Raw genomic sequence first — 55,769 nt, 5'->3', positions numbered from 1 at the left:
CGCGCGCGGCGGCATCGACCACTTTTGTCGTCTGGCGTGCATCGAGCGCAGCGACGAAGGCAACGGTGGTGCCGGTTGCCGGATCGGTGACCTCGAAACTTTCGGCCGCCTCGCTCGCCGTCCAGTGACCGTCGACATAGGCGAGCTCGCGCAGCAGCCGGCGGTCGGCCAGGCGATCGAGCGCTTCGTGGCGATGTGAGCGGGCGAAATGCGCGGACATGGTCGAGGCCTCCCGGTTCGGACTGATGCGGGAAGACTATCCGCCCTATGCGGACAGAGAGGCTGTTTGGATGCCCGCCCGTAGAGAGACTCTCTCTATTGTGCCGCGCCGGCAGGCGATCTCTCCAGCCCTACGGCGATGGAGGCAACAGGTCGGCTATCGGTAGCGCGACCTCGTCCTTGACCGTCTTGATGACGATGTAGGTGAAGTAGCGGTCGATGCCGATTTCGCGGTCGAGCAAGCCATCGACCAGGCGCTGGTACGCATCGATGTCGCGCGCCATCACCTTCAGCACATAGTCGACACCGCCGCCCACCGACCAGCAGGCGACGATCTCGGGAATGTCGCGAATGGCACGCTCGAAGCGGTCGAAATCGGCCTGGCGATGGCTGGCGAGCGTCACCTCCATCAGCACGGTGGCGACGGGCGCCACGACGCGCATGGCGATCCGGGCGTGATAGCCCGAGACGATGCCCGCCTTTTCCAGTTTGCGCAGCCGCATCCAGCACGGCGTCGGCGACAGCCCGACCTGTTCGGCCAGCGCCAGCTTGGTGATGCGTCCGTCGCGCTGGATGGCGTCGAGGATTTTCAGGTCGATCGGGTCGAGTTTCGCAGCAGTCATCAGCGTCCACTTTTTCGTAGACCTCACCATGACGGCGCATTATTTCGATTGTCAATTGCACTGATTTCGATCTCTAATAAGTCATGACATTGTGGCAACCCGATCCCGCGCTCATCCGGCGGCCGGCCTATCAGTCGCTGGCCGACCAGTTCGCGCGCGCCATCCATGACGGACGCCTGGCCAATGGTGCGCGGCTGCCGACCCATCGGCGGCTGGCCGACGACCTCAAACTTTCGGTACAGACGGTCAGCCGCGCCTATGAGGAACTGATCCGCCGCGGCCTGATTTCGGGCGAGATCGGTCGCGGCAGCTTCGTCCAGACGCAACGCCGCGAACCTGAGCCGCCATACCTGCCCGAGCGTCTAGGCGAGGTCATCGACCTCTCGATCCTGAAGCCGGTCTGCGAACCGATGCATCTGGAGCGGCTGAAGCAGGCGCTGGGCTGGTTGGCCGAGAACCTGCCGTCGAGTTCGGCGCTGTCGTTCCGGCCCAATATGGTGTTTCCACGTCATCGCGCGGTGGCGGTCGAATGGCTGAAACTGTGCGGGCTCGACATCTCCGCGCAGAACATCAGCCTGACCAATGGCGCCACCGCCGGCATGACGGTGGCGTTGATGAGCGTGGCGCCGCCCGGCTCGACGGTTGCCACCGAGGCGATCGGCCACCATACGCTGGTGCCGCTCGCCCGCTATCTCGGCTTCAACCTTCAAGGCCTGCCGATCGACGGCAACGGCCTGATTCCCGAAGCCCTGGACGAAGCCTGCCGGCTGTCCGACATCCGCGCCGTCTTCGTGCAGCCCTCGGTGATCAACCCGACGGCGACGCTGATGGATGCCGCACGCCGCGCTGAGATCGCCGCGGTGGCGCGCAAGCACGACATCGCCATTATCGAGAACGATGTGCTCGGCCCCCTGGTCGAGGACCGGCCGCCGCCGGTTGCTGCCTTTGCGCCGGAGCGCACGCTTTACGTCACCTCCTTCACCAAGATCACCGTGCCCGGCCTGCGCATCGGTTATCTCGCCGCGCCCGACCGCTATGTCGCCGCCGTCGCCAACCGGCATCTGGTTTCGAACTGGATGGCGACGCCGCTGGTGGCCGAGATCGCCACCAAATGGGTCACCGACGGCACCGCGATGGAGCTTGTCCGCTGGCAGCGCGCGGCATTGCGGCGGCGGCAGGATATCGCGGCGGAGGTGCTGGCAGGCGTCGACTATCGCGCCCGGCGCGACGGGCTGCATGTCTGGCTGCAACTGCCCGCCGACCGCGCCGAGGAAAGTTTCGTCGCCCAGGCCCGCCTGCAAGGTGTGGCGATCGCGCCCGGCACCTCCTTCCGTATTTCCGACGCACCATGGCATCCGGCCGTACGCATCTCGCTGGGCTCGACCACCGAGGGGGAACTGCGCGCCGGCCTCGGCGTTGTCACCAAGCTTTTGCTTGGCGATCCGGAACATCTCCTGCTCGCTATATGAGCATGCCGCCCAAAAGTGCGAAGCGGTTTTGGGATAACGGCATGCACAAGAAGCCAACCGGGATTGCTCCCGAATTGTGGGGAATCATAAATATTGTCATGATATTATTTTCCCAATTGACATGATTTGGCAGGTTCCGCATCGTTAAGGGCACAGGCTTCTCCAGCACGGGGAAATTCATTTGTCCGCACCAGCGCCCATCATCAAGATCGACGGCATCTCGAAGAGCTTCGGCAGCTTCAAGGTGCTGGACGGCCTGTCGATGCAGGTCATGCCGCGCGAGAAGCTGGCGCTGATCGGGCCGTCCGGCTCGGGCAAGACGACGATCCTGCGCATCCTGATGACACTCGAGCGCATCGATGCCGGCCACATCCAGATCGATGGCGAACAACTCTACCACATGGAGCGCAATGGCCAGCTGTTGCCTGCCGACGAGCGGCACCTGGCCCGAATGCGGCAGAAGATCGGCATGGTCTTCCAGCTGTTCAACCTGTTTCCGCACAAGAGCGTCATAGACAACGTCACCCTGGCACCGATGCTCACCAAGGGCATGCCGCGCGCCGCCGCCGAAAAGCGGGCGATGGACCTGCTCGACATGGTCGGCATGGCCGACAAGGCCAAGGCGATGCCGGCGCAGCTGTCCGGCGGCCAGAAGCAGCGCGTGGCGATTGCTCGCGCGCTCGCTTTGCAGCCGAAGATCATGCTGTTCGACGAGGTGACGTCAGCGCTCGACCCGGAACTGGTCGAGGAGGTGCTCAACGTCTTGTGGCGCCTCTGCGCCGAGACTGACATGACCATGCTGCTGGTCACGCACGAGATGGGTTTTGCCCACGACTTCGCCGACCGGGTGCTGTTCTTCGATCGCGGCAAGATAGTCGAGGAAGGCAAACCCGACGAGATTTTCCGCAATCCAAAGCAGGAGCGCACGCAGGGCTTCCTGAAGAAGATCATCGCGGCCGGACATCGCGTCTGACCGTCATGCCCCCGGGGCGGCGAAAGCCGCCCCTTGATTAGAAAAACCGGCGGCAACGCCGCCGCGTGACAAAAGCAAGACAAGAAACAAGGAGTTGGGAACAATGAAGAAACTTGGCATTCTGGCTGGCGTCGCCGGCCTTGCACTGACGGCGGTGCTGGCCGCCTCGAGCGTGGGTTCGGCCGACGACAGCAAGCTCGAACAACTCAAGGCGCAAGGCTTCGCCCGCGTCGCCATCGCCAACGAGCCGCCCTATACGGCGGTCGCCGCTGACGGTAAGGTTTCGGGCGCGGCGCCGGATGTGGCGCGCGAGATCTTCAAGCGCCTCGGCGTCGCCGACATCGTCGCCTCGATCTCGGAGTATGGCGCCATGATCCCCGGCCTCCAGGCCGGCCGCTTCGATGTCGTCACCGCCGGCCTGTTCATGAAGCCGGAGCGCTGCGCCGCCGTTGCCTATTCGGAGCCGGTTCTATGCGACGCCGAGGCGATGCTGGTGAAGAAGGGCAATCCGAAGGGCTTCAAGAGCTATGAGGATGTCGCCAAAGACGCGACCGCCACAATCGGCGCACCGGGCGGCGGCACCGAAGAGAAACTGGCGCTCAATGCCGGCGTGCCGCGCGAACGCGTCATCGTCGTGCCGGATGGCCAGAGCGGCGTGAAGATGCTGCAGGACGGCCGCATCGATGCTTATTCGCTGCCGGTTCTGTCGATCAACGACCTGGTCAAGAAGGCCGCCGATCCCAACCTCGAAGTCATCGCTCCGGTGCAGGGTGCGCCGGTCTATTGCGACGGCGCCGCCTTCAAGAAAGGTGACGAGGCGCTGCGCGACGCCTTTGACGTCGAGCTGGCCAAACTGAAGAAGTCCGGCGAGTTCGCCAAGATCATCGAGCCCTATGGTTTCTCGGCGGCGGCGGCGATGTCGACGACGCGCGACAAGCTCTGCGCGGCGAAGTAGGGCGCCTTTTTCCTTCTCCCCGTTCACGGGGAGAAAGTGTCACGAAGTGACGGATGAGGGGCGGCGCTCAGTTCTGCCCAAGCTGGCTCCGCCCCTCATCTGCCTGCCGGCCTCTTCTCCCCGTAGACGGGGAGAAGAGGCCCAAAACCAACGTTGGAAACTTCTGATAAAATGACCCAGTGGTCCGGCTATTTCGGCCTGATATTGCAGGGAGCGCTTGTCACCATCGAGCTGACGCTGATGGGGTCGGTGCTTGCCCTGATCATGGCCTTTCTCGCTGGCATGGGGCGGCTGTCGCGCTTCTTCGTGCTGCGGGCGCTCGCCACCGTCTATATCGAATTTTTCCGTGGCACATCGATCTTCGTGCAGTTGTTCTTTGCTTATTTCGTGCTGCCCTTTGCCGGCATATCGCTGACGCCGCTGCAGGCCGGCGTGCTGGCGCTCGGCCTCAATGTCGGCGCCTATGCCGCCGAGGTGGTGCGCGGCGCCATCCAGTCGATCGGCCGTGAGCAAAACGAGGCCTGCATCGCGCTCAATCTTGGCCGCTGGCAAGGCATGCGCCACGTCATCCTGCCACAGGCGCTGCTGGTGATGCTGCCGACGTTCGGCAACAATGCCATCGAACTGCTCAAGGCGACCGCCGTGGTGTCGCTGATCTCGCTCACCGACCTGACCTTCCAGGCGCAGGTGGTGCGCGCCCAGACCGGCAACACCATGGTGCCGTTCACCACCATCCTGATCATCTATTTCATCCTCGCTTTGCTCATCTCTTGGGGCGTGCGCTCGCTCGAACGCCGCATGGCGCGCGGCCTCGACGGAGTGCGCGTCTGATGGCCGGAGCCTGCTGATGGAATGGGATTGGAACTTCGTCTGGGAAATCATGCCGACGCTGATCCAGGGGGTGAAGATCACCATCCTGGCAACGTTGCTCGGCTCGGTGCTGGCGGCGATCGTCGGGCTGGGCATTGCGCTGGCGCGCCGCTCGCCCAACAGGGCACTATCGCGCACGGTCGGTTTTCTCGCCGAGTTCATCCGCGGCACGCCGCTGCTCGTGCAGCTCTATTTCATCTTCTACGTGCTGCCCGACATCGGCATCCTTTTGCCGCCGCTGGTCGCCGGTGTCATCGGGCTCGGGCTGCACTACGGCACCTACACGGCGGAAGTCTATCGCGCCGGCATCGACAATGTGCCGCGTGGCCAGTGGGAGGCCGCCAAGGCCTGCAATCTGAACGCCAGGCAGACCTGGACCCACATCATCATACCGCAGGCCATCCCACCGATGATCCCGGCGCTCGCCAATTATTTCATCGCCATGTTCAAGGAAACGCCGCTGCTCTCGGCGATCACCGTGCTGGAGCTGATGAACCAGGCGAAAAGCGTCGCCAACACCTACTATCGCTACATCGAGCCGATCACGCTGGTGGGTGCTTTCTTCCTTGCCATCAGTCTTTGTTCGGTCGTGCTGCTGCGTTGGCTGGAACGCCGCTACGGCAAGATCGAGAGGTAGTTCGTGAAACCCTTGCCCGAGATCAAGGTCTATCCAGAACGGCCGGCGCTCGACGACCGCCCGCTGGAGCGGCGCGTCGGCCTGATCATCCTTGCCACCGACCACACGACCGAACCGGATTTCCGCCGCATGGTGGCGAGTGAGCGGATCGGCGTCTATGTCGCGCGCATTCCCTATGCCAACCCGACGACGCCGGATAATCTGCGCAAGATGCAGCCGGCGCTGACCGCGGGCGCCGCATTGATCCTGCCCGACGAGCCGCTCGACGCCATCTGCTATTCCTGCACTTCGGCCTCGGTGGTGATCGGCGACGCCGAGATCGAGGCGGCGATCCAGGCCGCCAAGCCCGGCGTTCCCGTCGTCACGCCGCCGATGGCCGGCGTGCGCGGGCTGCGTGCGCTGGGCGCAAGCAGGATCAGCATTCTCACGCCCTATACCGTTGAGACCAGCCGGCCGATGGCGGCCTACTTCGCGGCATGCGGTTTCGACATCGCCAGCTTCTCTTGCCTCGGCTTCGAGGACGACCGCGAGATGGCGCGCATCGCACCGGCAGCGCTGGTCGATCTGGCGCGCGAGGCGATGCATCCTGAGGCCGAGGCGCTGTTCGTATCCTGCACGGCGCTGCGCGGTGCGCTCGCGGTCACCGGCATGGAAGAGGCGATCGGCCGTCCTGTTGTCACCAGCAATCAGGCGACCGCCTGGAACTGCTTGCGCCTTTGCGGCGACGAGACAGCCCATCCCGAATTCGGCCGTCTGATGACGCTGCCCTTGCCGCGCGATTGATGATCATGAACGAGGTTACCCCTGAGCACATTCGCGCCGCGTGTGAGCGTATTGCCGGCAAGGTCGAGCGTACACCGACCGTGCTCTCGCAAAACCTGTCAGAACGCTTCGGCGTTCCCGTCCACCTCAAGCTCGAACACCGGCAGACCACCGGCAGCTTCAAATTGCGCGGCGCCTCGAATGCTGTTGCTTCGCTGAGCGCAGCGGATAAGGCGCACGGCGTGGTCGCGGCATCGACCGGCAATCACGGCCGGGCACTTGCCCATGCAGCGAAGCTCGAAGGGATGCGCGCGGTGATCTGCATGTCGCGGCTGGTGCCGGACAACAAGCTCGACGAGATCCGCCGGCTTGGCGCGGAAATGCGCATCGTCGGCAACAGCCAGGACGATGCGCAACGGGAGGTCGAACGGCTGGTGGCTGAGGAGGGGTTGGTCATGCTGCCGCCCTTCGACCATCCCGATATCATCGCCGGGCAAGGCACGCTCGGGCTGGAAATGATCGAGCAGGTCCCGGATGCTGCGCTGGTTTTGGTGCCGCTGTCCGGCGGCGGGCTGGCGGCGGGTGTTGCCGCCGCCGTCAAGGGCCTCAGTCCCATGGCAAAAATCATCGGCGTCTCGATGGCGCGCGGTGCGGCGATGAAGGCAAGCCTCGACGCCGGCCGCCCGGTGCCGGTGGAGGAACTGCCGACGTTGGCGGATTCGCTCGGCGGTGGCATCGGCCTCGACAATCGGCTGACCTTCGCCATGTGCCGCGACCTCCTCGACGACATCATTTTGCTCGGTGAGGACGAGATCGCCGTCGGCATCCGCCATGCCTATGCACGAGAACGCGAGATCGTCGAAGGTGCCGGTGCGGTCGGCATCGCGGCGCTGCTGGCCGGCAAGGTCAAAGTGAGCGGGCCGGTGGTTCTTCTTCTCTCCGGCCGCAACATCGATATGGCCCTGCATCGCAAGATCATCTGCGGCGAAGCAAATGCGGAGTGTACCACATGAGCCGGATTACGATCCTCACCGAGGCCGAACTGCGCACAATCGTGAAGCTCGATCTCGATGCCGTCGCCTGCATCGAAAACGCTTTCCGCGCACTTGCCACCCTGCCGGTGGCGATGCCGCCGATCCTGCGGCTGGACATTCCCGAGCATCGCGGCGAGGTCGACGTGAAGACCGCCTATGTGCCAGGCATCGATGGCTTTGCCATCAAGATCAGCCCCGGCTTCTTCGACAACCCGAAACTCGGCCTGCCCAGCGGCAACGGCATGATGGTGCTGCTGTCGGCCAAAACCGGCCTGGTCGAAGCGCTGCTGCTCGACAACGGCTATCTCACCGATGTCCGCACGGCGGCGGCCGGCGCGGTCGCGGCGAAACATTTGTCGCGGCCAGAGTCCTCGGTTGCCGCGATCTTCGGCGCCGGCGTGCAGGCCGGATTGCAGCTCGAAGCGCTCATGCTGGTGCGGCCGATTGCCGAGGCGCGCATCTGGGCGCGCGATGCCGTCAAGGCGGACGCAACTGCCAGTGCTTTGCGTGAAAGGCTTGGCATCGCCGTGCGCGCCGAATCCGACGCTGCAAACGCGGTTGCCGGCGCCGACATTGTCGTCACCACGACGCCGTCGACCGAGCCGCTGATCAAGGCGGGATTTGTCTCCGCCGGCCAGCACATCACCGCGATGGGATCGGATGCGGAGCACAAGAACGAGATCGCACCAGCCATCCTGCGCATGGCCGATCTCTATGTCGCCGACAGCGCCCGCCAGACGCGGCGCCTGGGCGAACTGCACCATGCCATTGCGGCGGGCGTGATGGCCGCAGATGCGGAGGTGACCGAACTCGGCCAGATCATCGCCGGCGCAAAACATGGAAGGCGCTCGGCCAGCGACATCACCATCGCCGATCTCACCGGCACCGGTGTGCAGGACACGGCGATTGCCACGCTGGCCCGTGACCGGGCGCGGGCGGCCAATGCCGGAACTATTTTCGAAAGCTGATGCTGGCCGAAAGAGCATGATCCGGAAAAGTGGGAACCGGCTTTCCGAACAGATCAACAAAAAATTGCCTGGAGCCAGATTCAACGAAGTTGGAGCGGGTTCCAGGGCCCAACAAACGAGGAAGCAAAAGAATGATGCCGAACCTGAAGTTCTCGCGCGGCGAATATGCGGAACGTCTCGCCAAGACACGGCAGGCCATGGAGGTGAAGGGCGTCGATCTTTTGATCGTCAGCGATCCCTCCAACATGGCCTGGTTGACCGGCTATGACGGCTGGTCCTTCTACGTGCACCAGGCGGTCATCGTGCCGCCATCGGGCGAACCGGTCTGGTATGGCCGCGGCCAGGATGCCAACGGCGCCAAGCGCACCGCCTATCTCGCGCATGACAACATCGTCGGCTATGCCGACCACTATGTGCAGTCGACCGAGCGCCACCCGATGGATTATCTGTCCAGCGTGCTTGCCGATCGCGGCTGGGGCAAGCTCACCATCGGCGTCGAGATGGACAATTACTGGTTCTCGGCTGCCGCCTTCGCATCATTGCAGAAGCATTTGCCCAATGCCCGCTTTGTCGATGCCACCGCGCTGGTCAACTGGCAGCGCGCGGTGAAGAGCCCGACCGAGATCGACTATATGCGCAAGGCCGCCCGCATCGTCGAGGCGATGCACCAGCGCATTGTCGACAAGATCGAGGTCGGCATGCGCAAATGCGATCTCGTCGCCGAGATCTATGACGCCGGCACACGCGGCGTTGACGGCCCACAGGGGCGAATAGGCGGCGACTATCCGGCGATTGTGCCGCTGCTGCCGTCGGGCGCTGACGCCTCGGCGCCGCATCTGACCTGGGACGACAAGCCGATGCAACGCGGCGAGGGCACCTTCTTCGAGATCGCCGGCTGCTACAACCGCTATCACTGCCCGCTGTCGCGCACCGTCTTCCTCGGCAAGCCGACGCAGGAGTTCCTCGAGGCCGAGAAGGCGACGCTGGAAGGCATGGAGGCGGGCCTGGCGGCGGCGAAACCCGGCAACACCTGCGAGGACATCGCCAACGGCTTCTTCGGCGTGCTGAAGAAATACGGTATCGTCAAGGACAACCGCACCGGTTACCCGATCGGCCTGTCCTACCCGCCGGACTGGGGCGAGCGCACGATGAGCCTGCGTCCCGGCGACCGCACTGAACTCAAGCCCGGCATGACCTTCCATTTCATGACCGGCCTGTGGCTGGAAACGATGGGGCTGGAGATAACCGAGTCCATCCTGATCACCGAAACCGGTGTAGAGTGCCTGGCCAATGTGCCGCGCAAGCTGGTGGTGAAGGATTGAAACCGATGTCAGCTCTCCGCCCGTCGCCGATCGCGCCGACCGTCGATTTCGACCGCGACGGCATCCAGCATGGCTTCCTGCGCTTGCCCTACAGCCGTGACGATTCGGCATGGGGCTCGGTGATGATCCCGATATGCGTCATTCGCAACGGCAAGGGACCAACAGCACTGCTTTCCGGCGGCAACCATGGCGACGAATATGAGGGGCCGCTGGCGCTCTACGATCTTGCCCGCACACTCGATCCGAAAGATGTCAGCGGCACCATCATCATCGTGCCGGCGATGAACTATCCGGCCTTCCGCGCCGGCACGCGCACCTCGCCGATCGACAAGGGCAATATGAACCGCAGCTTTCCTGGCCGGCCGGACGGCACCGTGACCGAGAAGATCGCCGACTACTTCCAGCGCGATTTGCTGCCTCGTGCCGACATCGTGTTCGACTTCCATTCCGGCGGCAAGACGCTGGACTTCGTGCCGTTCTGCGCCGCGCACACTTTGCCTGACAAGGCGCTGGAGCAGAAAGCCTTCGACGCGGTGGCGGCATTCGCAGCCCCGTTCTCGATGCGCATGATCGAGATCGACGCCGTCGGCATGTACGACACGGCAGCCGAGGAGATGGGCAAGGTCTTTGTCAGCACGGAACTTGGCGGTGGTGGCACCTCGCGCGCGCAAACCGTGCGGATCGCGCGGCGCGGCATCCTCAATGTGCTGCGCCATGCCGGCATCGTTGAAGGTGCGGTCGAGAAGAGCAAAACCCGATGGCTTGACATGCCGTCGGGCGACTGTTTCTCGTTTGCCGAAGACGACGGCATGATCGAAACCATGGTTGATCTCGGTGAGCCCGTCGAAGAAGGCGCGGTGCTGGCCCGCATCCATTCCGTCGGCCGCACCGGCGTCGCCCCGCAGGAAATCAAGGCAAAAATGTCGGGCATGCTGGCGGCGCGGCATTTCCCCGGCCTGGTCAAGGCCGGCGACTGCGCGGCGGTGGTGGCTGTGGAAGTCTGAGCGGTTCCGCCCGGAAGCCTGCTCCGGCGGTCAGGTGCCGAAATCTTGCGGCTTTCCGTCCTTCGCGGAGCCCTCCGGCGCGGCGGAACGAAGCAGCACGGCGCGCAGAGTCGACATTGCATGAGGATGTCACTATATACCGGCGGCTTCGACCCGCGCGCCTGAGGGCAGCGCCGCCGAAGCGACTGTAAATGTGTTACGGATTGCGCCATCTATTGTGACGAAAATCGGCTCGGAAACCGGAAAAAAGCAAATAGAAACAGTGGCGCAGAGCTGGGCGTGATCCCAGCCAACGGTACCGACCCCTCAGAAACAGAAAATGCTCTTGACCCCTCGATTTCCTTTGGCTCTGTGGACCTTGGACAAGATCGGCTTGCCGGTTGGTGACGACTCGGCTCGTATGGGGACATGCATCCTTTACGGGATGTCGGCGTTTATGATTACCAACCGGCTTTGCCGCCAGGGAACAGCAGTATGAGTGAACACGCGATCGAGTTCTTGCGGGGATGGATCGGCGAAAAGGTCCAGTGCCAGTCATCCGAGGCCAGGATCGAGAAGCAGGCCGAGACTCTGGCCAGGGAATGCGCTGCCAAGGCGGCGGAAGTCGGCATCCCCCTGGAGGATATCCAGGAAGAGGTCGGCGACATTCAGGAACTGATTGCCTCCCGGCTCGAGGAAGCGGCGGAGGCCGACGAGCACCAGCAGGCCGCCAGCAAAGCCGCGGAATAGCCGCTTAGAGCAATTCCAGGAAAAGTGTGAAACGGTTTTCCGTCCGGAATTGCGTCAAAACAAAGGGATAGAGCGGTTCGGCGTTTCCGTGAAACGATGAACCACTCTAGGACAGTCCCTTCTTAAATACGCGGGCTATTCGGCCCGCGTCTTCATATCAGCTATCCCCTCAGCCAAACTTCTCTTTCAACCACGTTTTCGGCAGCGCCGGCACGAAATTGCCGTCGCGTCCGGTCATGTCGTCATTGGCGACCAAGGCGTTGAGGATCGCTTCCTCCACGGCCTGGATCACCGCATCGAAAAACGGATCGATGTCGGTGTCCGGGATAAAATCGGCGCTGGCGATGCGGCCGGATGGCGCCAGCGCCGCGCTCGCATTGGCGGTCGAGAAGGCGATGAAAATATCGCCTGAGCTGTGATAGCCGAAGCCGCCTGTCATCGCGACGCCAAGCGGCACGCGGCGAGCCAGTCGCTTCGTCTGGTGCGGCAGGAACGGCGCGTCGGTGGCGATGACGGCAATGATCGAGCCCTTTTCGGCACGCGGCGTGCCCTGCCTGATCGCCGGCTCGGCAAGGTCTTGCCCGGCGCGCAGGCCGCGAACCGTAAAATTGTGCCGTTTGCCGAAATTCGACTGCACGAAGGCGCCGACCGTGTAGGCGCGGCCTCGCCATTCGACGATGCGCGACGCGGTCCCGGAGCCGGCCTTGAAGCCGAAAGTGATCATGCCGGTGCCACCGCCGACGCTGCCTTCCTCGATGGGTCCGCCGGCCGCGCCGTCGAGTGCCTGGGCAACATGCTCTGATGTCAAATGGTGGCCATTGATGTCGTTGAGGAAGCCGTCATAGGTCTCCGCCGCCACTGGCAGGCCCCAGGCGCTGTCGAGTGCCGCTGGCAGCACGCGTTGCATCCAGCGCAGCGTACCGTCGCGTGAGACACCGCAGGAATGCGTGTTGGTGATGGTGATCGGGAAGTTGAAAGCGCCGGTTTCCTCGACGATGTGCGAGCCGGTCAGCTCGCCATTGCCGTTCTGGCTGAAGATGCCGGCGAAAACCGGCGTGGCAAGCTCGGCACGCGGCCTGGGCAGGATTGCGGTCACGCCAGTGCGCACCGGTCCCTGGCCGACGACGAGCGCGCCATCGCCCGAAATCAATGTCGCATAACCGACCGCTACACCGGGCACATCGGTGATCGCGTTGAATGGACCGGGCCTCCCGTCGAAGCCGATGCCGAAGCTTCGCGCGCGCGGCTTGCCGGAAGGCGTAGCCAGGTGGTTCGGATTGTCGGTCATAGTCTCAGAACAGCGATCCCTGATTGCCGGGCGCCTTGGCCTTGGCGGCTGGCTTGGCCACGGTTTTCGGTCTTGCCGTGCCGCTGGTTGCAATCGCATCGGTGGTGCCGTCGGCGAACTCCAGCGAAAGTGCCATTCCCGACGCCACCTCGGCCGCATGTTTGATCACCGCCCCGTCGGCGTCCTTCACCAGGGCGAAGCCACGCGCCAGAACGGCCTTGTGCGAAAGCGTGGTCAGCAGGCGGTCGGCCTGGCTCAGCTGTGCGCGCAGGCGCTCGAGCCGCACGGAAATCACCCGATCCTGCCGCCGTGCCAATGCTGCCAGCGTGTCGCCTTGCAGTTTATGGCGTCGTACGATCGGCGCCGGCGACAGACGCGCCGCGGTGCGCGAAAATCGCGCCCGACGTTCGCGTACGATTGCAAAAAACGCCGCTTGCGCGCGGGCGAGATCGCGCCCGGTCAGCGTGCGGGCTTCATTCATGCGCCGCGACAGGGTGGCCGGCGTCAGCCTTTGGCCTTGAAGCCGCGCCCGCTTGCGATCGACGCTGACAGACAGCGCCCGGCCGAGCCTAGATGTCGCCTCGTCGAGGCGGCGGCGCGGCAGCGCCAGCAATTGATCGGGCGAGGGCAGCGCGCGAGCCGCCGCGCGGGCGGCCTGCCGTTTGCGCTCGAAATTGCGCAAGACCGCCGCCTTGAGCCGCGCGCCGAGGCTGGCAAGCGTCGCTTCGAGGTCGGCCTTCACCGGTACGGCAATTTCGGCGGCACCTGTCGGCGTCGGCGCCCGCACATCCGCGACGAGGTCGATCAGCGTCCAGTCCGTCTCGTGGCCAACAGCCGAGATCACCGGAATGGCGGAGGCGGCGACGGCGCGCGCCAGCGCCTCGTCGTTGAAGCCCCAGAGGTCTTCGAGGCTGCCACCGCCGCGCGCCACGATCAGCAGATCGGGACGCTGGATGGCGCCATCCCAGGCCAGCGCGTTGAAGCCGTTGACTGCGGCGGTCACTTCCACGCCTGCCGTCTCACCCTGCACACGCACCGGCCAGACCAGCACATGCAGCGGAAACCGGTCCTTGATGCGGTGGATGATGTCGCGGATGACGGCGCCCGTCGGCGAGGTGACGACACCGATGACGCACGGCATGAACGGCAGCAACCGCTTGCGGCCGGCGTCGAACAGACCCTCGGCCTGCAGCCGGCGCTTGCGCTCTTCCAGCAGCGCCATCAGGGCGCCGGCGCCGGCGGGCTCCAGATTGTCGATGACGATCTGGTAGTTGGACTTGCCGGGATAGGTGGTGAGCTTGCCAGTGGCGATCACTTCCATCCCCTCCTCGGGGCGGAATTTCAGCCGGCTCATTGTGCCCTTCCACACCACGGCGTCGAGCCGCGCGCGATCATCCTTCAGCGCGAAATAGGCATGACCGGACGAATGCGGTCCGCGATAGCCCGATATTTCGCCGCGCACCCGCACATTGCCGAAGACGTCCTCGACCGTGCGCTTCAGCGCACCTGAAATCTCGCTCACCGTGTATTCGGTGGCATTGGTGCGTGATTCGGATGCTGCCTCGCTCATCGGCTGATTGAGCGGCTGTTGCCCGTCCGCGTCAAGGCGGCAGCCCGCGATCGACTCCGAACGGATTTCATAACGCGATCTTAAGCCTGTTTTGATTGAGTAAGCGATCCTGGGGATAGCCACTACGCATGAGCATACGCGCGCACCGCAGCCCATTGACGTTTCAGGTTACCATGACGGTGCTGGCGCTTGCCGTTTTCGCACTCGCCATGGTTGTCGGCTTCGGCTTCTACGCCACGATGCAGGCTGACCGGGTTTCGCTTGAGCGGCAGAAGATATTTCTCGCCGATGGCCTTCAGGATCAGATCGCAGCGGTGGAGCGCGAGCAGGAGAGCATCACCGTTTGGGACGATTCCGTCATCAATGCAAAGGCCGGCAACCAGCAATGGATGGTCGAGAACATCAGCGTCTGGATGTACACCTATTACGGCTATGACCGGGTCTATATCCTGGATGCCGCCAATCGTCCGGTCCATGCGATGCGCGAAGGCAAGGTGGTGGCGTCGGCCGTCTATGACGAGGATGAGCCCGTCCTGCGGGCAACGGTCGAAAGGCTGCGCGGGCTGATCGCCCAGCCGCCGGATGCGGACCAGGGCCCGGCCAAGATGGTCGCCGAGGACCTAGTGTCGCTTGGCGGCAAGCCCGCCATCCTCAGCATCGCACCGCTGGTGCCGAGCTCGGACCGTGTCACCCAGGCGCCGGGTAGCGAATATCTCCATGTCGCGGTCGAATTCATCAGCGACGCCGTCATCGGCAAGATCGCCAAAAAATATCTGCTTGATGGCGCACACCTGCTGCCTTTGTCACAACCGGTCGGCGCGGCCGCCATTCCGCTGATTGACTCACATGGCCTGATCCAGGGCTATATCGGCTGGGATCAGGAGCGTCCCGGTCTGACGCTCGTGCGCAAGGCAGCTCCCGCTCTGATCCTTGCGGTATTGGTCGCAGCCAGCATGCTTGCGTTCCTGCTGCGGCGCCTGCGCCGCGCGTCGTCGGCATTGCAGACCAGCCAGAGCGAGGCCCAGTATCTTGCCTTTCACGATACCCTCACCGGTCTCCCCAACCGGGCTCTGTTCGACGACCGGCTGCGTCGCGCGCTGCTGACGGCCAGCCACGACGCCGTGAAGGTGGCTCTGCTCTATCTCGATATCGATCGCTTCAAGCATGTCAACGACACGTTCGGCCATCCCGCTGGCGACGAACTCGTGCGCCAGACTGCCGCCCGGCTTCAGCAGACAATTCGCGACGTCGATACGGTGGCTCGGCTCGGTGGCGACGAGTTCGCCATCATCCTGATCGATGTCCGCAACATTCGGGATGCCGAGGATGTCTCTGAAAGGCTGCAGCAAGAACTGCAGCAGCCCTTCAAGCTGATGGACGACCAGGTCTTTGTCAGCGCCAGCATCGGTATCGCTTTGTCGACGGGTCCCGAGGCCGACGCCGACGACCTGCTGCGCAGGGCCGACATCGCGCTGTACGAAGCCAAGAGGAATGGCCGCGGCCGCTACCAGGTCTTCGCCGGCGACATGGACGACCTGTTGCTGCGCAAGCGCAAGGTCGAAAGCGAACTTCGCAAGGCCTTGGCCGGTGGCGGCGGCATCAAGCTGGCATATCAGCCGATCTTTGCCGCCGACGGCAGGACGATCCTCGGTGCCGAAGCGCTGATCCGCTGGGCGCATGAAATCCATGGCGCGTTGCCGCCGCAACAGTTCATCGCCATTGCCGAGGAACGCGGCTTGATCGGCGAGCTCGGCAAATGGGTCCTGCTCGAGGCCTGCCGCTTTGCGGTCGGCACGCAATTGCCCTGGGTGGCCGTCAATGTCTCGCCGCTGCAGTTGCGCGACGCCGGCTTCGCCGACAAGGTGGCGTCGATCCTTGCCGAGACCGGGCTAGCGCCGGCGCGGTTGCAGCTCGAGATCACCGAAAGCGTGCTTCTGGAAAACAACGACACCACCAGGATGGTTCTGGCCGCCTTGCGCCAGACGGGCATTGGCGTCGCGCTCGATGATTTCGGCACCGGCTATTCATCGCTGAATTACCTGCGCCGCCATGCCATCGACAAGCTCAAGATCGACCGTTCCTTCGTGCGGCTTCTCGACGACGACCGCAGCTCCGCCGCGATCGTCAAGGCGTTGATCGACCTTGCCATCGCTCTTGACGTCGAGGTCACCGCGGAAGGCGTCGAGACCGAGGAGCAAAAGGCATTGCTCGTCGGCATGGGCTGCCATCAGTTGCAGGGCTATCTGCTGTCACCGCCGCTTGAGCCCGTTCAATTGCTGGTCCTCGCAGGCCCGTCGCTCGGTGAGAGTGAGCCGGCTTCGGCGCTTGGTTGACCTACCTAGCAGGCAGGATCCGGCCTACCAGCCCGGCAGGATCTGGTTTGGCTTGGTTCGCCTCATCTTGGCAAAGGCCAGTGCCGCGAAGTCGAACGTCCCGGCCTCTTCGCCGATCGGCACCGAGATATTGTCCAGGCTTTCCGAAATATGGCGGGCAAGCGCATCGACGATCTCCGGTCGCGACGTCTGGCCGCGCATGATGCCGATACGGCAATCGGGCAGGGCACCAAAGCCGTCGGCTTCACCCAGCACCCGCATGCCGGGCCTCAGCGCACATTCCGGCAGCACCGAGATCGCCAGGCCGGAAAGCACCGCGGCGGTGATGACGGTTGCCGAGAAGCTGGTGAACAGGATGCGATAGTCGCGCCTCTGCTGGTCGAGCACATCGACGGCAGCGCGCCGCCAGATGCAGTTCGGCCGGCCAAAGGCCATAGGCAGCGTCTGCTGCTCGTGCGTCGCATGGTTGGCCGAGGTGACCCACAGCAGTGGCTCACGCCGCACCACCTCCGACTGACCACGTACATCGTTGTGCGTCACCAGCGCCAGGTCGAGATTGCCGCGCTTGATATGCTCGACCAGCCCCGGCGTCGGCTCGCAGATGACGGTCAGTTCGACGCGCGGATTGGAGCGTGTGAACCGCGCCATGATCTCGGGCAGGAAACGGTCGGCATAGTCGTCGGGCGTGCCGATGCGGATCGTGCCTTCGAGGCGCCGGTCGTCGAAGGCGGCCAGCGTTTCGCGGTTGAGATAGAGCAGCCGCCGCGCATAGGAGAGCAGCTTGTCGCCCTCCTCGGTCAGCCGGTTGGTGCGCCCGTCCTTTTCGAACAGCGGCTTGCCGATCCGTTCCTCCAGCCGGCGCATCTGCATCGATACCGCCGACTGGGTGCGGTGCACCTCTTCGGCCGCCCGCGTAAAGCTGCCGGTATCGGCAATCGAGATGAAGGTCTGCAATTGATCGAGATCGAGCGGCGCTTTCATCGGTCCAATCCATCACTAGTGTTGATGCTAAAGATTAGAAACATTCGTTGGATTAATCAATCGGCTGATGGCAAATTGCGATTGTCCACATGAAGGCATGTGAATTGGGACCGGAACGGCCGCTGTCGCTAGCGCCGTTAGCCAGGTTTCGTCCGTTCGAGTCTGAAGGAGACCGACATGACCACGTTTGATTTCGCCACTGAGACCTCGCGCATCACCTCGCGTCCGGCCGTTGCGACGCGCGTGGCAAACACCGTCTCCAACATCTACCGCGCCTGGAAAAACCGCCGCGCCTTCTATCGCCTTGGCGAGATGTCGGATTCCGAACTAGCCGACATCGGCCTGACGCGCGCCGACCTGCATGTCGCCATCGACGTGCCGTTTGGCCGCGACCCGACAGCCATGTTGCGCGAAATCGCCAGCGATCGCGTCGAAACGATCGAGGATATCGCCCGCAAGGTGGCCTGATCGTTTTGCTTGATTGCTATCGTTTCGGTTGCCGTGAACCTTTTTGAGGTTCGACGCGACTGACGAGTATGCAGGCCCCCACTCCCTGCCGGATCCCCGCCGGTCCGCCTGCAGTCTGCCCGGTCCTCCCAGGACCGGGCTTTTCTTTTTCTGCTTGGCCGAAGGTCCGCTGCCAGCTAGCGCCGATCCATGTCCCGCTTGAACTGGTCAAAGATCGTTTCCACGCCCTTCTGGTATTCATCACGCTGCTGGGCGCCGGTCTCGAACATCTTGCCGAACAGGTCGTCGAATGGATTCCTCGGCCGGCCGCTCGGATTGGCCTGCGGTTGCGGCGCCTGTGGCGCCTGACGCTGCTGTGGGGGCGCCTGTGGCTGTTGCGGCGCCGGCTGTCCACCGGGCATGCCGCCGAAACCGCCACCACCGCCTTGCCGCAGCATCTCCTCGAAGATCTTTCCCAGCGGATTGTCGCCATAGGGGCTCTGCGTCTGTTGCGGCTGTGGCTGAGCCCGGCCTTGCGGCTGCTGTGCCCCACCGCCGAACATGTCTTGCAGCACCTTGCCGAGCGGATTGTCGCCATAGGGATTGGGCGCCGGCTGTGGCTGGCTTTGCGGCTGCGGCGTCCCGCCGCCGAACATGTCCTGCAACACCTTGCCGAACGGATTGTCCATCGGGTTCTGCGGCTGCGGCGCCTGGCTTGGCTGCGGAGCCGGGGCCTGCATGCCGCTCTGCCGCATCATCTGCTCGATGATCTCGCCGAGCGGATTGTTGCCGCCGCCGCCAAAGCCGCCGGCGGCCTGCATTTGGTTTGTCGTCTGCTTGAACAGCCCGCCCATGACCATCGAGGCGATGGCCGGCAGCATCTGCTGCAGGATCTGCTGGCTGACGCCGCTCGCTTGCGCCGCCTGGCTGGCCACGGCGCGCGACAGGTCCTTCGAGCCGAACAGATGTCCCAGAATCCCGTTGCCCTCATCGACGCCTTGCGGCGAGAAGGCTCGGGTGGCGTCCTCGAAATATTTGGCGTGCTGGCCGCTTGCCATCGCCGTCATGAAGGCGCCGAGCCCATAGGGGTCGGCAGTGTTGCGCTGCAGCCCCTGCGAAAAGGCCGGCAGCAGAGCGGCAACGGCAGCCTGTGTCTGCTGCATCGAAAGCCCGTATTGTTGGGCAAGGGCCTGCATGCCGTTGCCGTTCTGGGCCTGCGCCAGCATATCGAACAAGGTAGGCATCGGCTTCTCCTCCGGGAAATCCTAGGGTGGAGAACCTAATTCGTTTCGATGACCGATTGAAGCGGCTTTTGCCAATCAGTTGGCCGCGCCGACTTCGCAGGATTAATAGGCGTATTCCATGAACACCGGCTCGATCGAGCCACCCCAGCGCGTATGATACGCGGAGAGCATCTCCTCGGCGCTGGTGGTGCCGCGCGCGACAACTTCGTCCAAAGTGTTGAGGAACGAGGTCTCGTCATAGCCGTCGCGGTTCTTGCGGCCACGGTTCTTCAGCCCCATGCGCGAGATCACCATCACGTCGCGGGCGATCTCGCGCAGCGTGGTGTTGCGGAAGGGCGCGGAAATGCCTTGTTCCGGCACCGCGTTGCGCATCGCCAGCACTTCCTTGTAGCTCCAGCTTGAGGTCAACGCCTCCGCCGCGTCGAGCGCGGCCTCGTCATAGAGCAGCCCGACCCAGAAGGCCGGCAGCGCGCAGATACGCCGCCACGGCCCGCCGTCGGCGCCGCGCATTTCCAGAAAACGCTTCAGCCGCACATCCGGGAACAGCGTCGACAGATGGTTCGCCCAGTCGCCCATTGTCGGCAGCCCGTCCGGCACTTCATTGCGCGCGGCCCCGGCCATGAACTGGCGGAAGGTGATATGCGTCATGTCGTGATAGTGACCGTCGCGGATGACGAAATACATCGGCACGTCGAGCGCCCATTCGACATAGTCGGCGAAACCGAACTCGGGCGAGAAGCAGAATTCGAGCAGGCCCGAGCGTTGATTGTCGGTGTCGCGCCAGATGTCGCCGCGCCAGCTTTGCAATCCGTTCGGGTGGCTGTCGGTGAAAGGCGAATTGGCGAACAATGCCGTCGACAGCGGCTGCAGTTTCAACGACACCTGCATCTTGCGGCGCATGTCGGCTTCGCTCTCGAAGTCGAGATTCACCTGGATCGTGCAGGTGCGGTACATCATGTCGAGGCCTTTGGTGCCGACCTTGGGCATGTAGCGCGTCATGATCTCGTAGCGCGACTTCGGCATTTTCGGCGTCTCGGCCAGCGACCATTTCGGGCTGCCGCCGAGGCCGAGAAAGCGGATGCCCATCGGCTCGGCGATCTCGCGCACCTGCGCCAGATGCGCATTGCCCTCGCGGCAGGTCTGGTGGATCGTCTCCAGCGGCGCGCCGGACAGCTCGAACTGGCCGCCGGGCTCCAGCGAAATCGCGCCCTGGCCGGTCGGCTCGACCAGGCCGATGATGCGCCCGTCATCGATGATCGGATCCCAGCCGAGCTTTGACTGCATGCCTTCGAGGATGGCGCGGATGCCGCGCTCGCCGCCATAGGGCACGGGCGCGTTACCGTCGACATAGAACGGGAATTTCTCGTGTTCCGTGCCGATGCGCCACTTGTCGCGCGGCTTGTTGCCTTCGGCCAGATGCTCGACGAGCTCATCGACGCCTTCGATCGGGCGGAAATCGGTTGTGTCGCGCGCCATTTACAAGCCCTCCGGGACGGTTGGACAACCGCCGGCGCTAAATGGACGAAATGTCAGCAGACGATCAAGCGAAAAATCCTGAGCCAGAGGTCAAGAGGAATTGAACGGTACAGTCCTGTCGATCCCTTGCAAGAAATCAAGTCTCACCAGTCTCCGACGGTTGCCTGGATCACCGCAAGGGCGGCCACCGCTGCCGTGTCGGCGCGCAGGATGCGCGGGCCGAGCGGAATGGCTGTGACGAAGGGCAGGGCGCGCAGCGTCTTGCGCTCGTCGTCGGAGAACCCACCCTCCGGCCCGACCAGCAGCCCAAGCTTCTCTTCTTTCACCGCATGCAATGCGGGCAGCGGATTGTTGGTCGAGGCGTCCTCGTCGCAGAAGATCAGCCGCCGCTCCCTGTCCCAGCCGGCCAGCAGGCGGTCGAACTTTTCCGCTTCGCGCACTTCCGGCACCGCCAGGATGCCGCATTGCTCGGCGGCTTCGACGACATTGGCGCGCAGGCGATCGATGGAAGGCTTGGCCACTTGCGTGTGCTGGGTGATGACCGGCTGCAGGATGCCGGCGCCCATCTCGACCGCCTTCTGCACGAGATAGTCGAGCCGGCCCTGCTTCAGCGGCGCAAAGCAGTAGATGAGGTCGGGCAGCGGCGGCTGCGGCCGTTGCAGCGCCAGCACCTTCAGCCGCACCGCCCTTTTTGATTTCGCTGCGATGGCCGCCGACCACTCGCCGTCGCGGCCGTTGAAGACAAGGATTTCGGCGCCTTCGCCGAGCCGCAGCACATGCAGCAGATAATGGCTCTGCTGCTGACCGGCATCGAACTCGACATCCGTCCCGAGGTCGTCGGGCACGAACAGGCGTTGCATCTTGTAATTGGCGCGCATCGCCGAGGAATGAGCGAGCAGCCCGTCGGCGTCAAGCCTCCGCGGAAGGATGCCACGCCGGTCGAAAGCCATGCCGCAGGACGGCGAGCGTCGTGGCCGGCGTCCGCAGCGCAAGCGGCTTGCCGTGCAGGCCAACGGCGGGTGGGCCATATCCAGCGAACGACCAGCGCAGTGCCTTGCCGCCGCGCAAGGCATAGGCATTGCCGCCATCCGCAACCATCGCGCCATCCGGCAGGCCTGCGAGCACTTCAAAGGTCACCATCGGAGGCTTGCCGCCCGACGCCAGCCGCTCCTTGTGCAGCCGCCTGTCGACCTGCGGCGCGCGCGGTTCGGCAATGCCGAAGGCTTCGCCGAACCGGCCGACGAAATCCCTGGCCCGTTCGCGCTGGCAAAAGAAACAGGGGCGATGCCCGGCCGCCAGCGCCGTCACCTCGTCGAGGAAAAACAGCTCGGTCCAGCCGGCCTTGCCGCCCAAAGGGTCGTCGCTCTTCCGGTTGCGGCCCATCGGTTCGCGCCGCACATTGCGGAACTGGCAGACGCAGATGATCCAGGCCGGAAGCGCCCACCGCTTTCTCAGCAGTGTCTTTGTCTCGGGATCGTGGATGATGCCGCGATTGCCGGTGAACAGGCCGCGCTCGGGCACGGCGTGGATGGCACCGAACGGATCGACCCGGTTCTGCAGTGGCATAGCTTTCTCCCGCAACACGCATCTTGGCTGCAATGCAGGCGGCATGATATCGCTCGTCGCATCTTTTTCATGTCAGCAGGGTTTTGCATGCGGGTGCTGGTGGTCCAGAACTACGACAATACCGGCCTTGGCCAGGTTGGCGCCGCTCTTGCCGAAGCCGGAGCCGATCTCGATCTGCGCCTCCCCTACAAGGGCGATCCCCTGCCGGACGACGCGGCCGGGCACGATGCCATGGTGGTGCTCGGTGGCGGCCAGAATGCGCTGGCCGACGACGAGTATCCCTATTTCCCGGCATTGCTCGAACTGACCCGCGATTTCGCCGACAAGGACCGCGCCGTGCTCGGCATCTGCCTCGGCAGCCAGCTCGTTGCCCGCGCCTTTGGCGGCGAGAACCGCATTGGCGGCGCCAACGAGTTCGGCTGGCGCGGCGTGTCGCTGACGCCCGACGCCAAGGCCGATCCGGTGCTGGGCGCGTTGCCGCAAAAATTCCCGATCTTCCAGTGGCACGACGACACGTTCGTTTTGCCTGAAAACGCCGTGCGGCTCGCCGGCAACGATGTCGCCGAGAACCAGGCGTTTCGCGTCGGCCGCGCCGTCTACGGCTTCCAGTTCCACTTCGAGGCTGATCGGCCGATGGTGCAGGACTGGAGCACGTCCTTCGCACCGACCATCGCCGCGCGCCATCCCGACTGGGCTGGCGAGCTCGATGGCGAAATGGCCCGCAACGGGCCTGACGCCGATGCTGCCGGCCTCGCCATCGCCCGCGCCTGGGTGGCGACCATCTGAGCGTCCGTCCTTCGCGCACTCCCGCGTGACATAATTGGCACGCGGCGGTGAAACCGCCTGGGGACAATCCGTTTCATCCTTGGCTTGTGTCAGCCCGTCATCCTAGAAGGCGCGCGCTCTGCATCGGCTGTGCAACCGCGATGAACCTTTTGTGTGACCCGCGCGACACACCGCCGATACAGAAGATGCCTAGAAGCGCAAAATCGTCGAAACTTTGAAGCGAATTCTCCGTTTCAACGCATTGGTAACCGCCCGGTGCACAGATGCAGAAAGCTCAACAAGAGATGACCTCCGTGAAAGCAGCGCTTCTGTCCTTTGCCATGTTGTCCGCCATTGTCCTGTGCGGCCTCGGCATCTATTCCGCCGACGCAGCCAACAATCACAACGCCGTCGACGGTTACGGCGTCACCGCCTCGCTTCGCTAAAAGCCGGAAGCGTCTTTCGCGTCCTCGGACGCGGAGGCTCAAGCTTCCTTGACGGTCATTGTCAGGATGCGTTTGTCCGGGCCGTCCACGACGAGCGCGCTCAGCATCCCTGATTGCCAGGCAAGCGTGTCGACATTGACGCGGTTGGCCATCACCTCCGCCTCCGGCACCGGCGTGTGGCCGTGCACCACGATCTTCGGGAACAGGCCCGGATAATTGTGGAAGATGTCGCGGATCCAGATCAGGTCCTGCGGGTTTTGCCTTGCAAGCGCGATGCCCGGCCTGATGCCGGCATGGCAGAAGAAGAAATCACCCAGCGTCAGCGAAAGCCGCAGCGATCGCAGAAAATCGATGTGAGTTTGCGGCACCGCTTCGACCAAAGATTGATGTCCTTTGCGCACGGCGGACTCGGAGTTGCCGAACCACATGCTGGTGCCTTCGGTGATTGCCACACCGTAGGACAGCGCCGTCTGGATGCCGCCGAAACGGATGAAAAGCCCCTCCGGGTCGGGCTTCTTGAGAAAGTCGAGAAAACCGATGTCGTGGTTGCCGGCCAGCATCAGATGGCGTGGGTCGCGCTCTCGCGCTTCGATCAGGAAGTCGATGACGCCCTTTGAGTCTGGTCCGCGGTCGACATAGTCGCCAAGATGGATGACGCGCCAGTCGGCAGGCGCCTCCTGCCGGATTTCGGCCTCGATGCTTCGATGCATGGCGGCCAGCAGGTCAAGCCGGCCATGCACGTCGCCAATCGCGTAGAGACGCACACCTTCCGGCCCATGCGCGTCGAGAAAGTGGATGCCGGGTTCTGCCAACTCTGCGCTGTCTCCGTGGTCACGCTGTCACGGACTTAGCGCCGGAGCTGATCCTTGCCCATGTCGGTGACCAGACGCTTTCCGCACAACGCCAGCGTGATGTCCATCTCCTTGCGGATGATTTCCAACGCCTTGGTAACCCCTTCCTTGCCGAGGGCACCCAGGCCGTAAAGAAATGGGCGCCCGATATAGGTGCCCTTGGCGCCGAGGCAGAGCGCCTTCAGCACATCCTGGCCGGAGCGAATGCCACCGTCCATGTGGACTTCGATCGTGTCGCCGACCGCATCGGCGATTTCCTCCAGCGCCATGATCGAAGACGACGCACCGTCGAGCTGCCGCCCGCCATGGTTGGATACGATGATCGCATCGGCGCCGGTCTTGGCCGCCATCAGCGCATCTTCCTTGTCGAGAATACCTTTCAGGATCAGCTTGCCGCCCCAGCGTTCCTTGATCCAGGCGACATCCTTCCACGACAGATGCGGATCGAACTGCTCGGTCGTCCATGACGACAGCGATGCGACGTCGCCGACGCCCTTGGCGTGGCCGACAATGTTGCGGAAGGTGCGGCGCTTGGTGCCGGCCATGCCCATCCACCAGCGCGGCCGGATGGCGATGTCGGCGATGTTGGCCAGCGTCATCTTGGGTGGCGCCGAAAGCCCGTTGCGGACATCCTTGTGGCGTTGTCCGAGGATCTGCAGATCGAGCGTCAGCACCAGGGCCGAGCACTTCGCCGCCTTCGCCCTGTCGATCAGGTTGAGCACGAAATCCTTGTCGCGCAGCACGTAGAGCTGGAACCAGAACGGCTTTTTCGTCACCGACGCGACGTCTTCGATCGAGCAAATGCTCATCGTCGACAAAGTGAACGGCACGCCGAATTCCTCGGCCGCCTGCGCCGCCAGCATCTCGCCATCGGCGTGCTGCATGCCGGTCAGTCCGGTTGGCGCCAGCGCCACCGGCATTGCCACCTTTTCGCCGATCATGGTCGATTCCAGCGACCGGTTGCTCATGTCGACCAGCACGCGCTGGCGGAACTTGATCTTGGCGAAATCCTCCTCGTTGGCCCGGTAGGTGCTTTCAGTCCAGGCGCCGGAATCGGCATAGTCGAAGAACATTCTTGGCACGCGCCGGCGCGCGAGGTCCTTGAGATCGGCGATGGTGAGGATTTGGCTCATTGAGGTCCCTGCCTATCAGTCCTAGGAGCGTCTGCGAGTGGGTTCGATGTCGCCAGCCTCAGAGCGTTGTCTGAGCCTCAGCCGCGACACGCGTTGCCAGTCGCCGCTGCGCTCGGCCTCGGCCATCGACCGCTCGACATAGATCATGTGGTCCATCGCCGCTTGCCGCGCGGCCGCCGGGTCACCGGCCTTCACCGCTGCATGGATCGCCCGGTGCTGGGCAAGCAGGGCATCGCGCGCGCCGGGCACGGTGAACACCAGCAGCCGGTTCTGGAACACGCCTTCCGACAACAGCCGGTAGCAGGAGCGCAACGTGTGCAGGAGCAGGATGTTGTGCGCGCACTCGCAGATCGCCTGGTGGAATTCGACGTCGATTTCGGCTTCGTCGTCGAAATCGCCGGTCCGGTGCGCCTCATCCATGCGTGCCATGATGCGGTCGAGCAGCGCCAGATCCTCCGGCGTGGCACGCCGCGCCGCATACTCGGCGGCCACGCCCTCGATCTCGCGGCGGTATTCCAGATAGTCGGCCACAGCCTTGCGATGCGTCGAGATCAGGTCCGCCACCGGCTTGGTGAACAGCTGGCCGATAATGTCGGCGACATGGGTGCCGCCGCCGGCCTTGGTCGTCAAAAGGCCACGCCCTTCGAGCGCCTTCAGCGCATCGCGCAGGATCGGCCGCGACACGTCGAACTGGCGTGCAAGCTCGCGCTCACCCGGCAAACGGTCGCCGGTGCGCAGCACGCCTTCGAGGATGAGGCTCTCGATCTGCTGCACCACCTCGTCGGCGGTGCGCGAATGCTCGATCCTGGAAAAAATGTCGCTCAACAGAATGCCTGGAAGGTGAACCGGTGTCGGGCAGGATAAAGCCAGCGTCGCCAACTGGTCAAATTATTTATCCAATTGGCCGAAGCGCGTCGATTTTGCCGCCCAACGCCATATCGTCTTCGTCTAAACTTTGCTGTTTGCGTCATCTGGCGATTGGCCCTAGAGGGACGCAATGTAGGAGGGTTCACAGAAACCCGGGGAACAAGCCGTGTCAGACGACCCGTCCAATCTGGAGTTCCAGCCGCGTGCCAAGGGCAGCGTCATGGGCTTTCCGGCGCATGAAGGCCGACCCGGCGCGCTTGGCGAGGTCCATGCCCGGCCGCATCCGCTGATCGAAAAGCCGCGTGTGCTGGTGCAACTCGCCTTCATGACGGAGGGCGGCTCCGGCGTCGACCATGCGGTGCTGTCCGAATTGTCGCGACGTCTCGGCATCGCCGCACCCGACCGTCAGGCCCGCCACCACGCCATGAAATCGGGCAAGGGCTCGCTGCGCTGGGAGCGGCATACCGAATTCTCGACCTATCTGTGGGAAGGGCCGCTTTCCGAAAGCGGCAGGACGCAGGAGGATTCGCCCTTCGGCAACGGGTTTTCGCCGCCAGGCACCGTCATCTCCGGCATCAGGCTCGAAATCCGCAAGTGGACGCAAGCGAGCGAGCGGCTGATCGCCAGCTTCGACCCGACCAGCCTGTGCTATTCGCTGGTCGAACGCGGCAACGCCGCCATCGTCACCGATTTCCGCCAGGATGGCGACGGCATGACCCGCATGCTGGTGCTCGATCGTGGCCTGACGCCGGCGCGTACCGGTGCGCTGTCGCAACGATTGATCGACATCGAGACCTACCGGACGCTGGCCATGCTTGGCCTGCCATTGGCGCTGACACTGTCGGGCCGCGCCCGCCGCATCGAGGACAGGCTGGCGCAGACCACTCGGGAAATGAAGGTCGCCGAGACCCGCGACAGCCAGACGCTGCTGGCCGACCTGACCGAGCTTGCCGCCGAACTGGAAGCCGACGCCGCGTCGAGCCTTTACCGCTTTGGCGCCAGCCGCGCCTATGACGGCATTGTCGTTGAACGGCTGGAGGCGCTGGAGGAAGAAGCCGTGCCCGGCTACGACACCTGGGGTGGGTTCCTGCAGCGCCGCGTCGCGCCGGCCATGCGCACCTGCCGCTCGGTCGAGGAGCGGCAGGCCAATCTGTCGCGCAAGCTGACCCGCGCCACGACGCTGCTGCGCACCTGGGTCGATGTCGAGGTCGAGAAGCAGAACCGCGACCTGTTGGCGTCGATGAACAACCGTGCCCGCCTGCAACTGCGCCTGCAGCAGACCGTCGAAGGCCTCTCGGTCGCCGCCGTCTCCTATTATGTGGTCGGCCTCATCGGCTATGTCGCCAAGGGCGCCTCGATCTTCGGCCATGCCTTCGCGCCGGAGGTCGTCACCGCTGCTTCGGTGCCGGTCGCCATCCTGCTGGTCTGGTGGGGCGTGCGCCGGGTGCGCCGGATGCATTCCGAACCCGGCAAGCTGGCGGGCGAATAGCAGGCTTACTCACCCCAAGGTCAGACAGCGGCAGATTGCCGCTACGGAAGCTTGTCTCGACCCTGATGCTGCATTCTCACCGCCGCAGGATTTGCAACCAACGCGCTTCACTGGTAAAAGATTTTGACCAGTCAAGCAAAACGAGGCTGCTGATGTCCGGCCTGGCCATGCCGAAACCAGACGACGCCACGATGCGCCGGCGCGACGAGATCGTCGCCGACATGCGCATCATCGTGCCGGGCGAGGGTGTCGTCGACGCCGCCAATTCCATGCGGGCCTTCGAGAGCGACGGGCTGACCGCCTATCGGCAGCTGCCGCTGGTCGTCGTGCTGCCGCAGACGGTGGCGCAGGTTTCCCGCGTGTTGAAATACTGCAACGACCGCAACATCCGCGTCGTGCCGCGCGGTTCCGGCACCTCGCTGTCGGGTGGCGCGCTGCCGCTTGAGGATGCGGTGTTGCTGGTCATGAGCCGCTTCAACCGCATTCTAGCGATCGATTTCCCCAACCGCGTCGTCGTCGCCCAGCCTGGCGTCACCAATCTCGGCATCACCACCGCCGTCGAGCAGGAGGGCTTCTACTACGCCCCCGATCCATCCTCCCAGATCGCCTGCTCGATCGGCGGCAATGTCGCGGAAAATTCCGGTGGCGTGCACTGCCTGAAATACGGCCTCACCGCCAACAATGTGCTCGGCATCGAGATGGTGCTGATGAACGGCGAGGTGGTGCGGCTCGGCGGCAGTCACCTCGATGCGGAAGGCTATGACCTGCTCGGCGTCACGACCGGCTCCGAAGGGCTGCTCGGCGTCGTCACCGAGGTCACCGTGCGCATCCTGAAGAAGCCGGAGACGGCCCGCGCCCTGTTGATCGGCTTCCCGACCAGCGAGCAGGGTGGCCAGTGCGTCGCCGACATCATCGGCGCCGGCATCATTCCGGGCGGTATGGAGATGATGGACCGGCCGGCGATCCACGCCGCCGAGGATTTTGTCCATGCCGGTTATCCCCTGGATGTCGAGGCGCTGCTGATCGTCGAGCTCGACGGGCCGAGCGTCGAGGTCGACCATCTCATCACCGCCGTCGAGGCGATCGCCATCCGCAACGGCTCGACCACCTGCCGCATCTCGCAGTCCGAACAGGAGCGGCTGAGCTTCTGGGCCGGCCGCAAGGCGGCATTTCCGGCGGTTGGCCGCATCTCGCCCGACTATTACTGCATGGACGGCACCATCCCGCGCAAGGAACTGCCGCGCGTGCTCGCCGGGATGCGCGAGCTGTCGGAGAAATACGGTCTCGGCGTCGCCAACGTCTTCCACGCCGGCGATGGCAATCTGCATCCGCTGATCCTCTACGATGCCAATGTGCCGGGCGAACTCGACAAGGCCGAGAGCTTCGGCGCCGATATATTACGGCTCTGCGTCAAGGTTGGCGGCGTCTTGACCGGCGAACACGGTGTAGGGGTCGAAAAGCGCGACCTGATGCCGGAAATGTTCAACCAGATCGACCTCGACCAGCAGATGCGGGTCAAATGCGCCTTCGACCCCAACCATCTTTTGAATCCCGGCAAGGTGTTCCCGCAGCTTCGCCGCTGCGCCGAACTCGGCCGCATGCACATTTCCGGCGGCAAGCTGCCGTTTCCGGACATTCCGAGGTTTTGAGGGTGGCAATAGTGCCCAGCGTCTCCGCTCTGGCGTTTCTTCACGCCCCCCTCTGTCCTGCCGGAAGGACAGAGGGGGGCGTGAAGGATCGCGACGTCTTTGCATTGGCCAAAGGTACGACGGCTCCATGACCACCTTCACCCCCACCACATCAGCCGAAGTGCTGTCCACCGTCGCCTGGGCCGTTGCGGAGGACTCGCCGCTGGAAATCCTTGGTCATGGTTCCAAGCGCGGCATCGGTCGTCCGCAACAGAGCGAACACACGCTCGACCTGTCGAAACTCACCGGCGTTACGCTCTACGAGCCTGCCGAACTGGTGCTGTCGGCCAAGGCCGGCACACCGCTGGCCGACATCGAAAAGCTGCTGGCGCAAAACAGCCAGCAGCTTGCCTTCGAGCCGATGGATTACGGTCCGCTGCTCGGGGGCGAAGCTGGCAAAGGCACCATCGGAGGCGTGCTCGCCGCGAACCTTTCAGGCCCGCGCCGGCTGAAGGCGGGCGCGGCGCGCGACCATATTCTCGGCATCAATGCCGTTTCCGGTCGTGGCGAGGCCTTCAAGTCCGGTGGCCGCGTGGTCAAGAACGTCACCGGCTACGATCTGTCGAAACTGATGGCCAACAGCTGGGGCACGCTTGCCGTGTTCACCGATGTCACCTTCAAGGTGCTGCCTGCCGCCGAGACCGAGGTCACGCTCGCCGTCCGAGGTTTGCTCGATGATGCGGCTGCCGCAGCCATGGCGCTGGCGCTCGGCTCCAGCGCGGAAGTGTCGAGTGCCGCTCATCTGCCGGAGCGGATTGCCGCGCGTGTCGCCGGCGGGGCGCTCGGCAGCGAGGCCGCGACTTTGCTGCGCGTCGAAGGGTTTGGCCCCTCCGTCGCCTATCGCGTCGCCGCTCTGAAAACATTGCTCGCCAAGGCTGGTCCGCTGGAGGAGATTTCCGGCGAAGCGTCACGAGTGATCTGGCGCGATGTGCGAGATTGCAGGCCCTTCGCCGATGGCAGCGAGAAGCCTGTATGGCGGGTGTCGATGACGCCGGGACAGGGCCACCAGATGGTGTTGACGCTGCGCATGCAGGCTGCGGTCAGTGCCTTCTACGACTGGCAGGGCGGGCTGGTGTGGTTGCGCATGGAGGAGGGCGATCCGGAAGCCGCTTTGCTGCGCGGGCTGTTGAGAAAGCATGGCGGCGGCCATGCGACATTGGTGCGCGCGGCACCCTCCCATCGCGCCGCCCTGCCGGTGTTCGAATCGCAGGCGCCGGCATTGGCGGCACTCAGCCAGCGCCTGAAGCAGGAATTCGACCCGAAGAACATCCTCAATCCCGGCCGCATGGCCTAGGACCAGAACAGCGATGCAGACCAATTTTTCGCTTGCCCAGCTCGCCGACCCGCATGTCGCGCAATCGGAAAAAATCCTGCGCAAATGCGTGCATTGCGGCTTCTGTACCGCCACCTGCCCGACCTATGTGACGCTCGGCAACGAGCTGGATTCACCGCGCGGGCGCATCTACCTGATCAAGGACATGCTGGAAAACGGCCGGCCGGCCGACAAGGAAATCGTCACCCATATCGACCGCTGCCTGTCGTGCCTTGCCTGCATGACCACCTGCCCGTCGGGCGTCAACTACATGCATCTGGTCGACCATGCCCGCGCCCACATCCAGGAGACCTACAAGCGGCCGCTGCTCGACCGCCTGACCCGCGCCATGCTGGCGTTCGTGCTGCCCTATCCCGCGCGTTTTCGCGCTGCGCTCAGGTTGGCGAGGCTGGGCAAGCCGTTCATTGGCCTGTTCGAAAAGGTCCCGGCGCTGAAGCCGCTCAGCGCAATGCTCAAGCTCGCGCCGGCATCGGTCCCCGAAACGTCGCCGATGGCCTCGCCGGGTATCCATGCCGGGCAGGGGACGAAAAAGGGCCGCGTCGCCATCCTCACCGGCTGCGCGCAATCGGTGCTTGACCCCGCCATCAACGAGACGACGATTGCGCTGCTGACGCGGCTCGGCGTCGAGGTCGTGGTGCCGCCGGGCGAGGGCTGCTGCGGCGCGCTGGTGCATCACATGGGGCGCGAGCAAGCCGCCCTGGCCTCGGCCAGGCAAAATGTCGACGCCTGGACGCGCGCCATCGAACAGAGCGGGCTCGATGCCATTGTCATCACCGCGTCCGGCTGCGGCACGACGATCAAGGACTATGGCTTCATGCTGCGGCTGGACCCGGCCTATGCCGACAAGGCCGCGCGCGTGTCGGCGCTGGCGAAGGACATCACCGAGTATCTGGCCGGTCTCGACCTGCCCGAACCGGTGCGCAAGCCGGGCACCATCGTCGCCTATCATTCGGCCTGCTCGATGCAGCACGGCCAGAAGATCACCCGCCAGCCGAAGGAATTGCTGGCCAAGGCCGGCTTCATCGTGCGCGAGCCGCGCGAGGGCCATCTGTGCTGCGGTTCGGCCGGCACCTACAACATCCTGCAGTCCGAGATTTCGGCCAAGCTGCGCGACCGCAAGGTGAAAAACATCGAGGCGACAGGGGCCTCGATCGTCGCCACCGGCAACATCGGCTGCATCACGCAGATTGCGTCCGCAGCGAAACTGCCGGTGGTGCACACGATAAAACTGCTCGACTGGGCCTATGGCGGGCCGAAGCCGGAAGGCGTTGCGGAAGACAGCCTGATCGCGGCGGAGTAGGCCGATCCCAGTGCTTACTCGGCCGCGAGCCTGTCGGCCGTACCGTAGGTCGCTTCATAGAGCGCGCGCTGCCGGCTGAGCGCCACCATCGTATTACGCAGCAGGATCGCCACCGTGATCGGGCCGACGCCGCCCGGCACCGGAGTGATCCAGGAGGCGACTTCGCGCACGCTTTCGGTGTCGACGTCGCCGACGATACGGCTGGACCCGTCAGGCCCGATTTCGGAATTGATGCCGATGTCGATGACTGCCGCACCCGGCTTGACCATGTCGGCCTTGATCAGCCGCGGCTTGCCGACGGCGACGAACAGCGCATCGGCGCGCCGCGCATGGGCAGCGACCGATCGCGTTATGTGATGGCAGACCGTCACCGTCGCGCCTTCGCTCATCAGCAGGAAGGCGATCGGCTTGCCGACAATTTCCGAATGGCCGACGATGACGACTTCCAGCCCCTTGAGGTCAAGGCCGGTCTCTTTCAGCAACTCGACCGAGGCGGCGGCGGTGCAGGGCGCGAGGTCGAGCTGGTTGTAGACGATGTTGCCGATCGAGGCCGGATGCATGCCTTCGACATCTTTCAGCGGATGCACTGCCGCCTGCAGCGTCCTGATCGGGATATGCGCCGGCACCGGCCGCTGGATGATGATGCCGGTGACGCGCGGATCGGCATTCAGGCCGTGGATGGCCGCTTCCAGCTCGCCCGATGTGATGGTGGCGGGAAAGCGCCGTTCCTCGAAATCGATGCCAGCCAGTTGCGCCTTGGCGCGCTGGTTGCGCACATAGACATCCACCGCCGCGGTGTCGCCAACCGTGATCGAGATCAGCTTGGGCGGAAAACCCGCGGCTTTGGCAATCGCCGCATCCTCACGCACGGCGGCGATGATGCGCTTGGCAACCGGGCCGCCCTTGAGATAGCGGCTGTCGTGGGACAGGGGCATGGGGACAGGGACATGGGTGAACTCTTTTGCTCGGTTGCCGCCGACATAGCAAAAGAACATCGGCAAGGGCAGCACGAAAAGCGAACCGTCATGCCTGTTGCGCGACGCGCCGAGGAAACAGTGTCCCGTTACGCGTCAGGCTGCGGTCGAAACGGAAAGGGCAGCACGGTTTCCCGCACTGCCCTTTCTGACTGACCGCATCCCCATACGGCCCGTCCCCCGTTGTCCTCAGACTGACCCTGGAAAGCTAGTTGCTTTGCCGGCCAAGTGATTCGCTACCGGGAACTATATCACCTCGACCGTGGTTCCGACATTGACGCGTTCATAGAGGTCGACCACGTCCTCGTTGCGCATGCGGATACAACCAGACGACACCGCGCCGCCGATCGTCCACGGCTGGTTGGTGCCGTGGATGCGGTACTCGGTCGTGCCGAGGTAGAGCGCGCGTGCGCCGAGAGGGTTCTCCATGCCGCCGGCCAGATAGGTCGGCAAATAGCGGCCCTTGGCGGCCTCGCGCTTGATCATCTGAGCCGGTGGGCGCCAGTCCGGCCACTCGCGCTTGTTGGTGATCTTGTGCGTGCCCGACCATTCGAAGCCGGGTTTGCCGGTGCCGACGCCGTAGCGCCGCGCCTTGCCGTTCTTCTCGATCAGAAAGAGGAAATTCTGCGTCGTATCGATGACGATCGTGCCCGGCTTCTGCGGGCCGTCATAGGCGACTTCCTGTGGCAGGTAGATCGGGTTGATCTGCGGACGCATGGCCATCCGCTTGGGCGGCGGCTGCACCGCCGCCGTCTGCACCCGGTCGGGTTGCGCCGGCTGCGCATAGCGCAGGCGCGGCTGCTGCACGACCTGGCGGTTCTGGCGCACGATGCCGGGAGCATGGCCAAGCTGCAGCACCCAGGGTGCGGAAAGGTCGGGGCTCACCATCACCGGCGGCCTGTCGGCATAGCGGTCGCCGGCGGTTGAGGGCGTGACGCCTGCGGCAAACACAGCCACGGCGCCGAGCACGGGAAACAAAACTGTCTTCATCGGAACGCACCTTGATCGTCTGATACAACCAGGTGGAAACGACCCCCCGGTTCAGCGATCATTGGCGTGGAAGCAGCAACCGAAACATGAATCGGAATGCGTAAAATGCGTGAGTGTCAGTAAACCTTTTGGTGTGGTTACCGCCTGGTTCAGGAATCTGGTAAAGCCGCAGTAAATGCAGCGCACAAGCGCATTAACGAACGGATTTTTGGCTATGGAAAAGGAAAACACCGGTCTGCTTGCCGGTCCCGACGGTGTCGCGCGCTGCTTCTGGCACGGCAATCTGCCTGACTACCTGCACTACCACGACCATGAATGGGGCCGGCCTGTCGCCGACGACCGCAGGCTGTTCGAAAAGATCTGCCTTGAAGGCTTTCAGTCGGGCCTGTCATGGCTGACCATCCTGCGCAAGCGCGAGAATTTTCGCGAGGCCTTCGCCAATTTCGAATTCGACAAGGTCGCCGCCTTCACCGACAGGGATGTCGAGCGCCTGCTTGGCAATGCCGGCATCATCCGCCATCGCGGCAAGATCGTCTCGACCATCAACAACGCCAAGCACGCCCGCGAGATGGCCGATGAATTCGGCTCGCTGGCCGCCTGGTTCTGGAAGTTCGAACCCGGCAAGGACGAGCGGCCCGAAATCGTCGATCTCGCCCATCTGCGCGCCAACCCGACCACGGCGGTCTCGGTTCGCATTTCGAAGGAATTGAAGAAGCGCGGCTGGAGCTTTGTCGGCCCGACCACGGTCTACGCCTTCATGCAGGCCATGGGCCTGGTCAACGACCATCTCGAGGGCTGCGTCTGCCGCAGGCAAGTCGAGAAGGAACGGAAGGCTTTCAAGCGGCCGAAATAGGGCTCGCACCTCCCCCTTGTGGGACGCGAGTGGGTAACTTCAGGTGCCGTTGACGCTGGCCAGGAAAAGCCCGGCGACGATTGCCACCACCGTGGCCACGGTCGGGTAGATCACCAGCAGGCCGGTCATCAACGCGTCGCGCATCGATGGCCCCTTGCCGGTGTCGGCCGATATCTCGAACGGACCGGCAGCCTGGCTGACCATTTTCTGAGCGTGGATGTCGGCCGCGCGCAGGCGCGCGGGCAATTCGCCTGCACCGCTGTCGATGGCATGGAATTTTGTTGCGCTGGTCATGGTCCGAACCCCTTCGTGTCGCTGCGGGTTATCGGCTGCGATTGTGTCGGCACGATGCCGCGCTCATGGCGGGATTGTTTCATTTCCGGTGCGTTCTTGTTTCAGGGTGGTTCGGTTCCGTCCTTCTCACCGCGGGAGAGGCAAGGCTGCAAAGCCTTGCCGCACAAAGCTGCATCGGTTAGGACACGCGCGCTGCGGAAGTAGGAAATTTCCTACCGCACAGCGCCACGAAACACCGAGTACCCATCCCATGGCCGACAAATCGGAAAAGACGAAAGCGCGACTGCCGCGCGGTTTTGCTGACCGCAGCGCTGAAGACATCCGCGCCGTCGAGAAGATGATGTCGACGATCCGCTCGGTCTTTGAGCTTTATGGCTTCGAACCGGCCGACCAGCCGCTGATCGAATACACCGATGCGCTGGGAAAATTCCTGCCTGACCAGGACCGCCCGAACGAAGGTGTGTTCTCCTTCCAGGATGACGATGATCAGTGGCTGTCGCTGCGCTACGACCTGACCGCGCCGACGGCGCGCTTTGTCGCCGAGAACTATGAGCGCCTGCCAAAACCCTACCGCAGCTATCGCTCCGGCTGGGTGTTCCGCAACGAGAAGCCCGGCCCCGGCCGCTTCCGCCAGTTCATGCAGTTCGACGCCGACACGATCGGCACGCCGGGCGTGGCCGCCGACGCCGAAATGGCCATGATGATGGCCGACGTCATGGAAGCGCTCGGCATCAAGCGCGGCGACTACGTCATCCGCGTCAACAACCGCAAGGTGCTGGACGGCGTGCTGGAGGCGATCGGCCTTGGCGGCGACGAGAATGCCGGCCGCCGACTGACGGTGCTGCGGGCGATCGACAAGCTCGACAAGCTCGGACCGGAAGGCGTGAGACTTCTGCTTGGGCCGGGGCGTTGGGACGGCGGCAAGGAAGGCGAAGGCGACTTCGCCAAAGGCGCCGGACTGAATGATTTGCAAGCCGAGGCGGTCCTTCTTGCGACAGCGAAGGATGAACAGGCTGGCCAGGATTCCAGCGTCAGCGCGAACGCGGTCTACCAGGAAGGCGTCGGCGAACTCTCGACGATTGAAGCCTTGGTCAGGGCGGCTGGATACGCCCAAGACCGTATCGCCATGGACCGCTCGGTGGTGCGTGGTCTCGAATACTACACCGGCCCCGTTCTCGAGGCCGAACTGCTGGCCGAGATCCCCAACGAGGACGGCCAGATCGTGCGCTTCGGCTCGGTCGGCGGCGGTGGCCGCTATGACGGTTTGGTCTCGCGCTTTCGCGGCGAGCCGGTGCCGGCAACCGGTTTCTCCATCGGCGTCTCCAGGTTGATGACGGCGCTGAAGAACCTCGGCAAGCTCGACAGCGCTGACGTGATCGCGCCGGTCGTCGTGCTGGTGATGGACAAGGACACTGACAGCCTCGGCCGCTACCAGAAGATGGTCGCCGAGTTGCGCGGCGCCGGCATCCGTTCCGAAATGTATCTTGGTGGCGCCGGCATGAAGGCGCAGCTCAAATATGCCGATAGGCGCGGCTGCCCGGTCGCAATCATCCAGGGCGGCGACGAGCGCGCCAAGGGCGAGCTGCAGATCAAGGATCTGATCGAAGGCGCGCGCATGTCGGCCGAGATCACAGACAACGCCGAATGGCGCGCCGCGCGGCCGGCGCAGGTGACGGTGGCGGAAAGCGAACTGGTCGCCGAAGTGAAGAAGATTTTGACGGCGCAGGCCGAGGAGAGGGCACGTGGCAAGTAGAGGTCGCGTTCCTTCGCGCCCCCCTCTGTCCTGCCGGACATCTCCCCCACAAGGGGGGAGATTGGCCGCTTCATCCGCCTTGCGTTTCTTGCAATATAGGCGATTGGCGAAAGCCGTCGCGACATTCGATCTCTCTCCTTGTGGGGGAGATGTCCGGCAGGACAGAGGGGGGCGCCGTGGAGCGCCGACCTTCGGTCGACCCGCTGATCCCAAACCAGTGGGTCATGCGATATGGAGGCCGGCAGATTGACCTCCCGCTACCCCGCCATCGCCACCGACATCATCAACCTCTTCGCCACGCGCAACACGCATGCGGTCGAAGTCGCCGTGCTGCAGCCGGCCGACCCGTTCCTCGACATGGCGGGCGAGGATCTGCGCCGGCGTATTTTCCTCACCGAAAGCGAGACAGGCCAGGCGCTCTGCCTGCGGCCGGAATTCACCATTCCGGTCTGTCTGGACCACATCAGCTCGCAGGCCGGCACGCCGCGCCGCTATTCCTACCTCGGCGAAGTGTTTCGCCAGCGCCGCGAAGGCGGCAACGAGTTCTTCCAGGCCGGCATCGAGGATCTCGGCGACCGCGACACCGCGCAAGCCGATGCCCGTTCGCTGGCCGATGCGCATGCGTTGCTGTCGCTGGTGTTGCCGGGTCAGGCCTTGGCGATCACGCTCGGTGACCAGACCATTTTCGAGGCGGTGCTGGCAGCGCTTGGGTTGCCGCGCGGCTGGCGCATGCGACTGGCGCGGGCCTTCGGCTCGGCGCCGATGCTAGAGGCGGCACTCGCCGATCTCGCCAACCCGCCGCGCAACGGTCAGCTCTCAGGTCCGGTCGCAGCCCTTGTCCTCGACGACGATCTGGAAGGTCTTTCCGCCCACATCGCGGGCGGCATGGAAGAGGCGGGCCTGTCGGCCTCCGCCGGGCGCTCGCCGGCCGACATTGCGCGGCGGCTGATCGAGAAGGCCGAATTGCGCAGCGTGCGGCTGTCGAACGAGGCCTTCGCGGCGCTGAAGGGTTTTCTGGCGATCGACGTGCCGCTGAATGGCGCGGCCGAGGCGCTGGCCTCTTTCGCCAGTGACGCCGGGCTTTCGCTGGGCGCCGCGCTGGAGAAGTTCGCTTCCCGCGCCAAGGCGATCGAGACGCACGGCCTGCCGGCCGAAAAGATCCGCTACGATGCCGCTTTCGGCCGCCCGCTCGACTACTACACCGGCCTGGTGTTCGAAATCGCGGCGCAGGATGGAGACCGGCCGCTGGTTGGTGGCGGCCGCTATGACCGGCTGCTGACGCTGCTTGGCGCGAAGACGCCGATCCCCGGCGTCGGCTTTTCCGTCTGGCTCGACCGCATCGACGCATTGCGGGAGACGGCGCCATGATCACCCTGGCGATCCCGTCGAAAGGCCGGCTGAAAGAGCAGGCGCTGGAGGTGCTGGCCAGGGCCGGGCTCACTGTGCGCCTGCCCGGCGACGAGCGCGCCTATCGCGCCCGCATCGAAGGCGCGGAAAGCATCGAAGTGGCGTTCCTGTCGGCTTCCGAGATTGCTGGCGAGATCGGCCAGGGCGCGGTCGATCTCGGCATCACCGGCGAGGACCTGGTGCGCGAGAACATTGCCGACTGGGAGGCACGCGCCGAAATCGTCGCTCGTCTCGGCTTCGGCAATGCCGATGTCGTGGTAGCGGTGCCCGAGATCTGGCTCGACGTTGACACCATGGCCGATCTCGACGACGTCGCCGCCGATTTCCGCCAGCGCCACGGCAGGCGGCTGCGCATCGCAACCAAGTACTGGCGGCTGACGCAGCAATTTTTCTCGCAGAAACACGGCATCCAGGTCTATCGCATCGTCGAGAGCCTCGGTGCCACCGAAGGCGCGCCGGCGGCCGGCCTGGCCGATGTCATCGTCGACATCACCACGTCAGGCTCGACGCTGCGCGCCAATCATCTCAAGGTGCTCGGCGACGGCCTCGTGCTGCGCTCGCAGGCCTGTCTGGTGGCGTCAAGGAAGACGCGTACGGCGGCGGATGAGGCTCTGTTGCGCGACATCGCCGCGAAGATGACGGCGGCGGTCGGATAGCGGTGGGGCTTCCTGCCCTCTACGGCTACCATCAGGGCTCCGAACTCAGCTTAACAAAAGGCCTGGCGGCGGCCAGCCCAACGGTGCCGGCCGCCTTTTTGATAGGAATTTATTCCTAATTATGTCGTTGACACCACAAACCCTAGGGATAGTATGGGCTGCAAGAAAGGTAAGCAGCCATGTTCTCCGCACCGCACTTCCACAACGACGAAGCCGCCCGCAGGCTCTTGGAAGAAATCCGCTGGCCGGAATTCCGCAATTGCCCGCATTGCGGCACGGTTGACCGCTCGTACGCTACCAAGCGCACCCAGAAGTGCGGCGCTACCGTTTACCGTTGCGGTGAGCCTGAATGCAGGAAGGATTTCAGCGTCACGACCAAGAGCGTAATGGAGTCCTCGCATATCCCGCTCCACAAGTGGATGCAGGGCTTCTTTCTCATGGCTTCGTCCAAGAAAGGTGTCTCGGCTCACCAGCTTCATCGCATGCTCGGCATCACCTATAAGGCGGCTTGGTTTATGGCCCATCGCATTCGCGAAGCCATGCGCGCCGATGGCACCTTTGGCCCGCTTGGCGGCGAGGGCCAGATCGTCGAGGCCGACGAAACCTATTACGGATACCGCGACGACAAGAAGCTCGGCAAGACCACCAAGCGCGGCAAGCGCGGGCATGGTGGACAGCGCCCGATTATCGCCTTGGTAGAGCGTGGCGGCTCCGTCCGCACGTTCTATGCAGCCGTGGCGGACAAGGCCACCGTGACCAAGATCGTTGCCGAGAACATCGCCCGCGAAAGCTACCTCTACACCGACGAAAGCCGCCTCTATGGCGATACTGACCAGATCTTTGCCGAACATCACACCGTCAAGCATTCCGCTGGCGAATATGTCCGTTATGAGAGCGAGCGGATTGTCCACACGAACACAGTTGAAAACGTGTTCTCAGTCTTCAAGCGCGGTATGCGCGGCGTCTACCAGCATTGCGCCGAGAAGCACCTGCATCGCTATTTGTCGGAATTCGATTTCCGCTACAACCATCGCTCGGCGCTTGGCGTCGAGGATCAGGCCCGCACCCGCGCGGCGATTGAAGGCGCTTCCGGTAAGCGCCTTACCTATCAATGTCCTGACTAGTCCAGTTTTCCATCACCGCGCCCTGCGGTTTTTGCGCTGGCGGAAGAAGCATCCGAAGAAACGGAAGAAGACTTAGGTTTTCTTCCGCGCTTCTGTTGCGCGGTCACGCCAATCGGAGTCATGCTCTTCAATGGTGCGGGAGGCGTGTTTACCGCAGACTTCAATAGTCTGCGGAAACGGTCCTCCGCTTCGTTGTCGCCGTAAAGATCACTCTGTTGTCGTGCCATCAATGATCACCAAAATCGGAGAAAAAGACCGCTTCGGCTACGATGATAGAGGAAGGCCCGTCGCTGTTCAAATCATCCCTGGTTTTGTCGCATTCGGTCACATCATTTGCCAGCGGATCAAGACCGCTACCGACGCTGGCTTTGAGGACGGCTGCCGGCTCTATGCCGATGGGGCCGCTACCATCTACCTGTTTAGCCCAGCCGCTCAGGCTGTCGAGCTTTGGAGCGGGCGATGGAAGAAGGACGAGGTAACGGGTCACTACGCCGTCAACCCGCAGTACATCGGCGTTCTCGATCGGTCGTTTGTGGATATCGCTGAGGCCCGCGCGTTCTTCGAAACTCCGCAGCCAATGGCTATAAGAGCGGAATACCTCACGATCGACGGGCAAACGACGCCCCACGCTGACATTATTGCGGACCGCGAATTTGCTTTGACGCTGGACAAGGCCCCACGTCGATTCCCCGACAGGCGAATTGATCGCACGCAGCTTCCGAATGATGAGCGGGAGGCAGCCGATGATTTGGATTTTCTCGTCCATAATCTATTTGGCTATGTATTCAGGTTTCATGCTGCTTCGAAGCTCATGACCTACGCCAACACGCTTCACTTTTCGCGACCGGCATATGTCCCGCAAAACGAAGCTACGTTTTTCATTTCTATGGAATGGAGACAGATGGCGGCACGTGACGCAGCTTTCAGCCTATATCACTTCCAGCATACCTTTGAGGTGATAAGCAAAGAGGCGATTAGGCGCGCGCCTAATCTGCGCAGCCGTATCGACCTTAGTAAACTCAGGATCGCGCGAAAGCTGTTCGCATCTCAATTCAAAGACGTAGTTCCGATGCGCAATGCGCTAGGCCATGCGGGAGAGTTTTACAGCACCACAAAGGCGCGGGCGACGCACAGTCCGAACAAGAACATGTTCTTGGAGTTTGTCATCTCTGGCGAGGTCTATTCCGTCGAGTCATATGGTAGGCGGCTCTCGCTGGATATGTCCCTTGTAGCCGCTCAGCGGTTGGAACGGGTCAAAACACTTATCATCGAAGCGCTTGCCGCAGCTTTGGCCCCATCGAAGGTTCAGCCAACAGCCGCTCAGCAACCGCAAGGAAATTGAACCTTCCGTCTACGGTTGTCCTCTCAAACAATTCATGATCTTCAGGGCCAAGCAGATGGGCCGGAATGTCCTTAGGGACGCCCACCTCGAACTCGCCAAGGAATGCGTTCGGATCATCTTCCCGCAAGGCGCGGTAGAGCTTTCTCGCCAGCCGCATGGCTTCGAGTTCCAGAGTTGAGCTAGGGTTGCGACCACTTATGCCCATCTATAAAAACTACAGCTTGGGTCTTGTGGTGTCAACGACATAATTAGGAATTTATTCTTGACTTGTGAGGGCAGTTATGCTACTAATTTGGCTATGGTGCTGATTTGCGCCACTGACCCGCCGCACGGCGGGTTTTTTCGTTCATGCTTCGCCAACCAGCGCGCCGGCGAAGACTCCGAAGAAATCCGTTAACCCGGATTCGTTGCCCTGCCTCTACCATCGGCGGGATTTTCACCACCCCTTCAGGCTGATAGGCTCGACCATCCCGGGAGGAGACAGCGATGCCGATCAATCTCGACGAGCTGAAGAATGCCACCAATTTGCGCGGACGTGGATCGCGCAATGGCAGTGTCTTCGTAGCGCCCGTCGACGGCAAGGCGCATGTTTCGGGCGAGCGCACGACGCCGCTGCTCGACAAAACCATTCCCGGGCTGTTTTCCGACACCGCCAGCAAATACGCCACGCAAGACGCCGCCGTCTTCGTCGACCAAGACAAGCGCTTCACCTGGAGCGAGTTGTCGGACACGGTCGACGCGCTGGCCGCCGGCTTCCTGGCGCTCGGCCTGTATAAGGGCGATCGCGTCGGCATCTGGTCGCCCAACCGCTGGGAATGGCTGGTGACGCAGTTCGCCACCGCCCGCATCGGCCTCATCCTGGTCAACATCAACCCCGCCTACCGGCTGACCGAGCTGGACTATGCCTTGAACAAGGTCGGCTGCAAGGCGCTGGTGACGGCGGTCAAGTTCAAGACCTCCGATTACCTCGGCATGATCGAGACGCTGGCGCCGGAAATCGCCACCGCCACGCCCGGCAAGCTCAAGGCGAACAAGCTGCCGGCGCTGAAGATCGTCATCCGCATGGGCGAGGACAACTCGCCCGGCATGTTCAATTTCGGCGACGTGCTGGCGATGGCCGGACGCGACGAGCATGACAGCCTCGACCGAATCTCCGAGGGGCTGAAGCCCGGCGAGGCCATCAACATCCAGTTCACCTCGGGCACCACGGGAGCGCCCAAGGGCGCGACGCTGACCCACAACAACATCGTCAACAACGGCAATTTCGTCACCTCGGCGATCAAACTGACCGTCGACGACCGGCTGTGCATCCCGGTGCCGCTCTATCATTGCTTCGGCATGTCGATGGGCACGATGGGCTGCGTGTCGAAGGGCGCGACCATGGTTTTCCCGGGCGAGGGGTTCGATCCCGGCGCCACGCTGAAGGCGGTGGCGAGTGAGCGCTGCACCGGCCTCTATGGCGTGCCGACCATGTTCGTCGCGCTGCTCGATCATCCGGATTTCTTGTCTTTCGATCTGTCCAGCCTGCGCACCGGCATCATGGCCGGCTCGCCATGCCCGATCGAGGTGATGAAGAAGGTGGTGTCGCTGATGCATATGGCGCAAGTCACCATCGCCTATGGCATGACCGAGACCAGCCCGGTGTCGTTCCAGAGTGGCGTCGACGACCCGCTGGAAAAGCGGGTCTCGACGGTCGGGCGCATCCACCCTCATGTCGAGGTCAAGGCGGTCGATGCCGATGGCGCCACTGTCGGCGTCGGCTCGCCGGGCGAGCTGTGCACGCGCGGCTATTCGGTGATGAAGGGCTATTGGGACGACGAGAAGAAGACCCGCGAGGCCATCGACACCGACGGCTGGATGCACACCGGTGACCTCGCCACCATCGACGCCGAGGGCTATTGCAACATTGTCGGCCGGGTCAAGGACATGGTCATCCGCGGCGGCGAAAACGTCTATCCGCGCGAGGTCGAGGAATTCCTCTACCGCCATCCCAAGGTGAAGGAGGTGCAGGTGTTCGGCATCCCCGACGCCAAATATGGCGAGGAGCTGTGCGCCTGGATCGTGCTCAAGCCAGGCCAGATCGCCACCGAACAGGAGATCAAGGCCTTCTGCGCCGGCCAGATCGCCCACTACAAGGTCCCGCGCTACATCCGCTTCCGCAGCGAATTGCCGATGACGGTGACCGGGAAACCGCAGAAATTCCTGATGCGCAATGCGATGGTCGAGGAACTGGGATTGGTGACACAGAAGACCGCTTGAGCGAGGGCGGCGCTTCGATTTGTTTGGTGCCCTCGATGCAGCCAAGGTCGCGATCCTGCGGCATCGTTTGGAGCCGCGGGTGACGTTGTTTGTGAGGGACCGAACGCCGGCCGTTGGGGCCTACCGGCTTCGCGGTGATTTGGCTGAGGTGCTCCACATGGGTTTTCCGCAAGGTTCGCAGAAACGCATAGGGGGCTTGAATGAGTGGTTTCGGACGATCGGTGATTTCTTATGCGATGCCCTTGGCCGCTTTGGTGATGGCTGTTGCAGTCAGGGCAAGCGGGCTGTCGGTAGACGAAGGTTCGCCGAGCGTCAGGATTCTTGTTGGAGCGCTTTCGAGCGCGATCATGTTCATCACCATTTTCGTGGTGCTCGACCATGCCGAGGCGGTGGCTCGGCGTGTGGGAGAGCCCTACGGCACATTGGTGCTGACTTTTGCCGTGACGGCAATCGAAGTGTCGATCATCGTTTCCATGATGCTGCATGGAGAGAACAACCCTACGCTTGCACGTGAGTCCGTCTTTTCAACGGTGATGATTACATCTACCGGCGTTGTCGGCATGTGTCTCGCGCTTGGCGGCTGGCGTCATCGCAAGCAGGCAATCGTTCGACAAGGGACCAGCGCGTATTTGGCGGTTCTGATCGCACTGACCGTCATGACGCTCATTCTGCCAACCTACACACAAACTACGGGACCTGGCACATTTTCAGCTGCTCAACTTGGCTTTGTGAGTGTGCTTTCAGTGCTGCTTTATGCAAGTTTTGTGTTCGCGCAGACTATCCGGCACCGAGACGATTTCGTCCAAGGACATGAACACGACGTTTCGATGCGGACTGCCCCTCACGAAAGCGTCTCTGCCAGCACTTTGCTCCTGTTAATCGGGCTGATCGGAATTGTCATGCTCGCCGAGCAAGTCGCCGCAAGTGTTGAAGATACGCTCGTTACCTATCAGGTGACCCAGGCTGACAGTATTGTGGGGGCATTGATCGCCGGGTTGGTTTTGATGCCAGAGGCCATTTCGGCGGTTCGTGCTTCACTCAACAATGAGCTGCAACGCGGCTTGAATGTTGCGATGGGTTCGGCCTGCGCCACAATTGGTTTGACAATACCGGCGGTCGCAGCCGCCAGCCTGCTGACGGGAAGAGGGTTAACCCTGGGGCTTCCAGCGACTGACACAGTACTTTTGATTTTAGCACTCTTCATATGCAACGTGAGCTTTAGTACCGAAAGAACGACATTCTTGACTGGCATGGTCCATATCGTGGTATTTTTTACGTATATATTTCTTATATTTGTACCATGAAGAATTCCGTTGGCTGGCGATTGGATGCAGAGACGAGACGGCCACCGGTTCCGTCAACGGACTGCTTGGGCTCAAAAGCCTGGAAGCCGATAGCGAACTGCAGACGACCGCGCCTGCCTGAAATGGTGTGCCAATCCGCGCATGCCAAAGAAAAAGGCGCGGACTAGCCCGCGCCTCTCCTGTTGAGCCTTCCAAAGCTCAGTCCTTTTCGAACACCCGCGCCTTGGCGACGACGCCGGCGATGGCGCCGCCGATCAGCGGCGCGACGATGAAGAGCCAGAGCTGGCCGATCGCCGCAGCGCCGGAGAACAGCGCCGGGCCGATCGAGCGGGCCGGATTGAGCGATGTACCGGTCACCGGGATGATGGCGAAGTGCAGTCCGGCCAGTGTCAGGCCGATGACCAGCCCGGCGAACGCCGTCGAGTGCTTTTCAGCCGTAACGCCGAGGATCACGGTGACGAAGGTGAAGGTGCCGATCAGTTCCCACAGGAACGCCGAACTCACGCCCCATTTCGCCACGTCCCAGCCATTGGCGCCGAAGCCGCCTGTGTGTCCGCCGGTCTGGCCGGAGACGATGATCCACAGCGCGAGCGAGGCGAGAATGGCGCCGATAATCTGCGCGATCCAGTAGGGGATGACATCCTTGGCCGGCAGCCGGCCGGCAAGGAAGACACCGAGCGTCACCGCCGGATTGAGATGCGCGCCAGAAATGGGACCGATCGCATAGGCCGCCGCAATGAGGCCGATGCCGAACGCCAGACCAATGCCTTCCTGGCCGAGCGGCAGCGCGCCGCCGAAGCCGCCTGTCACCACAGAAGCCGTACCGATGAACACCAATAGAAATGTGCCTAGAACTTCCGCCAGATAAGTCTTCATTGCCCTCTCCTCGTAACGATCCGCTAGTCTGCGTTTTCGTACCGCGAATCATGGTGGCAAGAGTATTCCCTACCGAAAAACTTGGAAAGCAGCGCAGTTGCGCCAGATCGCATGCTTGCAGGCGTCAGTTACGAACATTAGAGACCCGTTATCTATTGATCGATCTCTTGTTGCCGGTCAGGGACATTTACTGGTCGGGCGGATGCGGGGGGGCCCCGGTTGGGATAACCTCGTCGCCATGATACGGAAGCGGGGTTCAATCCAGACGTGAAAGGCTCTAAGAGCAGGCCCGGAGATCTTGTTTTCGATTTGATGGAATGACGAATGCGACTGGGCGGACGGCTGGCTGCGGCCATCGAAGTGCTGGAAGACATCGGCCGGCGTCACCGGCCGGTCGCCGATGCGCTGAAGGATTGGGGCCTGTCGCATCGCTTCGCCGGTGGCGGCGACCGCGCGGCGATCGGCAACATCGTCTATGACGCCTTGCGCCGCAAGCGTTCCGCCGGCTGGCTGCTCGGCGAAGAGACGCCGCGCGCCATCGGCTTCGGCGCGCTGCTGCTCGAATGGGGCCAGACGGCGCAGTCGCTCAACGGCGCGCTCGATGGCGACAAGTTCGCGCCGCCGCTGCTGACTGCCACCGAACTTCAGGCAATTGCCGACCGCCGGCTGGCCGATGCGCCGGCCGTGGTGCGGGCCGACATACCGGATTGGTGCGCGCCGCTTTTCGAGAAAACCTTCGGCGCGACCTGGGCCGACGAGGGTGCCGCGCTGGCGACGCGCCCGCCGCTCGACCTCAGGGTCAACACGCTACAGGCCAATCGCGCCAAGGTGCTGGCCGAACTGACGGGAACCGGCGCGAAACCTGCGGCAATAGCGCCGCAAGGCATCCGCATCCCGCCGATCGATGGCGACGGCCGGCATCCGAACGTGCAGGCCGAGCCGGCCTTCCAGAAAGGCTGGTTCGAGGTCCAGGACGAAGGCTCGCAGGTGGCGGCTGCCCTTGCCGGGGCCGAGGCCGGCATGCAGGTCCTCGACTTCTGCGCCGGCGCCGGCGGCAAGACGCTGGCGCTGTCGGCTTCGATGGACAATCGCGGCCAGATCTTTGCCCACGATGCCGAGAAGGCGCGGCTGGCGCCGATCTTCGACCGCATCCGCCGCTCGGAAAACCGCAATGTGCAGGTCGTCACCAAGCCGGCCGAACTCGCTCCGCTCGCGGGCCACATGGACATCGTGCTGGTCGACGCGCCCTGTACCGGCAGCGGCACCTGGCGGCGCCGTCCCGATGCCAAATGGCGGCTGACGCAGAGACAGCTCGACGCCCGCAAGGGCGAGCAGGCGGCGATCCTCGATGCGGCCAAGGCCTACGTCAAGTCAGGCGGCCTGCTGGTCTACATCACCTGCTCGGTGTTCGACGAGGAGAATGGCGAGCAGGTCGCGGCCTTCAGGGACCGCAACAGCGGTTTTGTCCCGGTCGATCACCGCGCGCTCTGGGACAGCCGTTTTCCCGGCCATGAAGCAGCATCGCGGATCGGTCCGGCAGGCGACATCTCGCTGTCCCCGGCGCTGAGTGGCACCGATGGCTTCTATTTCTGCGCCATGCGCAGGGCGAATTGACGCTTGCCGTTGACAGCTGGCGATGGCGCTCCAGTTGCAGATGCGCGGCATCGGGCCGCCATCACGGGGTGGAATTCTTGCAAAGATATCTGTCGCTTCTGCTCTTCCTCATCTCGGTGTTGGGTGGAGGCCTCCTGATCGGCTACGTGACGCTGCCGGGTGCCTGGTATGCGTCGCTGGCCAAGCCGCCCTTCAATCCACCCAACTGGGTCTTTGGACCTGCCTGGACACTGCTCTATGCGCTGATCGCCATTGCCGGCTGGCGGACATGGCTGCACGAGCCGACTGGAGCTGCGATGAAGATCTGGGGCGTCCAGCTCTTCCTGAATTTCCTGTGGTCGCCGACCTTCTTCGGCGCCAGGATGGTGGGGCTGGCGTTCGTGGTGATTGTGCTTCTTCTCGCTAGCATTGTGCTGTTCATCGCCAGCGTCTGGAACCGTGACCGGACTTCCGGCTGGCTGTTCGTTCCTTACGCGGCCTGGGTGGCTTTCGCCACCTTGCTCAACGCATCGCTTCTCTGGCTAAACTAACGTTGCCTTCAAGCTCGTTTTGTTGCAGTGCAGCAAAAGCATTTGCCTGTCGCCCATGCCTCTGCAATAAGCTTATCCGCATAAAGGAAGGCAGCGGCCATGGCAGCAAAGATCGTACCCGCCCCGGACTATGAAGATCGCGTCAGAACCTCCTTCGCGCGCCAGAAGGCTATGGCGACGATCGGCGCCGAGTTGACGCTGGTGACGCCCGGCATCATCGAGATCGAGATGCCTTATTCGGCGGCACTGACCCAGCAGCATGGCTTTCTGCATGCCGGCGTCATTTCGACGGCGCTGGACTCGGCCTGCGGCTATGCCGCGTTCTCGTTGATGCCGGAAAGCTCCAGCGTGCTGACCATCGAGTTCAAGGTCAATCTGCTGGCGCCGGGCAGGGGCGAGCGCTTCCTGTTTCGCGGTTCGGTGACCAAACCCGGCCGCACCATCATCGTCGCCGATGGCCAGGCCTATGCCTTCGCCGCTGACGGCGAGGCCAAGCTCATCGCCACGATGACCGGCACGATGATGACGGTGGTCGGGCGTGATGGGATTGAGGGGTGAGTTGCCAGTTCGCCGCAGGCGAATTCATCGTGCCAGTGGCACGATGAAAGGCCACGAACGTCGGGAACTGCCGCGGGCAGCGGGTCCTGGCGAGCGGCGGCCCAGATAAGCAGACAATCGGAGCAGGCAGGGGTAGATCATCGTGACCGGCAAAGTGTCTCGCCTCTCAGGCAAGGACGTCCTCTTCGTGATGGCGGCGCAAGCCGAATACGGCCCGCACCTGAAGCGATTGTTCGCACCTTTCATGACCGGCGTTGGGCCGGTCGAGGCCGGTGTCAGGCTTGGCGCCCAATTGTCCCTGATGAAGTCCCAAGAAGCCCTGCCGGATCTCGTCGTCTCGCTCGGCTCAGCCGGCAGCCGGACGCTGGAGCAGACGGAAATCTACCAGGTCGTCTCGGTCAGCTACCGCGACATCGACGCCTCGCCGCTCGGCTTCGAAAAGGGCGCAACGCCCTTTCTCGACCTGCCGGTGACCGTGCCGTTGCCGTTCCGGATTCCGGGAATAAAGGCGGCAACGCTGTCGACCGGCGGCGCGATCATCACCGGCACTGCCTATGACGCGATTGCCGCCGACATGGTCGACATGGAGACCTTCGCCTGCCTGCGCGCCTGCCAGCTGTTCGACATCCCGCTGATCGGGCTGCGCGGCATTTCCGACGGGGCGGCGGATCTCAGGCACGTCGGCGACTGGACCGAATATCTGCACGTCATCGACGAGAAGCTGGCCGAGGCGGTCGGGCTGCTGGAGCAGGCGCTCGGCGAAGGTCTGCTGGGCGCCTGACCACAATTCGGATCAAGCCGCCAGGCTCGCCGGATCGCCGAAATCGATGCGCGAAATGCGGCCGCGCACGGCGCCATTCGCATCGACATAGTCGATTGCTCCCGGCGAATGATCGAGTTTCCAGGAGCCGGTGGGACCATCTTTCCATTCGACCTTGTAGCCGTCGTCGAGCAGCGTCCAAAGCCCATGGAACAGGGTACCATCCGGCAGCAGCATATGCGCCAGGGTCTCGTTCTCGTAGTGGATGAAGGCGTCCTTGCCGCCCATGTCGATGACATGCGTGGTGCCGATCATGATAATGGCCAGCGTGTTCTTGTCGAGAATTGTCATGGTCCCTGTCCGTGTGCTTGAGTTCGAAAGAGCCTCGACGGGATGCGTATCGTCAAGTATCTTGACTATATGGAGTCGAGATAAGATGGTCAAGGAGCTTGACGAAAAAACCGAAGCATTGCCCGATCACGTCGGCTGGCGGCTATGGCAGGCAAGCCGTGCCTGGCAGGCCGAATTTGCCGCCGCGATGCGGGCCGCAGGCCACGGCTGGTTCACCGAGGCACGCGCTGGATTGCTTGGACACATCAGCAGGGGTGGCGTGCGCCAGTCGGCGTTGATCGAACGCTCTGCAATCTCCAAGCAGGCGATCCAGCAACTGCTCGATGGCCTCGAGGCGGAGGGTATCGTCGAGCGTCTGCCCGATCCGCAAGACGGCCGCGGCAAGCTGGTGCGCTACACGCACAAGGGGCTGGATGCCTTGCGCGACGGCGACCGGGTCAAGATGGAGATTGAGCGGCGCTATGTCGGTCGCATTGGCGAGAAGCGGTTCACCGCGCTCATGGGCGCCTTGCGGGCGCTCGAGGCCGGACAGGTTGCGGCAATGGGTGAAGACGCTGGCGCTGAAGGGGAAGTCGTGGAATCGAAGTGACAGCAAGGCCTCGCAACCCATTGCGCCGACTCATTTCTTTCTCTAAACGCTCGCCATGAAAACAGCCAATCATCCCGACACCGTCCTGATTGTCGATTTCGGCAGCCAGTTTACGCAGCTCATCGCCCGCCGCATCCGCGAGGCCGGCGTGTTTTCCGAGATCGTGCCGTTCCAGTCGGCCGAGGCGGCGTTCAAGCGCATCAATCCGAAAGCCGTGATCCTGTCCGGCGGCCCGGCCTCGACCAGCGATATCGGCAGCCCGCGCGCGCCGCAGATCGTCTTCGACGCCGGCGTGCCGGTGCTCGGTATCTGCTACGGCCAGATGGCCATGTGCGTGCAGATGGGCGGCGTCGCCGAAAGCTCCGATCATCGCGAGTTCGGCCGCGCCTTCGTCGAGATCGAGAACGATAGTCCGCTATTCGAGGGCCTGTGGGCACCGGGCCAGCGCCATCAGGTGTGGATGAGCCATGGCGACCGCGTCATCTCCTTGCCCAAGGGCTTCGAGGTGTTTGGCAAGTCGGAAGGGTCGCCCTTCGCCATCTTCGGCAATATCGAGCGCAAGATGTACGGCATCATGTTCCACCCCGAGGTGGTGCACACGCCGGATGGCGCCCGGCTGCTGAGAAATTTCGTTCACAACATCGCCGGCATCGAGGGCGACTGGACGATGCGCGCCTATCGCGAGCACGCGGTCGAGGCGATCCGCAAGCAGGTCGGCAAGGGCAAAGTGATCTGCGCGCTCTCGGGCGGCGTCGACTCCTCGGTCGCGGCCCTCTTGATCCACGAAGCGGTTGGCGACCAGCTCACCTGCATCCTCGTCGACCACGGGCTGATGCGCAAGGACGAGGCCGCTGGCGTGGTGGCGATGTTCCGCCAGCATTACAATCTGCCGCTGATCCTGGTCGATGCCGCGGACAAGTTCATCTCGGCGCTCGAAGGCGAGGCCGACCCGGAGAAGAAGCGCAAGACCATCGGCCGGCTGTTCATCGAGGTGTTCGAGGAGGAGGCGAAGAAGCTCGGCGGCGCCGATTTCCTGGCGCAAGGCACGCTCTATCCCGACGTCATCGAAAGCGTCTCCTTCACCGGCGGCCCGTCGGTGACGATCAAGTCGCACCACAATGTCGGCGGCCTGCCCGCGCGCATGAACATGCAACTGGTCGAGCCGCTGCGCGAACTGTTCAAGGACGAGGTGAGGGCGCTCGGCAAGGAGCTCGGCCTGCCCGAAAGCTTCATCGGTCGGCATCCGTTCCCGGGTCCTGGTCTCGCCATCCGCTGCCCGGGCGGCATCACCCGCGAAAAGCTGGAGATCCTGCGCGAGGCCGACGCCATCTATCTCGACGAGATCCGCAAGGCCGGCCTCTACGACGCCATCTGGCAGGCCTTCGCCGTGCTGCTGCCGGTGCAGACGGTCGGCGTCATGGGCGACGGCCGCACCTACGAGTTCGTCTGCGCATTGCGCGCCGTCACCTCGGTCGACGGCATGACGGCGGATTTCTACCACTACGACATGGCGTTCCTGGGTGCCGCCGCCACCCGCATCATCAACGAAGTGCGCGGCATCAACCGCGTCGTCTACGACGTCACCTCGAAGCCGCCCGGCACAATCGAGTGGGAGTAGAGGGGTACCAGGCATCAATAGCGTAGCTTGCTGAGCCGCCCAGTCCCGTTCGTCACCTTCCGCTGCTTGGTTGCGATAACCTCTCTCGGTCTCCTAACAACACAGGATTGATCTGAACGAGGATGTAAAGTGCAGTCGGCATGTTGGAGAGTTGCGGCGTACAATGGCGTGCGAAAAGGCGGCTTTGCTTCGTGCCGCAAGACCGTCATTCAACGGCTGCCTCAATCCCTCGGCACTTAGTTCGGCCGACCAAAATCAGGCGGATAATATCGCTGAAAAAACGACGGTATCCGCCGCTTGTCACACCAATCACGCAACGTGTTTGCGTTCCCTTTGGCGTGGCTTCAATCTTGCAAGCACCAAATCGAATGGAGTTATAACAAACACGAGCAGTCAACTGCGTCACTTGCCAAGCAAATCGAGAATGGATGGAACTTGGTCAGATCACTGCTTCTTCCAGAAATGGTTCATTGCGCGGTATGCGCTCATAGCTGAATGGCGACAGGTCGAGCGTCTGAAAGGCACCGTGGACAATCAGCTCCGACACCGCCCGGCCGACGGCCGGCGACTGTTGCAGGCCGTGCCCGGAGAAGCCGTTGGCGAACATGAAGTTGGTCACCTCCGGGTGGAAGCCGACGATGCCGTTGTGGTCGAGCATGTTGTACTCGTAATGGCCGGTCCAACTCGTCTGAACCTTCAATGCGTCGAAGGCTGGAATGCGGTGCCAGAGCGCCGGCCAGATGTAGTCGTCGAACTCTTCATGGTGCATTTCGAAGTCGTCGTAGTCGGCCGGTCCGTCGCCTTGCGGCGTGTTGCCTGTAAGGAAAAGCTCGCCTTCGGGACGTACGAACGTACCGGAGAGGTCGATGACATTGGGCATCCGACCGGGGATAGGGTTGGCGCTGGCGAAGACGAAGCTGTAGCGCTTGTAGGGCGCGACCGGGATCGACAGGCCGGCCATGGTGGCGACCTGTTGCGCGCGCGGGCCTGCGGCGTTGACCAGTGTTCCACAGCCGATCGTCTGGCCGGTCGCGAGGCGCACTGAGACGACCCGCCCATCGGCAACATCCAGTCCCGTCACGGCATTGTCGATATACTCGACACCGCTGGCGCGGGCGGCCCGGCGGAACCCGTTCATCATGCCCATGGAATCGAACCAGCCCTCTTCCCGTGCCCCCCAGGAACCGCCGCCGAGATCCTCGACATTCAACCAGGGAAAGCGCTCCTTCAGCGGACCCGGCTCGAGGAAGACCGTGTGGGCGCCAAGGCTACGCTGCAGATCGACGCGCTCACGCGCCGCCTCCACGCCATCGGGTGAGCAGCAGTAGAGATAGCCATGCTCGCGAAAGCCGAGGTCGGGGGCCGGTTCGTCCTTGTAGAAGGGTGCCATCCGCTCCTGGAACCCACGGATGATCTCGATGCCGAACTGGCTGATCTTCACATTGATGGGATTGGAATATTGCTGGCGGATGGCGCTGGTGGAGAGCGCCGTCGAGGAAAACTCATAACTAGAGTCGCGCTCGACCACGAGGATCGAGGTGCCGCTGCCCAGCGCCTGGCTCAGCCAATAGGCCGTCGACGAACCGATGACTGCGCCACCGACGATGACGATGTCGTAGGCGGTGTGCGAAGGTACTTTGTAAGAGGGTATCGCCATGATCTGTCTCCGGCTCAGTGACTGAATGACGCGACCAGGGCATCCGAACCCCGCGCCAGCAGGCCGAGGTCGGAACCGACGGCAACCATGGTGAAGCCGTCGGCGAGATAGCGGTCGGCGTCTGCCTTGACCGGCGCCAGAATGCCGCTTGCCTTGCCTGCCGACGTTGCGGCCTTGCGTACGGACGAAATTGCCTCTTGCACATGCGCCGCGCCGGGGTTGCCCATCGCACCCATGTTGGTGGAGAGGTCCCCAGGACCGACAAAGAGGACGTCGACGCCGTCAACCGCGGCAATTTCGGCGGCATTGGCGACGCCGGTCTCGTCCTCGATCTGCACGGCAAGCAACTGCTGGGCGCGCGCATTGCCATGATAGCCGGCGATGCGGCCGAATGCGTTGGCGCGATGGCCGACGGAAAAGCCGCGGACGCCGCCCGGCGCATAGGTCATCGCGGCGACGATGGTGCGCGCCTGCTCCGCCGTACGCACATTGGGGATCATCAGGCTGCGTGCGCCGATATCCAGCGCCTGCTTGATCAAATTGGCGTCGTCGCAGGGTAGCCGCACCACCGCCTCGCTGTCGAAGCCGCCCATCACCTGCAGCTGCGCCATGATGCTGCGCAGATGGTTGGGGCTGTGCTCGCCGTCGATCAGCACCCAGCCGGCTCCGGAGCCCGCGACGATCTCAGTGGTCAGGGCCGAGGCTAGCGAGCACCAGATGCCGATGTGAGCCCGGCCTGCCGCCATGGCGGCCTTCAATGTGTTGCGGCGCTCCTGCATTTTTGCGATCGGTCTCCCGTGAAAGACGGTCCATTGAAATTTGTATGATGTCCTATATCATATGACATTAATTCGCTGCAAGATACGTCCGGGGCGCCCAAAGTCCTGAGCGATCATGAACAGTCAAAAGAAAAGGAGTGAGCCGATGCGCGGAACCGGCAAGGCCGACATCTTCGTGATGCTGGCCCATCCAGTGGCACATGCCAAGAGCCCCGGCATATTCAACGAGATCTTCGAGCAGAAGGGCCTCGACAGCCTCATGGTACCGTTGAGCTGTCGGCCGGAGGATTTCGAAACCTTCTGGGCCGGCATCACGGCGGCCGAGAACATCCGCGGCGTGATCATCTCGGTGCCCTACAAGATCGCGGTCTACCACAAGTGTTCCGCCGCCCACGACCGCGCCGCACGAGTCCAAAGCGCCAATTCGGTCCGCCGGCTGCCGGATGGAAGCTGGTACGCCGACAATTTCGACGGCGTCGGCTTCATCGAAGGTCTCAAGGCGGGCGGGCATCAGATTGCCGGCCGTCGCATCCTCCAGGTCGGCGCCGGCGGCGCCGGCGCGTCGCTGACCTACTGTCTGGCCGAAGAGGGCGCTGCGGAGATCCGCCTGGCCGACATCGAAAGTGCCCGCGCGGAGAAGCTCGCTTCGCTCGTCAGCAAGGCGTTTCCAAAATGCCGTATCGAAGTCGGCCAACCCGATCCGTCTGGCATGGACATGGCGATCAACGCGACGCCTTCTGGGCTGAAGGCCAACGATCCGCTGCCTATGGATGCGACCAAGCTGACTCCGGACATGACGGTCGTCGACATCATCATGGACCCGGCCGAGACGGCGCTGCTCAAGGCAGCGAAGGAGATCGGCTGCCGCATCCAGCCGGGGCGCCCGATGATGGATTTCCAGGTCGAAGCAATGTCCGCTTTCTTCGACATCGAGCGGAAGGATCGCAGCCATGGCTGAGACACTGACCGCCGTCATCATCGGCGGCACTTCCGGCATCGGACGCGCGATCGCGACGCGCTTCGCCGAGGACGGCTACCATGTGGTCGTCGCAGGCAGGGACGCGATACGCGGCAAGGAGGCGGCCAACGCCTGCGAGACGGCGGGCGCACCGCGCGCTTTGTTTGTCCAGACCGATGTC

General features: G+C 63.3%; 56 protein-coding genes (2 of these 56 running past the window's edge). 36 read left to right on the top strand and 20 right to left on the bottom strand.

The window, feature by feature from the left end:
• Both ACFSOZ_RS02460 and ACFSOZ_RS02455 read right to left on the bottom strand, forming a co-directional pair.
• Positions 1–220: the start of an NAD-dependent succinate-semialdehyde dehydrogenase gene (locus ACFSOZ_RS02460; RefSeq protein ID WP_379093207.1), read on the bottom strand. The gene continues 1,274 nt to the left of window position 1, outside the view; the window shows 220 of its 1,494 coding nt (coding positions 1–220); it begins with the start codon at positions 218–220; its stop codon lies beyond the left edge, outside the window.
• Positions 221–350: 130 nt separating this feature from the next.
• On the bottom strand, positions 351–842 hold the full coding sequence (locus ACFSOZ_RS02455) for an Lrp/AsnC family transcriptional regulator (RefSeq protein WP_379093204.1): 492 nt from the start codon (positions 840–842) through the stop codon (positions 351–353).
• A gap of 83 nt (positions 843–925) precedes the next feature.
• Between ACFSOZ_RS02455 and ehuR the strand changes: the two genes are divergently transcribed.
• The 11 genes from ehuR to ACFSOZ_RS02400 all read left to right on the top strand — a co-directional run bounded on the left by ehuR (position 926) and on the right by ACFSOZ_RS02400 (position 11,565).
• Positions 926–2,311 (top strand): MocR-like ectoine utilization transcription factor EhuR, encoded by a 1,386-nt coding sequence (gene ehuR, locus ACFSOZ_RS02450; RefSeq protein ID WP_379093201.1) that lies wholly within the window; start codon positions 926–928, stop codon positions 2,309–2,311.
• Positions 2,312–2,492: 181 nt separating this feature from the next.
• Positions 2,493–3,284, top strand: a complete 792-nt coding sequence (gene ehuA, locus ACFSOZ_RS02445; protein WP_379093198.1) for an ectoine/hydroxyectoine ABC transporter ATP-binding protein EhuA — start codon at positions 2,493–2,495, stop codon at positions 3,282–3,284.
• Between the two features lie 103 nt (positions 3,285–3,387).
• Positions 3,388–4,239: an ectoine/hydroxyectoine ABC transporter substrate-binding protein EhuB gene (gene ehuB / locus ACFSOZ_RS02440; protein WP_111546174.1), complete on the top strand. Its 852-nt coding sequence runs from the start codon at positions 3,388–3,390 to the stop codon at positions 4,237–4,239.
• Between the two features lie 171 nt (positions 4,240–4,410).
• Complete coding sequence (gene ehuC / locus ACFSOZ_RS02435; protein WP_379093194.1) at positions 4,411–5,070, top strand: ectoine/hydroxyectoine ABC transporter permease subunit EhuC; 660 nt, start codon at positions 4,411–4,413, stop codon at positions 5,068–5,070.
• 16 nt (positions 5,071–5,086) lie between these two features.
• Positions 5,087–5,746 carry an ectoine/hydroxyectoine ABC transporter permease subunit EhuD gene (ehuD, locus tag ACFSOZ_RS02430; RefSeq protein ID WP_372953253.1) on the top strand — a complete coding sequence of 220 codons (660 nt, stop codon included), beginning with the start codon at positions 5,087–5,089 and terminating at the stop codon, positions 5,744–5,746.
• Positions 5,747–5,749: 3 nt separating this feature from the next.
• Positions 5,750–6,529, top strand: a complete 780-nt coding sequence (gene eutA, locus ACFSOZ_RS02425) for an ectoine utilization protein EutA (protein WP_379093190.1) — start codon at positions 5,750–5,752, stop codon at positions 6,527–6,529.
• Positions 6,529–7,521, top strand: coding sequence for a hydroxyectoine utilization dehydratase EutB (gene eutB / locus ACFSOZ_RS02420; protein ID WP_379093187.1), 993 nt, complete (start codon positions 6,529–6,531; stop codon positions 7,519–7,521). The genes eutA and eutB overlap by 1 nt, the downstream gene beginning before the upstream one ends.
• Entirely contained in the window at positions 7,518–8,510 is a 993-nt protein-coding gene (locus ACFSOZ_RS02415; protein ID WP_379093184.1) for a cyclodeaminase, read from the top strand. Before eutB ends, ACFSOZ_RS02415 begins: the two co-directional genes overlap by 4 nt.
• A gap of 131 nt (positions 8,511–8,641) precedes the next feature.
• On the top strand, positions 8,642–9,832 hold the full coding sequence (gene doeA / locus ACFSOZ_RS02410) for an ectoine hydrolase DoeA (RefSeq protein WP_379093181.1): 1,191 nt from the start codon (positions 8,642–8,644) through the stop codon (positions 9,830–9,832).
• A 5-nt stretch (positions 9,833–9,837) separates the two neighbouring features.
• The gene (doeB, locus tag ACFSOZ_RS02405; protein WP_379093178.1) at positions 9,838–10,836 is read left to right on the top strand and encodes a N(2)-acetyl-L-2,4-diaminobutanoate deacetylase DoeB; all 999 of its coding nucleotides are present in this window, start codon (positions 9,838–9,840) and stop codon (positions 10,834–10,836) included.
• A gap of 474 nt (positions 10,837–11,310) precedes the next feature.
• Complete coding sequence (locus ACFSOZ_RS02400; protein ID WP_379093175.1) at positions 11,311–11,565, top strand: hypothetical protein; 255 nt, start codon at positions 11,311–11,313, stop codon at positions 11,563–11,565.
• Between the two features lie 169 nt (positions 11,566–11,734).
• On the opposite strand, the gene ACFSOZ_RS02395 is transcribed toward ACFSOZ_RS02400, so the two are convergent.
• Entirely contained in the window at positions 11,735–12,853 is a 1,119-nt protein-coding gene (locus tag ACFSOZ_RS02395; RefSeq protein WP_379093172.1) for a DmpA family aminopeptidase, read from the bottom strand.
• Positions 12,854–12,857: 4 nt separating this feature from the next.
• Complete coding sequence (gene xseA, locus ACFSOZ_RS02390) at positions 12,858–14,423, bottom strand: exodeoxyribonuclease VII large subunit (RefSeq protein ID WP_379093169.1); 1,566 nt, start codon at positions 14,421–14,423, stop codon at positions 12,858–12,860.
• Positions 14,424–14,551: 128 nt separating this feature from the next.
• Between xseA and ACFSOZ_RS02385 the strand changes: the two genes are divergently transcribed.
• Positions 14,552–16,756 carry a bifunctional diguanylate cyclase/phosphodiesterase gene (locus tag ACFSOZ_RS02385; protein WP_379093166.1) on the top strand — a complete coding sequence of 735 codons (2,205 nt, stop codon included), beginning with the start codon at positions 14,552–14,554 and terminating at the stop codon, positions 16,754–16,756.
• 24 nt (positions 16,757–16,780) lie between these two features.
• Here ACFSOZ_RS02385 and ACFSOZ_RS02380 read toward each other — a convergent pair whose 3' ends face one another.
• Entirely contained in the window at positions 16,781–17,737 is a 957-nt protein-coding gene (locus tag ACFSOZ_RS02380; protein WP_379093163.1) for a LysR substrate-binding domain-containing protein, read from the bottom strand.
• 177 nt (positions 17,738–17,914) lie between these two features.
• On the opposite strand from ACFSOZ_RS02380, the gene ACFSOZ_RS02375 reads away from it, so the two are divergent.
• Complete coding sequence (locus ACFSOZ_RS02375) at positions 17,915–18,205, top strand: DUF1127 domain-containing protein (protein ID WP_379093160.1); 291 nt, start codon at positions 17,915–17,917, stop codon at positions 18,203–18,205.
• A gap of 176 nt (positions 18,206–18,381) precedes the next feature.
• Here the strand turns inward: ACFSOZ_RS02375 and ACFSOZ_RS02370 are convergent, their stop codons facing one another.
• From ACFSOZ_RS02370 to ACFSOZ_RS02355, 4 genes are all read right to left on the bottom strand, one after another.
• Complete coding sequence (locus ACFSOZ_RS02370; RefSeq protein ID WP_379093157.1) at positions 18,382–19,428, bottom strand: DUF937 domain-containing protein; 1,047 nt, start codon at positions 19,426–19,428, stop codon at positions 18,382–18,384.
• Between the two features lie 102 nt (positions 19,429–19,530).
• Complete coding sequence (locus ACFSOZ_RS02365) at positions 19,531–20,904, bottom strand: glutamate--cysteine ligase (RefSeq protein ID WP_379093154.1); 1,374 nt, start codon at positions 20,902–20,904, stop codon at positions 19,531–19,533.
• 143 nt (positions 20,905–21,047) lie between these two features.
• Positions 21,048–21,782 carry a 16S rRNA (uracil(1498)-N(3))-methyltransferase gene (locus ACFSOZ_RS02360; protein ID WP_379093846.1) on the bottom strand — a complete coding sequence of 245 codons (735 nt, stop codon included), beginning with the start codon at positions 21,780–21,782 and terminating at the stop codon, positions 21,048–21,050.
• 31 nt (positions 21,783–21,813) lie between these two features.
• Positions 21,814–22,470, bottom strand: coding sequence for a hypothetical protein (locus tag ACFSOZ_RS02355; RefSeq protein ID WP_379093151.1), 657 nt, complete (start codon positions 22,468–22,470; stop codon positions 21,814–21,816).
• An 87-nt stretch (positions 22,471–22,557) separates the two neighbouring features.
• On the opposite strand from ACFSOZ_RS02355, the gene ACFSOZ_RS02350 reads away from it, so the two are divergent.
• Entirely contained in the window at positions 22,558–23,256 is a 699-nt protein-coding gene (locus tag ACFSOZ_RS02350) for a type 1 glutamine amidotransferase (protein WP_379093148.1), read from the top strand.
• A gap of 293 nt (positions 23,257–23,549) precedes the next feature.
• On the top strand, positions 23,550–23,681 hold the full coding sequence (locus tag ACFSOZ_RS02345) for a hypothetical protein (RefSeq protein WP_257784452.1): 132 nt from the start codon (positions 23,550–23,552) through the stop codon (positions 23,679–23,681).
• Positions 23,682–23,719: 38 nt separating this feature from the next.
• Here ACFSOZ_RS02345 and ACFSOZ_RS02340 read toward each other — a convergent pair whose 3' ends face one another.
• Genes ACFSOZ_RS02340 through ACFSOZ_RS02330 form a run of 3 tightly spaced genes read right to left on the bottom strand, consistent with a single transcriptional unit; the run spans position 23,720 to position 26,490 of the window.
• Entirely contained in the window at positions 23,720–24,493 is a 774-nt protein-coding gene (locus ACFSOZ_RS02340; protein WP_379093145.1) for a metallophosphoesterase, read from the bottom strand.
• Between the two features lie 35 nt (positions 24,494–24,528).
• Positions 24,529–25,665, bottom strand: a complete 1,137-nt coding sequence (locus ACFSOZ_RS02335) for an alpha-hydroxy acid oxidase (RefSeq protein ID WP_379093142.1) — start codon at positions 25,663–25,665, stop codon at positions 24,529–24,531.
• Positions 25,666–25,686: 21 nt separating this feature from the next.
• Complete coding sequence (locus tag ACFSOZ_RS02330) at positions 25,687–26,490, bottom strand: FCD domain-containing protein (protein ID WP_379093139.1); 804 nt, start codon at positions 26,488–26,490, stop codon at positions 25,687–25,689.
• A 208-nt stretch (positions 26,491–26,698) separates the two neighbouring features.
• Between ACFSOZ_RS02330 and ACFSOZ_RS02325 the strand changes: the two genes are divergently transcribed.
• The 4 genes from ACFSOZ_RS02325 (at position 26,699) to glcF (ending at position 32,342) form a co-directional block, all read left to right on the top strand.
• Complete coding sequence (locus ACFSOZ_RS02325) at positions 26,699–28,021, top strand: DUF3422 family protein (RefSeq protein WP_379093136.1); 1,323 nt, start codon at positions 26,699–26,701, stop codon at positions 28,019–28,021.
• A gap of 152 nt (positions 28,022–28,173) precedes the next feature.
• A complete protein-coding gene (locus tag ACFSOZ_RS02320) occupies positions 28,174–29,670 on the top strand; it encodes an FAD-linked oxidase C-terminal domain-containing protein (RefSeq protein ID WP_379093133.1) in 1,497 nt (498 codons plus the stop codon).
• 127 nt (positions 29,671–29,797) lie between these two features.
• On the top strand, positions 29,798–31,003 hold the full coding sequence (locus tag ACFSOZ_RS02315) for an FAD-binding protein (RefSeq protein WP_379093130.1): 1,206 nt from the start codon (positions 29,798–29,800) through the stop codon (positions 31,001–31,003).
• 13 nt (positions 31,004–31,016) lie between these two features.
• Positions 31,017–32,342 carry a glycolate oxidase subunit GlcF gene (glcF, locus tag ACFSOZ_RS02310; RefSeq protein WP_379093127.1) on the top strand — a complete coding sequence of 442 codons (1,326 nt, stop codon included), beginning with the start codon at positions 31,017–31,019 and terminating at the stop codon, positions 32,340–32,342.
• 14 nt (positions 32,343–32,356) lie between these two features.
• On the opposite strand, the gene ACFSOZ_RS02305 is transcribed toward glcF, so the two are convergent.
• Both ACFSOZ_RS02305 and ACFSOZ_RS02300 read right to left on the bottom strand, forming a co-directional pair.
• Positions 32,357–33,277 (bottom strand): bifunctional 5,10-methylenetetrahydrofolate dehydrogenase/5,10-methenyltetrahydrofolate cyclohydrolase, encoded by a 921-nt coding sequence (locus tag ACFSOZ_RS02305; protein ID WP_379093124.1) that lies wholly within the window; start codon positions 33,275–33,277, stop codon positions 32,357–32,359.
• A gap of 285 nt (positions 33,278–33,562) precedes the next feature.
• On the bottom strand, positions 33,563–34,306 hold the full coding sequence (locus ACFSOZ_RS02300; RefSeq protein WP_379093121.1) for a L,D-transpeptidase: 744 nt from the start codon (positions 34,304–34,306) through the stop codon (positions 33,563–33,565).
• Between the two features lie 214 nt (positions 34,307–34,520).
• On the opposite strand from ACFSOZ_RS02300, the gene ACFSOZ_RS02295 reads away from it, so the two are divergent.
• The gene (locus tag ACFSOZ_RS02295) at positions 34,521–35,159 is read left to right on the top strand and encodes a DNA-3-methyladenine glycosylase I (protein WP_379093118.1); all 639 of its coding nucleotides are present in this window, start codon (positions 34,521–34,523) and stop codon (positions 35,157–35,159) included.
• A gap of 39 nt (positions 35,160–35,198) precedes the next feature.
• On the opposite strand, the gene ACFSOZ_RS02290 is transcribed toward ACFSOZ_RS02295, so the two are convergent.
• Entirely contained in the window at positions 35,199–35,453 is a 255-nt protein-coding gene (locus ACFSOZ_RS02290) for a hypothetical protein (RefSeq protein ID WP_379093115.1), read from the bottom strand.
• Positions 35,454–35,703: 250 nt separating this feature from the next.
• Here ACFSOZ_RS02290 and hisS point away from each other — a divergent pair, with 250 nt between their 5' ends.
• The 4 genes from hisS (at position 35,704) to ACFSOZ_RS02270 (ending at position 40,393) form a co-directional block, all read left to right on the top strand.
• Positions 35,704–37,206, top strand: a complete 1,503-nt coding sequence (gene hisS / locus ACFSOZ_RS02285; RefSeq protein WP_379093112.1) for a histidine--tRNA ligase — start codon at positions 35,704–35,706, stop codon at positions 37,204–37,206.
• A gap of 246 nt (positions 37,207–37,452) precedes the next feature.
• Positions 37,453–38,574 (top strand): ATP phosphoribosyltransferase regulatory subunit, encoded by a 1,122-nt coding sequence (locus ACFSOZ_RS02280; protein WP_379093109.1) that lies wholly within the window; start codon positions 37,453–37,455, stop codon positions 38,572–38,574.
• The gene (gene hisG, locus ACFSOZ_RS02275; protein ID WP_379093106.1) at positions 38,571–39,269 is read left to right on the top strand and encodes an ATP phosphoribosyltransferase; all 699 of its coding nucleotides are present in this window, start codon (positions 38,571–38,573) and stop codon (positions 39,267–39,269) included. Before ACFSOZ_RS02280 ends, hisG begins: the two co-directional genes overlap by 4 nt.
• Before the next feature lie 179 nt (positions 39,270–39,448).
• Complete coding sequence (locus ACFSOZ_RS02270) at positions 39,449–40,393, top strand: IS1595 family transposase (RefSeq protein WP_379093103.1); 945 nt, start codon at positions 39,449–39,451, stop codon at positions 40,391–40,393.
• Here ACFSOZ_RS02270 and ACFSOZ_RS02265 read toward each other — a convergent pair.
• Positions 40,390–40,620 (bottom strand): hypothetical protein, encoded by a 231-nt coding sequence (locus tag ACFSOZ_RS02265; protein WP_379093100.1) that lies wholly within the window; start codon positions 40,618–40,620, stop codon positions 40,390–40,392. The two genes, ACFSOZ_RS02270 and ACFSOZ_RS02265, sit on opposite strands and share 4 nt — an antisense overlap.
• 2 nt (positions 40,621–40,622) lie before the next feature.
• Between ACFSOZ_RS02265 and ACFSOZ_RS02260 the strand changes: the two genes are divergently transcribed.
• From ACFSOZ_RS02260 to ACFSOZ_RS02245, 4 genes are all read left to right on the top strand, one after another.
• On the top strand, positions 40,623–41,735 hold the full coding sequence (locus ACFSOZ_RS02260; protein WP_379093097.1) for a hypothetical protein: 1,113 nt from the start codon (positions 40,623–40,625) through the stop codon (positions 41,733–41,735).
• A 34-nt stretch (positions 41,736–41,769) separates the two neighbouring features.
• The gene (locus ACFSOZ_RS02255) at positions 41,770–41,913 is read left to right on the top strand and encodes a hypothetical protein (protein WP_379093094.1); all 144 of its coding nucleotides are present in this window, start codon (positions 41,770–41,772) and stop codon (positions 41,911–41,913) included.
• A gap of 308 nt (positions 41,914–42,221) precedes the next feature.
• Complete coding sequence (locus ACFSOZ_RS02250; RefSeq protein ID WP_379093091.1) at positions 42,222–43,994, top strand: AMP-binding protein; 1,773 nt, start codon at positions 42,222–42,224, stop codon at positions 43,992–43,994.
• A gap of 200 nt (positions 43,995–44,194) precedes the next feature.
• The gene (locus ACFSOZ_RS02245) at positions 44,195–45,298 is read left to right on the top strand and encodes a calcium:cation antiporter (protein WP_379093088.1); all 1,104 of its coding nucleotides are present in this window, start codon (positions 44,195–44,197) and stop codon (positions 45,296–45,298) included.
• Between the two features lie 198 nt (positions 45,299–45,496).
• Here the strand turns inward: ACFSOZ_RS02245 and ACFSOZ_RS02240 are convergent, their stop codons facing one another.
• Positions 45,497–46,174 carry an MIP family channel protein gene (locus tag ACFSOZ_RS02240; protein WP_379093085.1) on the bottom strand — a complete coding sequence of 226 codons (678 nt, stop codon included), beginning with the start codon at positions 46,172–46,174 and terminating at the stop codon, positions 45,497–45,499.
• 324 nt (positions 46,175–46,498) lie between these two features.
• Here ACFSOZ_RS02240 and ACFSOZ_RS02235 point away from each other — a divergent pair, with 324 nt between their 5' ends.
• From ACFSOZ_RS02235 to ACFSOZ_RS02220, 4 genes are all read left to right on the top strand, one after another.
• On the top strand, positions 46,499–47,788 hold the full coding sequence (locus ACFSOZ_RS02235) for an RsmB/NOP family class I SAM-dependent RNA methyltransferase (RefSeq protein WP_379093082.1): 1,290 nt from the start codon (positions 46,499–46,501) through the stop codon (positions 47,786–47,788).
• Positions 47,789–47,865: 77 nt separating this feature from the next.
• On the top strand, positions 47,866–48,318 hold the full coding sequence (locus ACFSOZ_RS02230; protein ID WP_379093079.1) for a TspO/MBR family protein: 453 nt from the start codon (positions 47,866–47,868) through the stop codon (positions 48,316–48,318).
• Between the two features lie 99 nt (positions 48,319–48,417).
• Entirely contained in the window at positions 48,418–48,876 is a 459-nt protein-coding gene (locus ACFSOZ_RS02225) for a PaaI family thioesterase (RefSeq protein ID WP_379093076.1), read from the top strand.
• A 190-nt stretch (positions 48,877–49,066) separates the two neighbouring features.
• A complete protein-coding gene (locus ACFSOZ_RS02220) occupies positions 49,067–49,657 on the top strand; it encodes a 5'-methylthioadenosine/S-adenosylhomocysteine nucleosidase (protein WP_379093843.1) in 591 nt (196 codons plus the stop codon).
• Positions 49,658–49,669: 12 nt separating this feature from the next.
• Here the strand turns inward: ACFSOZ_RS02220 and ACFSOZ_RS02215 are convergent, their stop codons facing one another.
• Positions 49,670–49,987, bottom strand: coding sequence for a hypothetical protein (locus ACFSOZ_RS02215; RefSeq protein WP_379093073.1), 318 nt, complete (start codon positions 49,985–49,987; stop codon positions 49,670–49,672).
• An 85-nt stretch (positions 49,988–50,072) separates the two neighbouring features.
• Between ACFSOZ_RS02215 and ACFSOZ_RS02210 the strand changes: the two genes are divergently transcribed.
• Both ACFSOZ_RS02210 and guaA read left to right on the top strand, forming a co-directional pair.
• Positions 50,073–50,576: a MarR family winged helix-turn-helix transcriptional regulator gene (locus ACFSOZ_RS02210; protein ID WP_379093070.1), complete on the top strand. Its 504-nt coding sequence runs from the start codon at positions 50,073–50,075 to the stop codon at positions 50,574–50,576.
• A gap of 55 nt (positions 50,577–50,631) precedes the next feature.
• Positions 50,632–52,194: a glutamine-hydrolyzing GMP synthase gene (guaA, locus tag ACFSOZ_RS02205; RefSeq protein ID WP_379093067.1), complete on the top strand. Its 1,563-nt coding sequence runs from the start codon at positions 50,632–50,634 to the stop codon at positions 52,192–52,194.
• A gap of 439 nt (positions 52,195–52,633) precedes the next feature.
• On the opposite strand, the gene ACFSOZ_RS02200 is transcribed toward guaA, so the two are convergent.
• Entirely contained in the window at positions 52,634–53,851 is a 1,218-nt protein-coding gene (locus ACFSOZ_RS02200) for an NAD(P)/FAD-dependent oxidoreductase (RefSeq protein WP_379093064.1), read from the bottom strand.
• Between the two features lie 14 nt (positions 53,852–53,865).
• Positions 53,866–54,630: an HpcH/HpaI aldolase family protein gene (locus ACFSOZ_RS02195; RefSeq protein ID WP_379093061.1), complete on the bottom strand. Its 765-nt coding sequence runs from the start codon at positions 54,628–54,630 to the stop codon at positions 53,866–53,868.
• 145 nt (positions 54,631–54,775) lie between these two features.
• Here ACFSOZ_RS02195 and ACFSOZ_RS02190 point away from each other — a divergent pair, with 145 nt between their 5' ends.
• Together ACFSOZ_RS02190 and ACFSOZ_RS02185 are read left to right on the top strand one after the other, a co-directional pair.
• Positions 54,776–55,588 carry a shikimate dehydrogenase family protein gene (locus tag ACFSOZ_RS02190; RefSeq protein WP_379093058.1) on the top strand — a complete coding sequence of 271 codons (813 nt, stop codon included), beginning with the start codon at positions 54,776–54,778 and terminating at the stop codon, positions 55,586–55,588.
• Positions 55,581–55,769, top strand: the 5' portion of a protein-coding gene (locus ACFSOZ_RS02185; RefSeq protein ID WP_379093055.1) for an SDR family NAD(P)-dependent oxidoreductase. The gene runs 618 nt beyond the window's last position; only the first 189 of its 807 coding nucleotides appear in the window; its start codon is at positions 55,581–55,583; its stop codon lies off the right edge, out of view. The genes ACFSOZ_RS02190 and ACFSOZ_RS02185 overlap by 8 nt, the downstream gene beginning before the upstream one ends.

The organism is Mesorhizobium newzealandense, from assembly GCF_042682145.1.
In the GTDB taxonomy this organism is placed as follows: domain Bacteria; phylum Pseudomonadota; class Alphaproteobacteria; order Rhizobiales; family Rhizobiaceae; genus Mesorhizobium; species Mesorhizobium newzealandense.
This window is presented reverse-complemented; position numbering and strand designations above follow the sequence as displayed.

Coding starts and splice junctions, on each gene's coding strand:
- ACFSOZ_RS02270 (WP_379093103.1), top strand. CDS start 39,449: ATGTTCTCCGCACCGCACTTCCACAACGACGAAGCCGCCCGCAGGCTC.
- ACFSOZ_RS02300 (WP_379093121.1), bottom strand. CDS start 34,306: ATGAAGACAGTTTTGTTTCCCGTGCTCGGCGCCGTGGCTGTGTTTGCC.
- ACFSOZ_RS02210 (WP_379093070.1), top strand. CDS start 50,073: ATGGTCAAGGAGCTTGACGAAAAAACCGAAGCATTGCCCGATCACGTC.
- ACFSOZ_RS02375 (WP_379093160.1), top strand. CDS start 17,915: ATGACCACGTTTGATTTCGCCACTGAGACCTCGCGCATCACCTCGCGT.
- ehuR (WP_379093201.1), top strand. CDS start 926: ATGACATTGTGGCAACCCGATCCCGCGCTCATCCGGCGGCCGGCCTAT.
- ACFSOZ_RS02455 (WP_379093204.1), bottom strand. CDS start 842: ATGACTGCTGCGAAACTCGACCCGATCGACCTGAAAATCCTCGACGCC.
- ACFSOZ_RS02350 (WP_379093148.1), top strand. CDS start 22,558: ATGCGGGTGCTGGTGGTCCAGAACTACGACAATACCGGCCTTGGCCAG.
- ACFSOZ_RS02255 (WP_379093094.1), top strand. CDS start 41,770: ATGATCTTCAGGGCCAAGCAGATGGGCCGGAATGTCCTTAGGGACGCC.
- ACFSOZ_RS02220 (WP_379093843.1), top strand. CDS start 49,067: ATGGCGGCGCAAGCCGAATACGGCCCGCACCTGAAGCGATTGTTCGCA.
- eutB (WP_379093187.1), top strand. CDS start 6,529: ATGATCATGAACGAGGTTACCCCTGAGCACATTCGCGCCGCGTGTGAG.
- ACFSOZ_RS02320 (WP_379093133.1), top strand. CDS start 28,174: ATGTCCGGCCTGGCCATGCCGAAACCAGACGACGCCACGATGCGCCGG.
- ACFSOZ_RS02315 (WP_379093130.1), top strand. CDS start 29,798: ATGACCACCTTCACCCCCACCACATCAGCCGAAGTGCTGTCCACCGTC.
- ACFSOZ_RS02200 (WP_379093064.1), bottom strand. CDS start 53,851: ATGGCGATACCCTCTTACAAAGTACCTTCGCACACCGCCTACGACATC.
- ACFSOZ_RS02225 (WP_379093076.1), top strand. CDS start 48,418: ATGGCAGCAAAGATCGTACCCGCCCCGGACTATGAAGATCGCGTCAGA.
- ACFSOZ_RS02360 (WP_379093846.1), bottom strand. CDS start 21,782: ATGCGCGCCAATTACAAGATGCAACGCCTGTTCGTGCCCGACGACCTC.
- ACFSOZ_RS02240 (WP_379093085.1), bottom strand. CDS start 46,174: ATGAAGACTTATCTGGCGGAAGTTCTAGGCACATTTCTATTGGTGTTC.
- ACFSOZ_RS02365 (WP_379093154.1), bottom strand. CDS start 20,904: ATGGCGCGCGACACAACCGATTTCCGCCCGATCGAAGGCGTCGATGAG.
- ACFSOZ_RS02415 (WP_379093184.1), top strand. CDS start 7,518: ATGAGCCGGATTACGATCCTCACCGAGGCCGAACTGCGCACAATCGTG.
- ACFSOZ_RS02335 (WP_379093142.1), bottom strand. CDS start 25,665: ATGAGCCAAATCCTCACCATCGCCGATCTCAAGGACCTCGCGCGCCGG.
- xseA (WP_379093169.1), bottom strand. CDS start 14,423: ATGAGCGAGGCAGCATCCGAATCACGCACCAATGCCACCGAATACACG.
- ACFSOZ_RS02295 (WP_379093118.1), top strand. CDS start 34,521: ATGGAAAAGGAAAACACCGGTCTGCTTGCCGGTCCCGACGGTGTCGCG.
- ehuB (WP_111546174.1), top strand. CDS start 3,388: ATGAAGAAACTTGGCATTCTGGCTGGCGTCGCCGGCCTTGCACTGACG.
- ACFSOZ_RS02215 (WP_379093073.1), bottom strand. CDS start 49,987: ATGACAATTCTCGACAAGAACACGCTGGCCATTATCATGATCGGCACC.
- doeA (WP_379093181.1), top strand. CDS start 8,642: ATGATGCCGAACCTGAAGTTCTCGCGCGGCGAATATGCGGAACGTCTC.
- ACFSOZ_RS02265 (WP_379093100.1), bottom strand. CDS start 40,620: ATGGCACGACAACAGAGTGATCTTTACGGCGACAACGAAGCGGAGGAC.
- ACFSOZ_RS02260 (WP_379093097.1), top strand. CDS start 40,623: ATGATCACCAAAATCGGAGAAAAAGACCGCTTCGGCTACGATGATAGA.
- guaA (WP_379093067.1), top strand. CDS start 50,632: ATGAAAACAGCCAATCATCCCGACACCGTCCTGATTGTCGATTTCGGC.
- ACFSOZ_RS02290 (WP_379093115.1), bottom strand. CDS start 35,453: ATGACCAGCGCAACAAAATTCCATGCCATCGACAGCGGTGCAGGCGAA.
- ehuD (WP_372953253.1), top strand. CDS start 5,087: ATGGAATGGGATTGGAACTTCGTCTGGGAAATCATGCCGACGCTGATC.
- ACFSOZ_RS02305 (WP_379093124.1), bottom strand. CDS start 33,277: ATGCCCCTGTCCCACGACAGCCGCTATCTCAAGGGCGGCCCGGTTGCC.
- ACFSOZ_RS02195 (WP_379093061.1), bottom strand. CDS start 54,630: ATGCAGGAGCGCCGCAACACATTGAAGGCCGCCATGGCGGCAGGCCGG.
- hisG (WP_379093106.1), top strand. CDS start 38,571: ATGATCACCCTGGCGATCCCGTCGAAAGGCCGGCTGAAAGAGCAGGCG.
- ACFSOZ_RS02400 (WP_379093175.1), top strand. CDS start 11,311: ATGAGTGAACACGCGATCGAGTTCTTGCGGGGATGGATCGGCGAAAAG.
- ehuC (WP_379093194.1), top strand. CDS start 4,411: ATGACCCAGTGGTCCGGCTATTTCGGCCTGATATTGCAGGGAGCGCTT.
- glcF (WP_379093127.1), top strand. CDS start 31,017: ATGCAGACCAATTTTTCGCTTGCCCAGCTCGCCGACCCGCATGTCGCG.
- ACFSOZ_RS02235 (WP_379093082.1), top strand. CDS start 46,499: ATGCGACTGGGCGGACGGCTGGCTGCGGCCATCGAAGTGCTGGAAGAC.
- ACFSOZ_RS02385 (WP_379093166.1), top strand. CDS start 14,552: ATGAGCATACGCGCGCACCGCAGCCCATTGACGTTTCAGGTTACCATG.
- ACFSOZ_RS02395 (WP_379093172.1), bottom strand. CDS start 12,853: ATGACCGACAATCCGAACCACCTGGCTACGCCTTCCGGCAAGCCGCGC.
- doeB (WP_379093178.1), top strand. CDS start 9,838: ATGTCAGCTCTCCGCCCGTCGCCGATCGCGCCGACCGTCGATTTCGAC.
- ACFSOZ_RS02355 (WP_379093151.1), bottom strand. CDS start 22,470: ATGCCACTGCAGAACCGGGTCGATCCGTTCGGTGCCATCCACGCCGTG.
- ACFSOZ_RS02245 (WP_379093088.1), top strand. CDS start 44,195: ATGAGTGGTTTCGGACGATCGGTGATTTCTTATGCGATGCCCTTGGCC.
- ACFSOZ_RS02190 (WP_379093058.1), top strand. CDS start 54,776: ATGCGCGGAACCGGCAAGGCCGACATCTTCGTGATGCTGGCCCATCCA.
- ACFSOZ_RS02250 (WP_379093091.1), top strand. CDS start 42,222: ATGCCGATCAATCTCGACGAGCTGAAGAATGCCACCAATTTGCGCGGA.
- ACFSOZ_RS02380 (WP_379093163.1), bottom strand. CDS start 17,737: ATGAAAGCGCCGCTCGATCTCGATCAATTGCAGACCTTCATCTCGATT.
- hisS (WP_379093112.1), top strand. CDS start 35,704: ATGGCCGACAAATCGGAAAAGACGAAAGCGCGACTGCCGCGCGGTTTT.
- ACFSOZ_RS02370 (WP_379093157.1), bottom strand. CDS start 19,428: ATGCCTACCTTGTTCGATATGCTGGCGCAGGCCCAGAACGGCAACGGC.